We start from the raw sequence: 56,696 nt of genomic DNA on the forward strand, positions 1-56,696 counted from the left end.
CCACCCCAGTTTTCACTTCGTGAAAACGTCCCCTCCTTAAAAAAGGAGGGGAGTTTGACCGCCTCGCAATTTCCTGCCCCCTTCTTTTGGAAAAAATAGCCATGATTGGCGGCGGCTCCTGGGCCACGGCGCTAACCAAAATCTTATCCGAAAACGGCGCCCGCGTCCACTGGTGGCTGCGCGCCAAGGACGACGTGCAGCACCTGCTGAGCACCCGCCACAACCCGCGCTACATCTCGTCGGTACAGTTTGATTTGGAGCGGGTAAGGCCCACGAATGAGCTGAAGGAAGCCGTGAAAGCCGCCGACTGGCTCGTGCTGGCCGTGCCCGCCGCCTTCGTGCAGCCCGTGCTCGACGGGCTGGACCGCGATGCGCTCAAGGGCAAGCGCATCATTTCGGCTATCAAGGGCATGATTCCGGGGCGCAACGTGCTGGTCACGGACTACGTGGCCGAGCGGTTTCGGCTGGCGCACACTTGCGTGGGCGTGGTGGCCGGCCCCTGCCACGCCGAGGAAGTGGCCCTGGAAAAGCAGAGCTACCTCACCATCGGTTCGCCCGACGCCAAGCTGGCCGAGGATTTCAGCGCGCTGCTGCGCAACCGCTACGTGAAGGCCGAAGCCGCCGAAGACCTCGACGGCATCGAGTACTGCGCCGTGATGAAAAACATTATTGCCCTGACCGGCGGCATCGCCCACGGCCTGGGCTACGGCGACAACTTCCTGGCCGTGCTGGTGAGCAACGCCGTGCAGGAGATGCGCCGCTTCGTGCAAGCCGTGAACCCGCAGCCGCGTGACCTTTCCGGTTCCGCCTACCTGGGCGATTTACTGGTCACGGCCTACTCGCAGTTCTCGCGTAACCGCACTTTCGGCAGCATGGTCGGCCGCGGCTATTCGGTCAAGTCAGCGCAGCTGGAAATGAACATGATTGCCGAAGGCTACTACGCCGTAAAATCCATTCACGAGCTAAATAAGAAGCTCCAGGTGAATATGCCGATTACGGCGGCGGCGTATAATATTCTATATGAACGAATTGCGCCGGCCGTGGAGCTGGAGATATTGAAGGAAAAGTTGCGGTAATGCAGTTTGTTTTCGTACTATTCAATCTAATGCTTTATGGGAGACTGGGGAAATCGAAATTTTGAAAATGACCAAGCGCTGGATTTTACAGACGAGTTTCTGGAGAATCCTAGCGACGCTGCACTGGTGGAAGCCTTAACTCTCGTGGCCGAGCTAAGCGAAGAATCGGAATACATTGAATCGGGAGAAGCTAGTACTGCCTTGGCGGCTGCCGAGATTATAGCGGCAACAGTAGGCAAGCCTTCTGCCGACTTTCCGGAGAAATTGCGCACTGCTGCAAACTCCTTGCAAACTGGCGCGAATGCCGACGTTAGGAAACTGGCCCGCAAGGCTGTTGAATTGATATTAAAAGAGTCTGAATTAAAAGAATTGTGGGCCGATGCGGAAGACGGAGAGCCCACTGAATGGCAAGCCGTGCAACAGGATTTGCTTGCGCGGTTAAAATAGCTCAGCTAATGAACTGGCTGCCGCTCGCCCTGCTCACGGCCCTGTGCCTGGCGCTTTATAACTTCTTCATCAAGCAGGCCTCGGCGCACGTGCCGGCGGCGGTGGGTGCGGTGGTGTTGCAGCTTGTGGCGGCGGGACTGGGCGGACTGTGGCTCTTGCGCCTCAAGCTGCTGGGGCAGCCGCTGCCTTCGCTGAGTGGGAGGGGGGTAGGGCTGGCGGCGCTGGCTGGGCTGGCGGTGGGGCTGGCCGAGATTCTGACGTTTATCGTGTTTCAGCGCGGGGTGCCGGCCAGCGTGGGCACAGGTGTGATTGTGGGCGGCTCGGTGCTGCTGACGGCGCTGCTGGGGCTGGTGGTATTGCACGAGGCGCTGACGCTGGCGCAGGCCGGTGGGCTGGTGCTGATTGTGGCCGGCATCGGGCTGCTGGCGCGCGGACACTAACGCGCCGGGCGCCCGCAGTAGAGACAGGCGCCGGAGCCGCGGTTGCTGCGCTTGCTGCCGTTTTACTGCTCCCGAACCGGGTCGTGGGGCACGGAGCGGCCGGGGGCGGGCAGCACGTAGATGTCATTGACCCAGTGGTGGTAAGTTGGCTGGGCCGGCGGCGCTGGGCGATAGGGACCCTGGTAGTCGGGCGCGACGATGACGTAGCGGTAACTGGCGCCCGGCTGCGGGCTGGTGTCGATTTGCCAGGAGCGGTGCGGGGTGCGGGTATGCGCCAGAAACAGAAAGTGCAGCCCCGTCTCGTTGACGCCCACCAGCACCCGGCCCGGCGGCTGGCCTTGCAGCCAGGCGAAGGTTTGCCAGATGCCGTCGATATAGGCCCGATTGGCTAGCACCAGGTAGTACATCGTGAAGGCCTGATACGACACAAACACGGTGAGGGCCAGCCCCGCCAGCCGGGGCCACCAGCGGCCGGGGCAGGTTCGCAGCCAGGCATCGGTGACGAGGCCGAGCAGGGTAAAAAAGTACAGGGCTTTGTAGAGCAGCACCCGCTCGGGGGGCAGCACCCGCTGCGCCGTGAGCAGCGCGTAGGGCAGCAGGGCAAACCAGAGGGCCGGGGGCCCCAGTTGGCGCACCGCTGTCTGCAGGTCGGGGCCGAGGCCAGCCTGATTGCGAGTGCGCCACAGCCACCCAAACGCGCCCAGCCCCGCCCCGAACACGACCGCCCCAATGGTGCGCTGCCCGGCTAGGGTGCCTTCTGTGAACCATACGAAGGCCGGCAGCTCCTGCCCAAAAGCTGCCCAAGGCCGCGCCACCACGTAGCCATTGGCCAGCAGCCGCTGCCAGCCCGAGAGCAGCAGCAGCGGCGCGTAGAGCAGGGCCGCGCCTACCCCCACGCCGGCCGCCAAGGCCGCCGTTTGGCCCAGCCGCTTCCACTCGCGCCGCTGCAGAAAAACCAGGCCCAGATAGCTCGTGCCCGATGCCACGACGTACACGAAGGCGGGCACCGTGTAGCAGCCCAGGATGCCACTGCCCAGCAGTACGGCCCAGGCCACGCGCCAGCCCGCGGGCCGCGCCAGCAGCGCCACCACCGCCAGGAAATGCAGCCCTGCCAGCGTCATCAGCAGCCAGTAGCCGCGCCCGGCCACGGCATTGTACATGCTCAGCTGCACCCACGAAAACAAGGTCAGGGCCACCAGCGCCGTCCGAAACGTGCCAAACCGCAGCAGCCCCGCAAACAGGGCCACGGTGCCCAGGGTGGAGGTGAGGAGCACCGGCAGCCGCAGCGTAAACCACACGCTCGGATTCAGCTGGAAAAACAGCCAGTTCAGCGTGTTGGGCAGCACGTGGTTGTTGGGGATGGGGTAGAAGCTGCTCACGGCCAGCAGCCCCCGGCTGATAAAGAAGTCGTAGGAGGCCACCTCCTCGGAGTGGTACGACTTGATAATGCCAAAATAAATCCGCGCTCCCGTGAGCAGCGCCAGGCTAAGCCCCGCCGCCCGGCGCTGCGCCGCCGGCAGGCCCGTCAGGCATCGGGCGGCGCCGGCCAGCGCAGCGCGGGTTTCGGCGGCCAGCGCCGTTAGCTGCCCCCGCCCGGCCCGGCTGGCCAGCAAACTTAGCCCGGCGGCCAGCAGCACACCGGCCCCGCCCAAAGCCAGACGCTGCGCCAACCTGAATTCAGCCGCCGACACGCGCACGGGGAGGTACTGATAGGCGCCGCCCTCGTGAAAGGTGATGCGGCCCAGGGCCCGCACCTCGGCGTAGGAAGCCTGGCCCAGCACCAGCGCCGCGTAGGCCGTGCACAAAGCCAGGGCGCTCGGCAGCAGGAGCGGCAGAAATTGGCGGTCAGCTGCCGGAGCAGGGGTAGGGCTGGCAAGCATAGGAGGCAAAGGGCCTGAAATCAGAAGCCCGAGGTGAGCGGCAGCGCGCCCAGCTTGGCCAGCTCCTCCCAGACGCGGTGCACGGGCAGGCCCATGACGTTGAAATAGGAGCCTTCGAGGCGCGTAACGCCGACCATGCCGACCCAGTCCTGGGCGCCGTAGGCGCCGGCTTTGTCGAAGGGTTGGTAATGGGTGATGTAGAAGCGGATTTCGGCCGGTGAGAGCGGGCGGAAATGCACGGTGGTCTGGTCGGAGAACACGACTTCGCGGCCGTCGCCGTGGCGCAGGCACACGCCGGTGAACACGTCGTGGGCGCGGCCTTGCAGGCGGGTGAGCATGGCGGCAGCCTCGGCGGCATCGGCGGGCTTGTTGAGCACGTCCTCGTCGAGGCAAACTATCGTGTCGGCGGTGAGCAACAGCTCGTCGGGGGCCAGGCCGGGGGCGTAGGCGGCGGCTTTGTGGCGGGCCAGGTACTCGGCGATTTCGGCCCGGCGCAGGTGGGGGGGGTAGGCCTCGTCTACTTCGCGCAGCCGGATTTCATAGCGCAGGCCCAGGTCGGTGAGCAGCTGGCGGCGGCGCGGGGAATTAGAGGCCAGGATGAGTTTCATATGTAGGGTGCGGGGCTCGCCCCCGCCCGGCGTTAGGGCCGTTTAAATACTGATTCTATGGTTCTAACGGCGCGAACGCCGGGCGGGGGCAAGCCCCGCACCCTACAAGAACACGCCCGGCGGCAGCGGCGCCTCATCGTAGGCGATGGAGGTGAAGAGAAAGCCGCCGATGGTTTTGGGGTAGAAAAAGGTCGATTTGGGCGGCATCACGGCGCCGGACGCGCACACGGCTTCCACCTCGGCCATTGTGACCTCGTTGGTGATGAAGGCGGCGCGGGCCTCGCCGCTAGTCACCCGTTGCAGGCACTCGGCAAAGTTGCGCACGTAGGCCACGCCCGGCCAGCTGCGCTGCCGGTCCAGGCCGACGATTCCCAATGCTTTTTCCAGCACGAAGAAGTGCAGTACGGTCAAATCCAGGGCTTTCACTTCCGGCGTCGTGTCCCAGTCCAGCTGCTGGTGCACCTCGGGCCGCAACCGGATTTTGAAGGTCTGCCCGGCCAGCAGCAGCCCGAACGCCCATTGCTTGCCGGCCAGCAACTCGGGCAAGTCGGTGGCTTCTTCCAGGGGCCGCAGGGTGAAGTAGGGCGCGAGCCGGACCAGCAGCTCGGCGTCGCTCAGGCCGCCGGGCAACTCCAGCAGCAGGCGGTGCGTGGGCAGAATGCGCAAGTCGTCGGCCGCCGCGTTGGTCAGGTACATGAGGTGGTAGTTCCAGGGTTCGCGGCCGGTGGGGGGGGTAGGGCCAAGAACATTCTGGCCCGCCGCCGGGCTGCTTAGCGCGGCCAGCTCACGGGCCTGCCGATACGCTAGAGAGCCTTCGTAGCGGTGGTGCCCGTCGGCCAGGATGACGGTGCGCGCCGCCAGCAGCGCCTGAAACTCCCGAATCACCTCGGCGTCGTGAATCACGGCCAGCACGTCGCGGGCGCCCTGGTAGTCTTCCTCAGTCTGGTAGAGCGGGCTCTGGATGGCCTCATCGAGGTAGCGTTCCAGTTGAAAGTCCTCGTCCCGATACAACCCGTGGGTGGCGCTGGTCTGAAACTCGGTGGCGGCCAGCAGCTCGGCGCGGTCATTCACAGATGCCGGCAGCGTGTTTTCGTGGCGCAGCACCACGCGCTCCGCCCAATCGTAGGCCCGGATGTGGCACATGAAGCCCTTGCGGCAGTACTCGCGGGCCGCGCCAGGGAGCCGGAAATACTGGTAGTAAACGTAGATGCCCGGCAGCGCGTCCTGCGTGAGCACGCCGCCTTGCTGCCACTCGCGCAGGCGGTGGGCGGCTTCGGCGGCGGCCTCCGCGGCCCTACCCCCCCGCGGCACGGAAAGGTGGATGGAGTTAAGCGGGTTCTGATAAAGCGCGGCCCGCTGCTTAGCCGACACCACATCGAAGAGCGGCGCGACGTACTGGTCAATGTCAGCGCCAAGCGTCGCATTGTAGCGCCAGCCGCGCACGGGTTGAATTTCAGCCAAAGCGGTGAAATGATGAGATGGTGAAATAGTGACCTTTGTGGTGTCGAAATAAAGAAGTGGTGAGACAATCAGCTAATGTGTCCGAAGACATTAGTTGCGCCAGCGAAACATAACCCCACAATTCCACCATTTCACCTATGGTGCCAGCCGCGACAATTTCCAGCCCTGGCCCTCGCGCTCGTACACGATGCGGTCGTGGAGGCGGCTGGGGCGGCCCTGCCAGAACTCGACGCGGTGGGGCATGAGCAAAAAGCCTCCCCAGTGCTCGGGCCGGGGTAGGAGCTGCTCGGCGCCGAAGCGGCCGAGCACGTCGGCTTCGCGCTGCTCCAGCTCCTGGCGGCTGGCTATCACCTGGCTTTGGGGCGAGGCCCAGGCACCCACCTGGCTCGCGCGCGGCCGGCTCTGAAAGTACTGCGTGCTCAGCTCAGGCGGGGCTTTCTCGACGCGGCCCTCGATGCGCACCTGCCGCTCCAGGCCCGGCCAGAAGAAGGTGAGGGCTGCCAGCGGCTGGGCCAGCAGCTCGCAGCCTTTCTGCGAGTCATAATTGGTGTAAAACAGAAACCCGGCCTCGTCGGGCAGGCCCTTGAGCAGCACCACGCGGGCGCTGGGCTGCCCGCCGGGTCCCACGGTCGAGATAGTAAACGCCGTGGGCTCTTCGAGCTGGGCGGCCAGGGCTTCCTCGAGCCAGACCCGAAACTGCGCTACGGCGTCGGGCCGCACGTCGGCTTCGGAAAGGGTGCGCTGGGAGTAGGTTTTGCGCAGGTCGGCGAGAGCGTCCAAGTTGAGTTAGGAGTTATAAATTAGGAGTTAGGAATTGCCCGACGGCTGGGCTCGCGGAAGCGGGGCCCGGCGCAGGCCAAACCCGCGGCGGCTACTTCGGCGTAGTGCAAAGGTCAGTGCCAGCAGCTAAACCGCCATACTGGCCCCATGTTGGCTTCGCGCCAGCTTCCCAACTCATAATTCATAATTTACAACTCATAATTAAAAACGATGAAGCCCGGCTCCCTCCTCATTTCGCAACCCTTTTTGGGCGACCCCAATTTTGAGCGGACCGTAGTGCTGCTCTGCCGCCACGAGCCCGAGGAAGGCAGCTTCGGGCTCGTGCTCAACCGCGCCTCCAACCTCACGCTCGGCGACGTGCTGGAGCTGCCGCTTGGCGCCGCCGCGCCGGCCGCGCCGCTGCCCCTGCACCTGGGTGGCCCGGTGCAGCCCAACACCCTGCACTACCTGCACCAGCGCGCCGACCTGCCCGACGCCACTGACCTGGGCCAGAATACGCACTGGGGCGGCAACTTCGAGGTGCTGCTGGGTTTGCTGCAAGCCGGCGAAGTCGGGGCCGACGCGGTGCGCCTCTACGCGGGCTACTCGGGCTGGGGCGCGGGCCAGCTGGAAGCCGAAATCGGGCAGAAAACCTGGATAGTGCACCCGCCGGCCGCCGGGAAAGTATTTACTTTGGCTACCGATGCCTTCTGGCAGGCCATCTTGCGTGAGAAAGGCGGGCGCTTTAAAGCGCTGTCTAATTATCCGATTGACCCGCGTCTGAATTAGCTTTGCGGCTAGGGTTGAAACCGATGAGGGGGGTAGGGCCCGAAAGCCGGTCAGAGAAAGGCGGTCATGCTGAGTGCAGCGAAGCATCTCGCTCGCAGCAGTAATCCGCGGTAAACAACGATTGAATTACCTCTCCTGGCAAGACGCTTCGCTGCACTCAGCATGATCTCCCTTTTGCTTACTGCTAACTATTCACTGCCAACTACTCACTGCTAACTGATTTTTTCTGCTCTCCCATCTGGTCCGCCGCGCTGGCAGGACCGGTTTTTCGCTTGATTTATGACTCCCTCCGAAGAAAACAACCCCGCCGGCCAGCCTACCCCCCCGGCCGGGGCCGACCGTATGAGCATCCTGGAGCAGCGCCTGGCTGAAATCCGGGCCCAGCAGGGCGCGCCCGCTCAAACCCCCGCCGGCGGCGCCACCCAAACCGAGTTGCCCGAGCAAGGCCCCGCCGACCTGCCCGCCAGCCAGGACCCCGGCGCCGGCACGGCCGAGGCTACGCCCTTGGAGGTGAACGCCCAGGCCGCCCCCGCGCCCGACTCGCCCGAAATTGCTGCCGCCGTGGAGTCGGCCCGCCACCTGCCCGGCGATATGCCGGCCACCGAGGGCTTGCTCTCGGCCCCGCAGGCCCGCGCCGTGGCTCACTATGGCGAGGCGATGGCGCACGAAGCTGCCGAGTCAACCGCCGGCACGCTCACGCCGGAAGTCGAGGCGCTGTCGGGCGTCGCTGGGGACGCGGAAGCTGATTTTAACGATGAGGATTTTGCCACCGCGCCGGAGCTGACGCCCGACCTGACCCTGGCCGGCGAGGACGTGCCGGCCGGTCTGGCGCCTGAGCAAACCCCGCCGGCCAGCCCTACCCCCCCCGCGCCGCCCGAACACCACGACCACCCCGTAGCGCCCGTCGTGCCGCTGCCCGTAGCTGCCGACGCCCAGACGCTCGACACCTTGCTGGACCAGCAGCCCGAAGGCGTGGCCACGCTGCCAACTTCCAACACCGAATCGGCCGAAGTAGCCGCTGACCTGGCCGACGCGCACCGCGAGGCCGAACTGGCGGGCGGCGCGGCCGACAGCCCTACCCCCCAGCAGGCGCTCGAAGCCGCCGCGTCCATCACCAGCTCGCACGAGGAAATCATTCAGCCCGCCGCCGATGAGAGCACGGCCCTGACCATGCCCGCCACCGAAGCCGTGACGCCCGAAGGGGCTTTGGCGGAAGAAGGGGGGGTAGGGACTGCGAGCGGCGAAGCCGACGACTACGTGTCGGAAACGCCCGCCCCGGACTTCGCCACGCTCGACTTAGACCAGCAGGCCGCCTTTATTCTGGAGCTGCTGCGCCGGCCCGACGCGCGCCGCAACCGCCAGCAGATTCTCGACCTCAACCGCCAGTACGAGGCCGCCGTGGGCAGCGCCCGCGCCGCCTCGCGCCAGAAGTTTGGCGAAGACGCCAACGCGCCCCAGGAGTTCGCCTTCCAGGTCCCGGCCAATCAGGCCGAACTGAACCGGGTTATGCAGGAATTCCGCGAAAGCCAGCAGCGCGACCGCAAAACTGAAGACGCCAACCGCGGCCAGAACCTGACCACCAAACGGGCGCTCCTGGACCGATTGCGCGAGCTGGTCGAGGCCGCCGAAACCAAGGACAGCTCGGCCCGGCTCAAGGCCTTGCAGCAGGAGTGGAAGGCCGCCGGCCCGGTGCCGCAGACCGACAGCCAGGAGCTGTGGAACACCTACCACGGCCTGCTCGACCGCTACTATGCCAACCAGGGCCGCTTTAATGAGCTGAAAGACCTCGACCGCCGCCGCAACCAGGCAGCCAAAGAAGCTTTGATTGCTCGGGCTGAGGCGCTGAAAGAGGTGCCCGGCATCAATAAGGCCCTGGATGAGCTGAAGAAGCTGCACGAAGAGTGGAAGAACATCGGCCCGGTGCCCAACGAGCAGCGCGAGCCGCTCTGGCAGCGCTTTCTGGCCGCCTCCGAGCAGGTGCACAACCGCCGCAAGGAGTTTGCCGACGCCCGCTTGACGGAGGAAAAAGCCAACCTGCAAATCAAGAAAGCGCTGCTGGAGCGCGTGCTGCCCTTTGCCGAGTTCGAGACGGACCGCGTGAACCTGTGGCGCTCGAAGACCGACGAGTTGCAGGAAATCAAAGCCGAGTGGGAAGCCACTGGTCCGGCCCCGCGCAACCAGGCCGAGGCGCTGAACAAACAGTATTGGAGTGCCTACAAGGCGTTTTTTGGCCGGAAGAACAACTTCTTCAAGGCGATGGACGACGAGAAAACCGCTAACCTGCAAGCCAAGCTCGCCCTCATCACCCAGGCCGAAGAAGCGCTGGCCTCGGAGGATTACGAGGGCGCCCGCCAGACCGTCATCCGCGTCCAAAAGGAGTGGAAGGACATCGGCCGGGTGCCCGAAAAGCAGGCCGACCGCATCTGGAAGCGCTTCCGCGCCGCCTGCGATGCCTTCTTCGACCGGCCCAAGCAGCAGGCCCAGCAACGCCAGGTGCGCGCCGAGCAGGCCAGCGGCGCCCAGCAGGAGCTGCTGCAAAAAATGGCCACCGACGTGGACGCCCTCAGCCCCGACAACACGGCCACGCTCGAAGGCTACCGCGCCCACGTGGCCGAATGGCTGGCCTTTGATGTCGATGGCCAGCAAACCACCGACCGCGGCGAGGAGCAGTTCCTGACCCTGATGCGCAAATATCTCGACAAGGTGCCGGAGCTGACCTACGCCGAGCGCGCCGAGCTGCTGTTTCAGCTCGAAGTCGGCCGCCTCAAGGCCCGGCCCCAGGCCAGCCAGCTGCTCGCGCGCAAGGAAATGGGCCTGCGCAAGGAAATTCAGGAGTTGGAAAACGACAACGCCACGCTGCAAACCAACCTTGACTTCTTCGCCCGCTCCAAGAATGCCAGCCAGCTGCGCGAGGAGTACGAGGGCCGCATGAAGGAAGGCCAGCAGCGCATTGAGGCCCTGAAAAAGCAGCTAAAAGTGGTACGCAGTTAATCCGTCGTTTGGACGGGCGGGCGCAAAAGCCTACTTTTGTGCCCGTCCTAACGCCTCCTTAGCTCAGCTGGTAGAGCAATTGACTTGTAATCAATAGGTCGCTGGTTCGATCCCGGCAGGAGGCTCAGAAAAGTTAGTTGTAGCGCAAGCGCCGGTAATGTCCTTCATTACCGGCGTTTCTATTTTTGTACGTGTCGGTTTGCGCGTAGCTGAGCCGTAACCCTTTAAAGCCAAACGCGGTACTCCCAAGCTCCATCAAAAGCTACCGCTATGAAAACGCTTTTTCCACCGTCGGCGGCTTCACGCCGCGAGTTTATGCGCACCTTGTCGCTGGGAGTGGGGGTAGGGATTTCCGGCCTCCCGGCCCTGGGCCGGCCGCTTTCCTGGCTGGAAGAAAATCGGGCGCCGGCCCGGCCGCTGGGCGTGGCCCTAGTCGGGCTGGGCAAGTACAGCGCCGGGCAGCTGGCGCCGGCCTTGCAGCAAACCAAGCTCTGCAAGCTGGCGGGCATCGTGACGGGCACGCCCGCCAAGGCCGCGCAGTGGCGGCAGCAATACCAGATTCCGGCCGCGAATGTCTATGACTACAAGACGTTTGACCGCATCGCCGACAACCCGGCCATTGATATTATCTACATCGTGCTGCCCGTGGGCCTGCACGCCGAGTACGTGGAGCGCGCCGCCCGCGCCGGCAAGCACGTCATCTGCGAGAAGCCGATGGCCGTGTCGGCCGCCGACTGCCGCCGCATGATTGCGGCCATGCAGAAAGCGGGCAAGAAGTTCAGCATCGGCTACCGCCTGCACTTCGAGCCGCACCACCGCGAGATGATGCGCCTAGGCCAGCAGCAGGTGCTGGGCCCCATCCAGAAGCTCACGGCCGACAACGGCTTCCGCTTCGGCAACGACACGCCCTGGCGCGTGGACAAGGAGCTGGCCGGCGGCGGGCCGCTCATGGACATGGGCATCTACTGCGTGCAGGGCGTGATTTATACCAAAGGCGCGCTGCCAGTGTCAGTGACGGCCCAGTTCGCGCCCAAGACCGATAAAACTCTATTTAAAGAAGTCGAAGCCGGGGTGAACTGGCAGATGCAGTTTGCCGATGGGGCCGTGGCCAACTGCCGCACCAGCTACGCCGAAAACCTGAGCAGCCGCCTGCGCGCCGACGCCGCCCGCGGCTGGCTGGAGCTGGAGCCGGCCTTCGGCTACGGCGGCCTGCGGGGGCAGACCAGTCAGGGCCCGATGAACATCGAGAACGTGCCCCAGCAGGCCCGGCAGATGGACGATTTCGCCGACTGCATCATCAACAACAAGCCAACGCGCGTGCCCGGCGAAATGGGCCTGCGTGACATTCAAATCATTGAGGCCATCTACCGGGCAGCCGAAACCGAGCAGAAGGTTTCGACTAAGAACGTGGTGGCGGTGCTGGACAAAGTGGGAGTAGGGAAGTAGCCGTAGCGCGGACTTTGTAGTCCGCGAATGCGCTGTTAAAGCCGTAAAACTGTTCACTCACGGACTACAGAGTCCGCGCTACTTCCTACCGCCGGTTATCCTCGCCGCCGAGCATACTCAGGTAGCTCTCGTAGCGCGGCAGGGCGATTTTTCCTTCCTCCACGGCCTCACGCACGGCGCAGCCGGGCTCGTGGGTGTGCTGGCAATTGTGGAAGCGGCACTGGTTGAGGCGGGCCCGGAACTCGGGGAAGTAGCCGGCTAGCTCGGCGGGCTTCACATCGACCAGGCCCAGCTCCTTGATGCCGGGCGTGTCGATGAGGTAGGTGCCGGGGCGCACTTCCAGCATCTCGGCGAAGGTGGTAGTGTGAACGCCCTTATCCGAGAACTGGCTGATTTCAGCGGTTTTCAGGTCCAGGTCCGGCACCAACGCATTAATCAACGTGCTTTTCCCTACCCCCGAATGGCCGGTGAGCAAGCTCACCTGCCCGTCGAGCACGGCGTCGATTTCGCCTACCCCCTCACCCGTGCGTGCCGAGCACAAGTGCGACGGGTAGCCCAGTGAGGCGTACATGCTAGCTATCTGGGTTTGATAATCGGCTGTTTCTTCATCGTATAAATCAGCCTTATTAAAGAGCAGCCGCACGGGAATGTGATACGCCTCGGCCGTGACCAGAAACCGGTCGATAAACCCGAACGACGTGGCCGGCGAGACCAGCGTGACCACGAGCAGGGCTTGGTCGAGGTTGGCGGCGACGATGTGGGCGTGCTCGGACTTGTGCACCGAGCGCCGGATGATGTAGTTGCGGCGCGGCCCGATGGCGAAAATCACGCCCGCGCCCTCGGTCTGAGCTTCCACGTCAAACTCCACTTCATCGCCCACGGCCAGCGGGTTGCTCACCTTCAGGCCCTTGATTTTGAACTTGCCCCGCAGCCGGCAACGCAAGAGCTGCCCGCCCGCCGCCTCCCGCACCAGGTACCACGAACCAGTGGATTTGACGACAGTACCAGTCATTTTCAGTTAACAGTTAGCAGTGCGCAGTAAACAGTGAGCAAACGAGCGGAGTAGGAGAACAAAACTGCTCACTGCTCACTGCTCACTGTTAACTGTTTTAAAATGCGCGCCGTGGCGCCGGCCTGCTCGTGTACGTAGTCCAGGGCGGCGTCCTGGGCGCGGAGGCGGGCGGCTTCGTCGTGAAAGAGGCGGCCGAAGGTGGTGTGCAACTCCTCGGCGGTATGCACGGGGAAGGCGCAGCCCAGGGCCACGAGGTCCACGGCTTCCTGAAACTTGGTGTAGGTGGGGCCAAAGAAGAGGGGTAGGCCGAAGGCGGCGGCTTCGAGCGTATTATGCAGGCCCTTGCCAAAGGCACCGCCCACGTAGGCAAAGTGCCCGTAACGGTAGAGCTGGCTGAGCAAACCCACGTTGTCAATCAGCAGCAGGCGGGCTTGCGGGGCGCTGGCGGGCGTGGCCCGCGAGTAGCGCAGCGTGCGGCTGGGCAGCGCGGTTTCGACGGCCAGCAGGTTGGCCTCGCTGATTTCGTGGGGCGCCACGATGAAGCGCAGTTCGTGCTGGTAGCGCCGCAGCAGTGGCGTGAGCACCGCCAAATCTTCGGTCCACGACGAGCCAATGATGAGCACCCGGCTGCGGTCGCGCACGAAGGCGTCGAGCAGGGGTAGGGGGCGGGCCGCGGCGGCGGCGGTGGCTACCACCGTGTCGAAGCGCGTGTCGCCGGCCACGCTCACCTGGCTCAGGCCGATGTTGCGCAGCAGTTCGGCCGAGGCTTCATTCTGGGTGAAGATGTGGGTGAAGCAGGTCAGCATCTGCCGGAAAAAGCCGCCCCAGGACTGAAAAAATGCCTGCCCCGGCCGGAAGATGGCCGACACAGCGATGGTCGGCACCGCGCGCCGCTTCAGCTCGCGCAGGTAGTGATGCCAGAACTCATACTTCACAAAAATGGCCAGCTCGGGCCGCACCGTGTCCAGAAATGCCCGCGCGTTGGCGGCCGTGTCGAGCGGCAGGTAGAACACGTAGTCGGCGCCGGGCCAGCTTTTGCGCACCTCGTAGCCCGAGGGCGAAAAAAACGTGAGCACGATTTTCAGCTCCGGCCGCTGCCGCCGCAAGGCCTCCAGCAGCGGCCGGCCCTGCTCAAACTCGCCCAATGAGGCGCAGTGCATCCACAGGCGCGGGGCCGGGTCGGCGCCGACGGCGGCGGCAATGTGCGCCAGCAGCCCCTGCCGCCCGGCTACCCAGGCGGCGGCCTTGGGCACCACCGGCGCCGCCAGCCGCAACAGCAGCCCATACGAGCGAATTGCGACGTTATAAAGCAATGGCAAATCGGGACGTTAAGAGAAAAGAGGGGGGTAGGAAACGCAGGCTACGCGGCCGAAGCGGCCTGCCAGTTGGCCGGGCACACCTCGCCGTACTGCTCGAAGTGCTGCAAGGCATCGACGATGCGCAGGGCCTCATCGATGGAACGGCCCAGCGGCCGGTCATTGATGAGCTGGTGGCGTACGATGCCGTCCTTGTCAATCAGAAACAGGCCCCGGTACGCCACCGGCGAGCCCACGTAAGTCATCAGGCCCGCTTCGGAATAGTCGTAGTGGCCGCCGAGCACGTCGTAGTTGGAAGCAATGGTTTTGGTGGCATCGGCCACCAGCGGAAACTTGACGCCCATAATGCCACCGTGCTCGCGCGCGGTCTGCGTCCAGGCCAGGTGAGCGTAGTGCGAATCCGTCGAGCAACCGATGACGGCCACGCCCCGGCGGTCGAAATCGGGTAGCTGCTCCTGAAACGCTACCAGCTCGGTGGGGCAGAGCAGCGAAAAATCAGAAGGATAGAAGAACAGGAGCACGTGCTTTTTGCCCAGGTAGCGGTCCAGGGAAAATTCCTGCTCGAACGCGCCGTCGATGACGGCAGTGGCTTTGAAGGAAGGAGCGCGCTTGCCAACGAGAACGGCCATTTTGGGAGGGGTATGTGAGTGACTAAATTGAGTGATTGATGGCCCGTCATGCCGGACATTCTGCGCTTATAGCAGAGACGCAGCGGAGTGAAGCATCTCGCGTGGGGAAGTAATTTAATCGTTGAAGAAGCGGATTAGTGCTGCCCGCGAGATGCTTCACTCCGCTGCGTCTCTGCTATAAGCGCAGAATGTTCGGCATGACGTTCCTTTTACCTGCCCTTAAAGTCAGCCGGGCGCTTTTCCACGAACGCGGCCATGCCTTCTTTCTGGTCTTCGGAGGCGAAGGTGAGGTAGAAATTCTTGCGCTCAAAGTGCAGCCCCTCGTCCAGATGCGTCTCGAAAGCGCGGTTGACGGATTCCTTGGCCAGGCGGGCGGCCACGGGGCTCATGGCCGCCATCTTGGCGGCCACGCGGAAGGCTTCTTCCAGGTACTGCTCCACGGGCACGACCCGGCTCACCAAGCCGCAGCGCTGGGCTTCGGCGGCCGAGATGAACTCGCCGGTGAGCACCATCTCCATCGCCTTGCTCTTGCCCACGGCGCGGGTCAGGCGCTGGGTGCCGCCGGCGCCGGGCATGGTGCCGAGCCGAATTTCGGGCTGCCCGAACTGCGCCGTTTCGGAGGCCACAATCAGGTCGCAGGTCATGGCCAGCTCGCAGCCGCCGCCCAGGCAGAAGCCCGACACGGCCGCCAGCAGCGGCTTGCGGAAGCGCCGAATCTGGTCCCAGGTGCTGAACTGGTCGGCCAGCAGCATGTCGATGGCGGTGCGGCCGGCCATCTGCTTGATGTCGGCGCCCGCCGCGAAGGCCCGCTCGTTGCCGCTCAGTACTACCACGCGCACCGTGTCGTCCTCGTTCAGGGCCTTGAGCGCGTCGCGGATTTCGAGCATCAACTGCAAGTTCAGCGCGTTCAGCTCCTTGGGCCGGTTAAGCTGGAGGTGGGCGACGTGCGGGCGGGCCTGGGGCATGAGGGTAAGGAGTTCCATTAATCGTATCGCAGATGGTATAGATTAACCGTGATGTCGCAGATGCGAACGGCGCAGGTGAGTTAGGAGAGATAGTTATCTACAAACGGAATGTCAGTTTGAGAATCAAGCATCTTCAGAAAAACCCAGGAATCTAATGGTACTCCGAATTCTTCCAGCGCAAATTCTTTACAATCCTCAATTGAATCCTGGAGGTAGTCGTGAGTAGTTTCCTCCCCTTCGTATCGGTACAAATAGGCTCCAACCCGAGGGAGGTCTTCTTCAATTTCAAAGCGCAGGCCGTTGTGCTGAGCGCGAAATAATCGAAACTGCATTTTCATGCCGATACAAATTGAAATGTCTGCCGGGTGCGCTGCTCCAGCAGCAGCTGCCGGCCGGCGGTGAGCTGCTGCACGCTGGTGGCGTCGTAGTTTTTGATAGTGAATAAGGTTAGGTCGGTGTTATAATGGATGGCAAACTGCTCGCGCAGCAAGGCCAGCAGTTCAGCCAGGCGGCGCTCATTATAGTCGAGGCAGACCGAAAAGCTGATGGCGGAGTTCTGCATCAGGTTGATTTTCAGCCGCGCCTGGGCCAGCGCGCCGAAAATTACCTCCAGGTTTTCTTCCGAGATAAACGCGAAGTCCTTGCTCTCAAACGAAACCAGGCACTGCCCGGTCTTGCGGATGAAGGCCGGCGCCAGTAGCCCGTGGCGGCAGTCGTGGATGACGGTGCCGGGGGCCGCCGGGTCCAGAAACGACTTGACGTAGAGCGGGATGCCGCGCTCGGCCAGGGGTTTGAGGGTTTTGGGGTGAATGACGCTGGCCCCGTAGTAGGCCATCTCGATGGTCTCCTGGTAGGAAATCTCGGGGTAGCGAATGGTATTGGGAAAGATTTTCGGGTCGGCGTTGAGCAGGCCGGCCACGTCCTTCCAAATCGTGACGCTCTCCGCCTTAAGGCAATAGGCGAAGATAGCAGCCGAGTAGTCGGAGCCCTCGCGGCCCAGGGTGGTGGTGACGCCGGAAGCCGTGCTGCCCACGAAGCCCTGCGTCACGACCACGCCCCGCACCAGGCGCGGCCCTACTCCCCCCTGCACGGCGCGCTCGGTGGTGGGCCAGTCCACGCGGCCCTCGCGCCAGCTGCGGTCGGTGCGAATGAGCGGGCGGCAGTCGAGCCAGTCGGCCCCCAGCACACTGGCCACCAGCAGCGAGGCGAGCAGCTCGCCGTAGCTCACCACTTGGTCATACTGCCGGTCGTACTCGCCGGGGCGCATCCGACCCAGGCGCTCGCGCAGGCTTTCGAGCAGGCTGCCCAAGCTCGTGTCACCCACGGCCACGGCGAGCGCGCCATACTCGTCGCTTGCGCCGGCGCCGGGACCCAGCAGCTCGCGCCCGACGGCCAGATGAAACCCGGTGAGTTGCGCCAGCAGCGTCTGGTAGTCGTGCCCGGCGTGAGCCAGCCCGAATATTTCCTCCAGCGCGTTGGTGGTTTTGCCCATCGCCGACACCACAATCAGCAGCGGCCGGCCGGCGCCATGAGTCCGCACGATGGCCGCTAGGTTGCGGATGGCGTCGGCGTCCCGCACCGAGGCGCCACCAAATTTATAGACCTGCAAAGAAGCTGCCTGCTGCATGGCGCAAAGGTAGAAGCCCGCGCCGCCGGGGTGGGCATCCACCCGAAAAAAACTAGCTTTGCCCGCGCGCTGCGCCCCATTCTGCTGGTATTCCCTACCCCCCTTCCCACCCCGCAACCCCGTTTTGATGGACTCCTCCAAGTACGCCCTGCCCGTCGGCACAACCCTCGACCGCTTTATCATGCGCAAGCAGGAGGATTTCCCTTATGCCACGGGCGAGTTGTCGCAGCTCTTGCGCGATATTGCCCTGGCGGCCAAGATTGTAAACCGCGAAATCAACCGCTCCGGCCTCATCGACATTGCCGGCGCCTACGGCGACCAGAACGTGCAGGGCGAGGACCAGCAGAAGCTCGACGTGATTGCCAACATCCGCTTCATCCGGGCGCTGCGCAACGGCGACGAGGTCTGCACCATCATCTCGGAGGAAGACGACGAGCTGATTCAGACCGGCAACGTGCAGGGCAAGTACGTGGTGGCCATCGACCCGCTCGACGGCTCTTCCAACATTGATGTGAACGTGTCCATCGGCACCATCTTCAGCATCTACCGGCGCGTGTCGCCCACCGGCCGCGCGGGCACGGTGGCCGACTGTTTGCAGCGCGGCACGCATCAGGTGGCGGCCGGCTACGTGATTTATGGCTCCAGCACGATGCTGGTCTATACGACCGGCAATGGCGTGAACGGCTTCACGTATGAGAACTCGCTGGGCGAGTTCTTCCTCTCGCACCCCGCCATCCAGATTCCCCAATCCGGCAACATCTACTCCGTAAACGAGGGCAGCTCCGACTCGTTTTCGCCGGGGGTGGCCGCCTTCGTCAAGCAGTGCAAAGGCCAGCAGTTTTCGGCCCGCTACATCGGCTCGCTGGTGGCCGATTTTCACCGCAACCTGCTCAAGGGCGGCATCTACCTCTACCCGGCCACGGCCAAGGGCCCGCAGGGCAAGCTGCGCCTCATGTACGAGTGCAACCCGCTGGCCTTCATCGTGGAGCAGGCCGGCGGGCGCAGCTCCAACGGCGCTTCGCGCACGATGGAAATCGAGCCGCAGGCGCCGCACGAGCGCTGCCCCATCTTCATCGGCAGCCGCGAGCTGGTAGAGCGGGTCGAGGCATTTCTGGCCAAAGAGAAGGCGGCTGAGGCGACGGAGCTAGTTGCGAGGGCGTGAGGGGGGTAGGGAAACGTCCGTCATCCTGAGCGCAGCGAAGGACCTTATCCCCGCAGAACGAGGCAGTAATTGATAGTTAGTGCTTGTTCTAACTTGATAAGGTCCTTCACTCCGCTGCGCTGCGTTCAGGATGACGGACGTTTCCCTACCCCCTCTACCTCCTCAAACCCCTTCACGCCCGGCAGCTCCCGCACCAGCCCGGCGCCGTAGCACCTGGCGGGCGTCTGGAAGCCGGGCTGATAGTCGCCGCGCAAGACTTTCTCGGTGATGTGCAACGCGGCGAGCACCGTCAGGGTGTAGCCTTCGGGGCCCGACAAGCGAGCGGCCACGCGGCGGCCCTGCTTGTCGGAGACCTCGCCGTAGAGCTGGGTGCGGCCCTGGGCGCGCTGGGTGGCGTCGGGGCCGCCGGCCGGAATACGGCCCTGCAAAAACCGCTGCACGGGCCCACTGCTCAGCAAGCCGCCCGCGTAGCGGCTGGCGCGCAGCAAGGCCACGGCCGAGGGCGACGCGGCCATGAACACTTCCACATCCGGGATGCCGGTCGAGTAGAAGGCCGTCGCCACGTCGCCCCAGGGAATAGTGACGGCCAGCTTGGGGCCGCTGCCAAAGTCGATATGCCGGGTTTTCCAGGCCGGCGGCGTAGGGATGAGGGCGCCGTTGCGGCGCACGGTGCCGCCCGCGCCGGCGCCCAGCAGCATGGTGGCCTGCGTGCCGTGCGAGATGCCCACCCCCAGCCCCCGAAACGCGAGCGTAAGGCGGTTGGCCGTGGGCAGCCGGTCTTTGAGGTGGCGGGCCAGGCAATCCGAGGGCACCACGTCGAACCCCACGCCCGGCAGCAGCAGGATGCCCGCCGCCCGCGCCGCCGCATCGTGCCCGGCCAGCGCCTCAAATACGTCTATCTCGCCGGTGATATCGAGGTAGTGGCAGCCCGTGCGCAGGCAGGCCGCCACCATCGGCGCTGAGGTGTGGGCAAACGGCCCGGCCGCGTGCAGCACGCAGGCCACCTCGCCCAAAACCGTGTCGAGCCGCGCCGCATCGTCCAAGGCGCAGGCGCGCCAGGGTAAGTCCAGCGCCTCGGCCAGCGCCCGCACGGCGGCGGCATTGCGCCCGGCCAGGATGGGGCGCAGACCGCGCCGCACGGCTTCGCGGGCCAGCAGCTCGCCGGTGTAGCCGGTGGCCCCGTAGAGCAGGAAGGTGTCGTTCATAACCGGTAGCTCAGCAGCTAATTATAGATGGGCAGCGACAACGAAAAAAGGCCACTGCGGCAATGGCAGCGGCCTTTTTAATTTCTATAAAGTCGAAACTACTCTGCCTCTTTGCGGCTTTTCTTCGCGCCCGTCTGCGTCACTTCGGGGTCGCCGGTGGGGGTAGGCTCGGGGTCCAGCTCACTGATGATGCCGCCGGTGCTCAGCGGCTCGTCGGCGGTGGGCTCCGCGGTGGCGGGCGCCTCGGGGTTGGTCAGTGCCGACTCCGGTTCCGAAGCCGCCTCCTGAGCCTCCTGGTAGGGGCGGTGCTGGCTGACGAGCGAGTACCAGGTAACCAGCTTCTTGATGTCCGACTGGTACACCCGTTCGCGGTCGTAGTCGGGGATGATTTCGGCCAGGAAGCTGCTCAACTCACTTTCGCCGGACTTGGCCGACACGGGCAGAGTCGGGCCGTGCTGCTGATGAATGCGCTCAAACACCTCCGTGAGCGGCACGGTCACGTCGGGGTCCTCGGTATAGATGGAAATCTCACTCAGCAAGGACACTTTGTTTTTGGCCGGGGCCAGCGTGCGCACGGGCCGCTCGGCCAGGCTCTCGACCAGCACGCCGTGGTGGGCCGGGCGTAGCAGGCGGTGCAACCCCGGCATTCCGCTGATGGCGGCCAGCTCTTTTAAATCGTAGGGCATCTTTTACAGTGAACAGTTATCAGTGAGTAGTGAACAGGTTATCAGAAGCAGCTAAAACGATACTGTTCACTGCTCACTGATAACTGTTCACTGAAAGTTTATTGCGTCGTATTCGCGCCCGTCACGCCGAGCTTGAAGTTGATAGGCAGGCTGGTGAGGATGGGGTATTCAGGCTTCTTGAACTTGAGTTGGCGCACCACGCGCAGGGCCTCTTCGCCGGTGCCGCCGCCGAGCTGCTTGACCAGCTTGACGCCGCTCATCGTGCCATCGGGGTTGAGCGTGAAGCTCACAATGCACTGGCCTTGAATACGATTGCGCTTGGCCAGCAGCGGATATTTCAGCTCCTGCGCGATGAAGGCGTACATGGCCTCCTGCCCGCCCTCGTAGTACTCGGCTACCGGAATGGTCTTGCCCACGCTGCTGATGCCGGTGCCTTGCTGGGCCGCCGGGCGCGCCTCAGCCGTTTCGGACTGGGCGGGGGGGGTAGGGGCGTCGGTTTTGGTTTTCACCTTGACCTTGGTTTGGGCCTGCGCCGCCGAGGCCGCCACCAGCATCAAACTAAGAGTCAACGCGGGAAAAAGTGTCTTTTTCATGTATTTAAAGGGAGAAAAGGCAGAACTACCAAAGCGCCAGCCCTTTCAATTACGGGGCCAATCTACGCAGAAGTGCCGGTTTGGCCGGCTTCGGCGGCGGGAGGGGGGGTAGGAATTTCGGCCGCCTGCGCGGCCAGCTCGCGGTTGACGTCCCCGATGAAATCGAGCAGCTCATCGCGGCCCAGACCGGTTTCGGCCGAGGTGAGGAAGTAGCGCGGCAGCTCGTCCCAGGTTTCGCTCATCTTCTTTAAGTAAGCCTGCACTAGGTCGTGGGTGCGGCTGGCCGACTGCTTGTCGGTTTTGGTGAACACCATCACGAAGGGCACGCCCTCGGTGCCGAGCTTGGCCATGAACTCCAAATCGACGGCCTGCGGCTCGTGGCGCGAATCGACCAGCACGGCTACGCAGGCCAGGTTCTCGCGGCGCCGCAGGTAGAAGTTGATCATCCGGGCCCACTCGGTGCGCGACTCCTTGCTGACGCGGGCGTAGCCGTAGCCGGGCAAATCGACGAGATACCACTCCTCATTAATGAGAAAGTGGTTGATGAGCTGGGTTTTGCCCGGCGATTGCGACGTTTTGGCCAGGCCCTTGCGCTGGGTGAGCATGTTGAGCAAGGATGACTTGCCCACGTTGGAGCGGCCAATGAAGGCGTATTCGGGCAGGGTTGGGGCCGGGCACAGCTCCACGCGGGTGTTGCTGGTGACGAAGCGGGCGTCGCGGATGAGCATGGGGAAGCAAAAGAAACCAGAAGGACGAGACCAAAAACAGAAGAAACGCAAAAGTAATGGGTTACCCGGCGGCCCGACCGGTATATAGCAAAGGGCTGAAACCGGATTTTGCCACCTGCCTTTATATTTGCGCGCTTTGGCCGCGGCCGCAAAAGCCGCTCAACCGGGCCCTTAAGCCGGGCAACGGCGTAAATGGTGGCTGCTTGGTCGTCAAGGAGCAAAAGACCTATCTTTGCCCGGTTCGGTGCGGCGGCCCGGCTTGAAAAACCAGCTTGTCGGCACCGAAGCTCAACCCTAGACTTGCTTTTAAGTATAAGACGCCCACTAGAACTTTTGCTGCCCCGCCCGTCTGAATTCTCGTAGGCCTCCGGTCCTGCTCTTCCCTTCGCCATTTCTTTTTTACCCAACTCTTCCTCCAATGGACAACTTATCCAGAAGGTTACTGCAAGTTTCCTGCGCCTTCGCTCTTACGGCGGCCGTGGCGCAGCCCACGCTAGCCCAAAGCACGCGCAAGCAGCTCAAGGCCGCCAACAAGTTTTTCGAGCAGGAGAATTACCGCGCGTCCATTCCGTATTACGAGCAGGTGCTGACCAAAGACCCCAACAACGCGCAAGCGCTGTTTCGGGCCGGCATCTCGTACCTCGCCTTTGACAAGGAAAAGGCCAGCGACTACATCTATAAGGCTCAGCGGCTTAAGCCTAAGGTGTCGAAGGACGTGGAGTATTACCTGGGCCGGGTTGACCACCTGAACTACAACTTCGACGAGGCCATCACGCACTACCAGGCCTATAACGCCACGCTTAAGAAGAAGAACGACACCCGCCGGGAGGAAGTAGCCCAGCTGATTCAGCACAGCAAGGACGCCAAGGTGCTTTTCAACACGCCCAAGGACATTTTCGTCAAAAACCTGGGCCCGACCGTGAACACGGCCTACGCTGAGCACAGTCCGGTTATCTCGTCAGATGACAAAACGCTGATTTTCACCTCGCGCGGCGAGAACGTGGTGGGTGCCGACGGCAAGAAGAAAGGCCTGGCCGCCGATGGCGAGTACTACGAGGACATCTTCGAGACCAAGCGCATCGACGACGACAACTACGAGAAGCCCCGCTCGCTGAGCGGCGTGCTCAACGGCAAGGGCCACGACAGCTCGACCCAACTGTTCGACAACGACAGCAAGCTGCTCATGTACCGCAACGACAACAACGGCGACATCTTCGTCTCCGATAAAGTCGGCGGCGAGTGGACGGCGCCCAAGCCGCTGAACGGCAACATCAACTCCAAGTCCTACGAAGGCGACGCCTACATCACGCCCGATGGCCGCACGCTGTACTTCGCCACCGGCAAGTACTCGGAGGATGGCACGCTGGACCTCTACTACGCCACGCGCGAGGGCAATGGCGATTTTGGGACGCCCAAGAGCCTCGGCGCCGCCATCAACACCAAGTATGACGACGACAGCCCGTACGTGAGCAAGGACGGCAAGACGCTGTACTTCAGCTCGCGCGGCCACAACACGATGGGCGGCTACGACATCTTCAAGTCGGAGTACGATAGCGTGGGCCGCCGCTGGGGCCGGGCCGAGAACATGGGCTATCCGGTGAATACGCCCGACGATGACTCCTACTACCGCCTCGCGCCGGATGGCTCCTACGCCTACCTCAGTTCGTACCGCATCGGCGGCTACGGCGAGAAGGACATCTACACGATTAACTACATCAAGAACGCCAACATCCGCGGGCAGGTGTTCTCGGCGCGCGGCGACAGCACGCAGGTGATTCCGGGCGTCGAGCTGGTGTTCAGCGGCACGCAGGCCGACAAGACGCCGCTCAGCTACCGCGACGTGACCAAGCAGGACGGCGCCTACGGCGTGACCGTGCTCTCGGGCCGCACCTACCAGGTGGCGGTGAGCAAGGATGGCAAGAACATCGAAACCCAGGAGTTTGCCGTGCCGAACTCGTTCAACGACTCGACAACTATCACGAAGAACTTCTACGTGAACTACGTGGATACGACGAGCCTGGCGGCGGCCAACCTAGGCAGCATCTACTTCGATACCGACAAGTACAAGCTGCGCCCCGAGGCCATCACGGTGCTCAATGACATCAGCGCCCGCCTCAAGGCTAATCCCGGTTTAAACATCTCGATTGAGGGTCACTGCGACTCGCGCAACACCGACGAGTACAACCAGGTGCTGGGCCAGAACCGCGCCGACGCCGCCCGCCGCTACCTCACCCGCAACGGCATCGCCGAGAGCCGCCTGGCTACGGTAAGCTACGGGGAGCGCCGCCCGGCCGCCCCGAACGACTCGCCGGAGAACATGCAGCTCAACCGCCGCGACGAAATCCGCGCCGTGCTGCCCGAGCCAGCTCCCGCCCCGCAGCCGGCCGCTACCAGCGCTCCGGCTCCGGCAGCGGGCGATACCGCCGCTCCGGCTGCTGCGCCGCTGGTTCCCGGCAAGAGCAAGGTTATCATGTCGGATGGCACGAAGGTGAAAACCAAAGTGGACGAGGATTCCGATAAGGTGAAGGTAAAAACCAAAGGTGCTAACAACGAAAAGTCGAAAACCATCACCAAGGATGGGGAAATCGACTCGAAAGCCAAAGATGCTGATGGCCAGAAAGACAAGGTGAAAACCAAAGTCGAGTAAGCGTAAGCCATGCTAAACGGGAAGCGGGCCGGACATTTGTCCGGCCCGCTTTTTTGTGGGGGGTAGGGAATTGCAGCGCGCAACCTCTTTCGCTTGTGCGTCACGATTAACAAATACCGGCCGGCGGCGTTTGCACTGCACACTTTTTCCGGGGATAGTCCCGTTCTTTGCCCACTCCTATGGCCGTTGTCCCCTACAAAGAAGATTCTGCCGACAAGAAATCGCAGGTCGCGCAGATGTTCAACAGCATCGCTGGCAAGTACGATTTCCTCAACCACTTCCTCAGCGCCGGCACCGACATCTACTGGCGCCGCAAGGCCGTGAATGAGCTGAAAAGCCTGCGGCCGGCCCGCATCCTGGACATTGCCACCGGCACGGCCGACTTCGCCATCGAAACGCTGCGGGCCGCCGCGCCGGACGCCACCATCACCGGCATCGACATCTCGGAAGGAATGCTGGAAGTCGGGCGCCGCAAGCTGGCCGCCAAGGGCCTGAGCCACCGCATCGGGCTGGAGCTGGGCGACTCCGAGAACCTGCCCTTTGCGGACAATGAGTTCGATGCCGTGACGGCCTCGTTCGGGGTGCGCAACTTCGCCCACCTCGAAAAGGGCCTCGCCGAAATGCGGCGGGTGCTGCGGCCGGGCGGCCAGCTCGTGGTGCTGGAGTTCAGCAAGCCCACTGCGTTTCCGCTCAAGCAAGCCTATAACTTTTACTTCCGCCGGGTGCTGCCGGGCCTGGGCAAGCTGATTTCCCAGGACCGCGCCGCCTATTCCTACCTGCCCGAATCGGTGCAGGCCTTCCCCGACGGCCCCGACTTTCTGGCCATCCTGGCCCGCGTCGGCTTTACTGACCCCGCATGGCAACCCCTCACTTTCGGCATCAGCTCGGTTTACACGGCCCGCAAATAGCTTCGCGGCGCCCGGTTTTTTCTTTTCAAAATAGTGTCTCCCGTGGGTTGCTGCTGGCCCTGGCCCTGAGCTTGCCGCTGGCCGCCCAGGCCCAGCGCAAGCGCAGCAAGGACATCAACCGCGGCAAAAACGGCATGGTCAAGAGCGTGACGGTGGATAACCTGCCGGCCTACAACAACCGCTTTTTCCGGCCCGGCTTCTACATCGCGCTCAGCAACTCCCGGTTTCTGGTCGAGCAGTCGGCCACCTACATTCAGCAAAGCAACCTGGCGGCCAATGCCATTAATAGTCCCAGTGGGGGGGTAGGGTTTATCGGCGACATTCGGCTCGGACCGCCCAGCACGCCGTTTCACCTGCGCTTCGCGCCCGGCGTAAGCTTCCTCACCCGCCGGGTCGAGTTTGAGAGCCTGGGCGGGCCCAATGACACTCTGAACACCCAGGAAGTGGGCACCACGCAGCTGGAGCTGCCCCTACTGCTCAAGTATCAGTCGCAGCGCCGCCGCAACACCCGCGTGTATTTCATCGGCGGCGTCAAGCCCAGCCGCACCGTGGGCACCCGCCTCAACGACCCGCTGCGCAACCAGGTGCGCCTCAGCAAGCAGGACCTGACGCTGGAATATGGCTTCGGGCTGGACTTGTTCTACCCCCTGTTTAAGTTTGGGCCGGAGCTGCGCTTCTCGCACGGCCTGCGCAACCTGCTCACGCCCCGCCCCGACGGCTACAGCCAGCGTTTGCAAAGCTTAAAAAGCAACACGGTGACGCTGTACCTGAATATTGAGTAAAATTTCTTTCTGTCATGCTGAGCGGGCGAAGCATCTTCTCACGCCTAAACGACGCGGTAATCAAAAGCCACTGCTCGTTCTACGGGGGGAAGATGCTTCGCCCGCTCAGCATGACAGGTATAAACAAGAAACTGCCAGCTAAGAAGCCGCTCACGACATGAAGACCGCTTTCATCACCGGCGCCTCGTCGGGCATTGGCCGGGCCACGGCCGTAGCGCTGGCGCAGGCCGGCTTTCAGCTCATCATTGCCGGCCGCCGACCGGAGCGGCTGGCCGAGGTAGCGGCCGAGGTGGCGCCGACGCCGGTGCACAGCCTGACCTTCGATGTGCGCGAGCAAGCCGCCGTGGAGGCCGCCATCAATTCCCTACCCTCTCAGTTTCAGCAAATTGATGTGCTGATTAACAACGCCGGCAACGCCCACGGGCTGAGCCCGATTCAGGACGGTGACCCGGCCGATTGGGACCGGATGCTCGACGGCAACGTGAAGGGCCTCCTCTACGTGAGCCGCGCCGTGCTGCCGCTTATAGGCGAGGGCGGCTTTATTATCAACATCGGCTCCATTGCCGGGCACGAGGCGTATGCCAACGGCAACGTGTACTGCGCCAGCAAGGCGGCCGTGGCCATGCTCACGCGCGGGATGCGGCTGGATTTGCTGCCCCGCGGCATCCGGGTGGCCGAAGTGAACCCCGGCGCGGTCGAGACCGAGTTTTCGCGGGTGCGCTTCAAGGGCGACGAGGCGCGGGCCAGTAAGGTCTATGAAGGCTTCGAGCCGCTACAGGCGCAGGACGTGGCCGAGCTGATTCAGTTCATGGTGACGCGCCCGGCGCGGGTGAATATCGCGGAGGTGCTGCTGCTGCCCGCCGCGCAGGCTGCCGCGGCTACCATTCGCCGGGCGGGCAGTTAGGGCAGTTTGCCGGGCGAGCGGGGGGTAGGGATTTGCCCGGCCCGACCCCTAATCAGCGGCCGGTTTACCGGCATCGCCGGCGAACCGGCCGCTTTCGGCTACCCAGTTCCTGATGCAGAGACGCCGCTGAAGCGCCGGTCACGCACCGCTTCAGCGTGAAGCAGGGGGGTAGGGATTTTCGGATTGCTATGAAGTTGAAGCCGGCAGCCGGCTGGTGCGCGCCCTGCAGGGGACGCTTGCCGGCCGGCTTTGCGCATTTTGGTAAAATGAACCGGACCGCCCGGCGGCGCTACCGCGCGGCCAGCTGCTGCAACACCCCCGCGTCCAGCGTGTGCTTGCCAGCGAATTGAATTACCTCCGGCTCGACGCCCAGCTTTCGCAGAAAAGCTTGCTGGACCCGCACTTGCTCGGCGCCGACGTACTCATCCTGCTCGCCTACCACCAGCGTCACGGGCAGGCCGCGCAGCAAGCTGGTGGCCACCGTAAAGTCCATATCGTCGGGAAAGGCGCCGGCCCAGAGCACCAGCCGCGTCGGCCGAAATGCCGCCCGGCTCAGCCAGCGGCTGGCGGTGGCGGCGCCCTGCGAAAAGCCCAGCACCGTGATGGCGGCGCGCGGCGCGGCGCTCAGCACCGGCGCGCCGAGCTGGTTGAGGTAAGCCACCTGGTCGTCGATTTCGCTCAGGCGGTCTTCGCGTGTCATCCAGGAGGCGCCCACGCGCCCGCCGTTGCCGCTGAGGTAAAAGCGTGAAAGGCCCTCGGGCGCAAGGACGACCAGGGCCGGGTCGGCCGCGGCCAGCGGCGCGAAGTGGCGCAGGAAATAAGCCGCCAGCTGCCCGTAGCCGTGCAGCACAAACCACACCCGGCGGGTAGCGGGCGTCAGCTCATTGAGCTGGTAGTAGCGGGCGCTGCGGGCCACGATAAGGTGGTGTTCCGTCATAAGGAGGGGGGTAGGGAAGTAGAATAGGCGGTCGAAGCTCCCCTCCTTTTTCAAGGAGGGGACGTTTCAGCGCAGCTGAAACTGGGGTGGTGCGCGTCGTTGAACAGCAAAGCAGAACGAGGCTTCGGCTGAATGCAGAGGTAGGAAATTAAATAACTCTTCTTCCCAATCGTTCAACGGCGGGCACCACCCCAATTTTGCCGGCGGCAAAATGTCCCCTCCGTAAAAAAGGAGGGGAGTTGGTCGTTCTGCTGGCCTCACTGCCGGGGCGGCAAATCGGCGGCCGAGAAGTGAAAGGGCAGCAAATCGCCGACCGAAGCGAAGCGGTAAATCTGGCCGGCCGGGCCGGGCAGCAGCAGCGGAATGAGCTGGCCCTGACGCAGTTCATACTCCACCATCACCTGCCGGCAGGCACCGCAGGGCATGGCCGGCCCGAAATCGCCGCCCGCCGGCCGACCCGCCACGGCCATACCCACGATGGGCGCGGCGCCCGGCTGGCTGGCGGCCAGCCCAAACAGGGCCGTGCGCTCGGCGCAGAGGCCGGAGGGGTAGGCCGCGTTTTCCTGGTTGGTGCCGGGAAAGATTTGCCCATCGGCCAGCAGCAGCGCGGACCCCACCCGGAAGCCCGAATAGGGCGCGTAGGCGTGGGCCGTGGCGGCGCGGGCGGCCTGCCAGGTGCGCAGCTCGGCCGGAGTCAGGTCGGCCTCGGAGGCGAAAACATCGACGGTGAGCGTGAGCCGGAGCAGTTGCAAGGTGAATGAGGGAATGAGTGACTTGGTGTGGGAAGCAGTGGGGAAAGGTAAGAGAGCTGGATTGGATTTAACACCAGTCGCCTACCCCCCGTAAGGACCGCGCATCCGCTGGGCTGACGTTCTTTGCAGTTCCACGTCACCACGTCACCGCATGTCCCGCCTCCTGCTGCTCGGCGCCGGCCGCTCCGCTTCCTCGCTGCTTCAGTACCTGCTGCGCCACGCGCTCACCGAGCGGTGGCAACTCACCGTGGCCGACGTGAGCCCCGCCCACTTGGCGCCGGTGCTGGCCGCCCACGGCTCCTACGCGCGCGCCGTAGCCTTTGATAGCCAGGATGAAGCGCGGCTCGATGAGTTGGTGGCCACGCACGACATTGTGATTTCCATGCTGCCGGCCGCGCTGCACCTGCCGGTGGCCCACGCCTGCCTGCGGCACCGGCGCCACCTGGCCACGGCCTCCTACGTGAGCCCCGCCATCCGGGCGCTGCACGACGAGGCCGCCCAGGCCGGCATTTTGCTGCTGATGGAGTGCGGCCTTGACCCCGGCCTCGACCATATGTCGGCCATGCAGGTGATTGATGACATCCGCGGGCAAGGCGGGCGGCTGACGTCGTTTAAATCGTACTGCGGCGGGCTGCTGGCGCCGGCCTCGGAGGGCGACAACCCCTGGCGCTACAAGTTCACCTGGAACCCGCGCAACGTGGTGCTGGCCGGGCAGGGCCCCGCCGCTCAGTTTCTGGACAATGGCCGGCTGCGCGTCATCCCGTATCAGCACCTGTTTGCCCGCGCCGAGACCCTGACCGTGCCCGGCGCCGGCCCGCTGGAAGCCTACGCCAACCGCGACTCGCTCAGCTACCGCGCCCCCTACGGCCTCGACGGCATCCCGACTATTCTGCGCGGCACCCTGCGCCGGCCCGGCTACTGCGCCGCCTGGCAGGCGCTGGTGCAACTGGGCCTGACGGATGACAGCTTTCGCCTGGGCAACGCCGCCACCCTGAGCTGGCCCGCGCTGCTCGAAGCTTTTCTGCCCGCGCCCGCCGCCCCGCACTTCGACCTGCCCCTGCGCCTGAGCCAGTACCTGCACCTGGCGCCCGACAGCCCCGAAATGGGCCGCCTGCACTGGCTGGGCCTGTTCTCGGAAGCGCGCACCGTGGGCCTGGCCGATGCCACGCCGGCCCAGCTGCTGGAAAAACTGTTAACCGAAAAATGGGCCCTGAGCCCGGCTGACCACGACCAGATTATCATGCAGCACCAGTTTGAGTTTGAGCTGCACGGGCAGCGGCACCGCCGCACCGCCTCGCTGGTCGTGACCGGCGCCGATGCCACCCACACGGCGATGGCCCAAACCGTGGGCCTGCCCCTGGGCATGGCCGTGCGCCGCTTGGCGCAGGGCTTGGTGGCGCAGCGGGGGGTAGGGATTCCGGTAACGGCCGAGCTATACGAGCCGATTCTGGCTGAGCTGGCTGCCGATTACGGCATCGCCTTCGTGGAGCAGCAGGGGTAGGGCAGGGAAGTAAGAATCAATAATTTAGAATTAAGAATTAACAAGAGCGTCATGCTGAGCGCAGCGCAGCATCTGGTGTGCAGCATTAATTCAAATGTTTGAACAACGATTGGATTACTACCCGCCCGAGATGCTTCATCCCTGGCTTGATGCGCCACATGCTCAGCATGACGCTCTTGTTAATTCTTAATTCTAAATTTTTTAAATGCCATCCATCCCTACCCCCCTCCTCGCTTACCTGCGCTTGCGGGCCCGCGTCGTGAGCCGGCAGCTGCGCGAGCTGGGCTGGTGGCGGCTGGTGCTGCTGGGTGCGCTGCTGCTCGCTTTTGCCGGCGGGGCCCTGCGGCAGGCAGCCCAGCACCCGCGCGGGCAGTGGGCCGTGCCGTTGGTGCTGCTCGGCTTGGTGTGGTCGGCCCACCGGCGGCGCCCCGACCTGGTCTTTCTGCGGGCGGCCGGGCCGGATTTTCGCCTCGGGCTGGCGGCCGAGTATGCCCTGCTGGCCCTGCCGGTGGCCGGGGCCCTGCTGGCGCTGGGAGCGGGGGTAGGGGCCGGGCTGCTCACGCTGATTTTGCCGTCACTGGCGGCGCTGGCCGGCCCGGCGCGGGAGCGGACGCCCAGGCTGCGCCGGCCGCGCAGCCTGTTTCGGAGTGAGGCTTTCGAGTGGGTGAGCGGGATGCGGGGGGTAGGGGGCGGACTGTGGTGGCTGGCCTTGCTGGCGGGCGCGCTCTGGCAGCACGCCACGCCGCTGGGCCCGGTGCTGGCTCTGGCCGGCTGGCTGCTGGTGGTGCTCTCCTGCTACGGCACGCCCGAGCCGGCCACCATGCTGCTGCTGGCGGCGCGGCGGCCAGAGTCGTTTTTGCGGCGGCGGCTGGTGCTGGCCCTGGGCTACGCCGCGCTCACGGCGGCGCCCTTTGGCTGGCTGCTGGCCACGAGCCCTGCCGGACCGGGCGCGGCGGGCGGCGCGGCGGGGCTGCTGCTCGTGCTCACGGGCCTGCTGATTCTGATTAAATACGCCTTTTACCCCAACGGTTTTCTGATTCGGTTTTCGCAGGGCATCGTCATCGGCTTCGTGCTGAGCCAGCCCGGCAACCCCGTTTATCCGCCCCTGCTGGCGGCGCTGCTCGGTGGGCTGCTGTGGCAGAGCCGGCGGCGGCTGGGGCAGTTCCGGTATGATGAGGGGGGTAGGGAATAAGAACAAGGTAGAGACGCGACACTTCGCGTCTCTACGCAGAGGGAGGGGTAGGGTAATCAAATCATCGGGATTCCTGCGCCCCTCGCCACGCGAAGAGACGCGAACTGTCGCGTCTCTTCATTATACTAACTTATTGTCAATTAAATGATTGAAATTCTAAACCTGCGCAAAGCCTACGGCGCCCAGCAGGTGCTGCACGGCGTGGACCTGGCGCTGCGGCCCGGCACGGTGCACGGGCTGGTGGGCGCCAACGGCGCGGGCAAAACCACCCTTATCAACTGCCTTTACGGCCTGGAAACCGACTACCAGGGCACCGTGCGCGAAACCACCGGCCGCGGCCTGCGCCAGAGCACCGGCCTGCTGCCCTACGAGCCCTACTTCTACCCCCGCCTGACGGGCCGCGAATACGTGGAATACTGCCTGCAAGCGCGGGGCCGGCCGCTGCTGAGCCTGGCCGGCTGGAACGAGCTGCTGGAGCTGCCCCTCGACCAGTACGCCGACGACTACTCGGCCGGAATGCGCAAGAAGCTGGCGCTGCTGGCCCTGCTGGTGCAGGACTTCCAGTACCTGATTCTCGACGAGCCCTTCAATGGCCTGGACCTGAGCACCAACCTGCTGCTCAAGGAGATGCTGCGCCGGCTGCGGGCGGCCGGCACCGGCATTCTGCTCACCTCGCACCTGCTGGGCCCGCTGCTGGAGCTGGCCGATGAGGTAACGGTGCTCGTGGCCGGCCGGGTGCAGCGCCACTACCGGGCCGCCGAGTTCGGCACGCTGGAAGCCGACTTGCTCGACACGCTGCACCAGGACAAGCTGCGCCGGCTGGCCCAGCTGCTGCCCTAACCGGCAGCTGCCAGGGTTAAAGCGCCAGGTAGAACCCGCCCAGCAGCGCCCGGAACGCCGCCGAGTAGCCGCCCGCCTCGTCCTCAATAGCCAGTTCCTGCATCCCTACCCCCTCGCCCGTCGCCAACCCGCGCCCGAAGGCCGCGATGTGGCGCTTCACCGGCCCGCCCGGCCGGTGCCGCACCCGTAGGTCAGCTTGCAGCGCCAATTCCCGGCCCGCCCCTACGGCCTGAAACTGTCGCAACTCGGCCGGAGGCAGCAGCAGCGTGAGCCGGCCGTTTTCCGTGAGAAATCTCGCCGCGAAATCGGCAATTTCTTCGAGCGTGAGCGAGGCGGCCGTCGCGTGCCGAGCCAGCCGCCGCCCTACCCCCGCCGAGAGCAGCGACTGCCGAAAAAACGGCGGATTGCAGATAATATGGCTGAATTGCTGGTCGGCGCCCGGCCCGGCCCGGCGCGCGGCAAGCTCGGCCAGGCTCAGCGGCCACACCCGCACGCGCCCGGCCCAGGGGCTGGCCGCCACATTGGCCGCTGCTTGGGCAGCGGCAGCTTCGTCAATTTCGACAGCCTCAATCTCGACGGTGGGATGGCGCTGAGCGGCCATCAGGGCCAGCAAGCCGGTGCCGGTGCCGATATCGAGCAGGCGCATGGCGCCAGCCAGGTCTGTGGCGCCGCCGAGCAGGCAGGCGTCGGTGCTCACCTTCATGGCGCACTGGTCTTGCTCAATGCGGAACTGCTGAAACTGGAAGTAGTCGTTGGGCACGGGCGTTGGGCACGGGACAGGGGGTAGGGACGCTACCGCGCCGGGCTGGCTAGCGCCTCGTAGCCCTCATCCACCAGCAACCCCTTACCGAGCGCGCTTTGCACGGCTAGCTGGTCGCAGCGCTCATTTTCGGGGTGGCCCTGGTGGCCGCGCACCCAGTGCCAGCGCACGCTGCGCTGGCTGTATATTTTGAGGAAGCGGCGCCAGAGGTCCTCGTTGGCTTTCTTGGCAAAATCGGGCTTCTGGGCCCAGTTGAACACCCATTTTTTCTCCACGGCGTCGATGACGTATTTCGAGTCGGAGACGATGAGCACGGGCAGCTCGGGGCGGGTGATGGCTTCGAGGCCGACGATGACGGCCAGCAGCTCCATACGGTTGTTGGTGGTGAGGCGGAAGCCCTGGGTCAGCTCCTTTTCGTGGGCGCCGTAGCGCAGAATGGCGCCGTAGCCGCCGGGGCCGGGGTTGCCGCGCGAGGAGCCGTCGGCGTAGAGGTGAATCATGGGGGTAGGGGCTTGGGGTAGGAAAGAACGTCATGCTGAGCGCAGCGGAGGGAAGCATCTCGGCTGCGTAGTAATCAAGCTTAATCAGACGATTGAATTAGTGCCGCGAGCGAGATGCTTCGCTGCGCTCTGCATGACGTTCTTTTCCTACCCCCCGCTAAAAATTCGTCTTGAACAGCTTGATGGCAATGGCCAGCAGGATGACGCCGAATACGCGGCGCAGAATGTCCTCGCCGGCCTTGCCCAGCTTCCGCTCAATCCAGGGGCTGGTTTTGAGCACCAGGTACACGAAAGCCAGGTTGACGACGATGCCGACCAGCACGTTGGGCAGCGAGTAGGCAGCACGCAAGGAGAGCAGCGTGGTCATGGTGCCGGCGCCCACGATGAGCGGAAACGCCAGCGGCACGATGGAGCCCGTGGAGGCCATGATGTCGGATTTGAACAGCTCGATGCCCAGAATCATCTCCATGCCGATGAGGAAGATAATGATGGCGCCGGCCAGCGCGAAGCTCTGATTATCAACGCCGAACAAGCTTAAAATGCTTTGGCCCACAAACAAAAACACAATCATCAGAACGCCCGCCACCAGCGTGGCCTGCTCGGATTTGATGCGCCCCTCGCGCTGCCGGATTTGGATGATAATGGGGATGGAGCCCACGATGTCAATCACGGCGAAGAGCGTGAGCGTGACGGAAAGGATTTCCTGAAGCGAGAACATGGGGTGTGGGGTAGGGAATCACGAGCAAAAAGGGACGTCATGCTGAACGCAGTGAAGCATCTCGCTCGGGTAACTAACTCAATCGTTGCTTACCGCTAATTACTATCCCCTGCGAGATGCTTCGCTCCACTCCGTTGCGCTCCGCATGACGTTCTTTTTTACATGACCGCCTTTTAAATTCAACTACAGCTTAGCGAACAGCTGCACGAGCTGCTCCATCGCCGCATCGGGCACGGCGGGGAAGTTGGCGATGCGCAGGCTCGTGGCTTTGAGCGGGCCGTAGCCGGAGCCCAGGTAGAGGCCGGCTTCCAGGGCCTGGCGGCGCACGTCCTCAATCTGGGGGGCGGCGCCTTGCAGGGCGAGCACGGTGGTGGAGCGGGTGTCGGGGTTTTCGATGAGGGGCCGCAGCGGGCCGGCCTGCTCGAAAAAGCTGTAGAGCTTGTCGGCGCGGTCGACGAGGTGGTCGTGGACTTCGCGGATGGGCGCGCGCTCAGCCATGAGGCGGCCCAACACGTAGATGGCCAGCACGTTGGGCGTGTGGGTCTGCTGGAAGTTGAGCATCTTGGCAATCTGCTCACTCAGCGAGTTGTAGTGGGCGCGCTCGTTCACCTCGCGCACGCGGGCCACGGCGCGGGGCGAGAGCAGCAGCACGCTCAGGCCGGCCGGCATCCCGAAGCACTTCTGCACCGAGGCAAACCAGATGTCGGCCCGGATAAACTTGAGGTTCAGGCCTGCCATCGACGACGTGGCGTCGACGGCCAGCAGGCTGCTGCCTACGCGGTTAGTGAGGTTGAGCAGGTAGGGGTCGCGCAGCTGGGTGGCGGTGCTGGTTTCGTTCTGCGTGACGCAGACCAGGTCGGTTTCGTCGGAGTTGAAGGGCAGGGAATTGACGTCGGGCAGGGCTTCGAGGCCAAATTCCAGGCCCGTGGAGGTCGGCCGCTGGGCCTGGGCGTAGGTCAGCCACTTCTTGCCAAAGTCCCCATTGTAGAGGTGAAACGAGCGGCGCGGGGTCAGGCTTTGGGTCAGCACTTCCCAGCACTCGGTGGCCGAGGACAGGAACAGGACGGTGTAGTCCTGCGGGATATTGAGCTTGGCTTTGAGGTCGGTGACGGTCTGGCGCACCATGCCCGTAAACCGCTCGGAGCGGTGCGGCACCGACACCCAGCCTTCATCAAACGCATCTTGCAAGTAGCCGCGCACGGCCGGATAAACGGCCGCCGGGCCGGGATTGAACGTGTACATGGGGGCAAAGGTAGGGGAGGGGGGTAGGGAAGTGGAACAACCAACTCCCCTCCTTTTTTAAGGAGGGAACGCTGACGCGCAGTGGCAACTGGGGTAGTGCCCGTCGTGGAACGAGGCGTGAACAGGGTTTAGCGCATCGGTCAAGTAAGGCTGTTCAAACCTTGTTCAACGACGCGCACCACCCCAATTTTGCCGGCGGCAAAATGTCCCCTCCTTAAAAAAGGAGGGGAGTGGTCGTTCTCCTCCCTACCCCCCCTCTACCGCCGGAAGCCCACCGGGCGCCGCTCCCGGCTCTGGAAATACTGTACGGCCAGGCGGTAGCTTTCAAGCCCGAAGCCCGAGATGGTGCCCACGCAGTGCCGCCCAAACAGGCTTTTCTGCCGGAAATATTCGCGCGCGGCCAGGTTGGTGAGGTGCACCTCCACCACGGGCACCTCGATGGCGGCCACGGCGTCGGCCAGCGCCACGCTGGTGTGGGTGAGGCCGCCGGCGTTGAGCACGATGCCGGTGTGGGCCTCAAATCCTATTTCGTGGAGCTTATCCAGCAGCACGCCCTCGTGGTTGGTTTGGAAGGCTTCGAGGGTCAGGTCGGGGAAGGCTTCGGTGAGTTCGGGCAGGTAGAGGTCGAAGGATTTGGTGCCGTAGAGGGCGGGCTCGCGGCGGCCGAGCAGGTTGAGGTTGGGGCCGTTAAGGAGGTAAACTTTCATCTTTGGAAACAAGTGGGAAGGACAACAAAGAACGTCATGCTGAGCGGAGCGAAGCATGACGTTCGGTTGGCTTGATTACTTCCCCGGGCGAGATGCTTCGCTCTGCTCAGCATGACGTTCTTTGTTGTCTTTTCCCTACCCCCTCATCCACTCAATGACCTGGCCCGCCGCTATTCGTCAGTTTGAAGGCTACCTGCAACTGGAAAAATCGCTCTCGCCCAACTCCGTCGAAGCCTACGCCCGCGACGTGCGCAAGCTCCAGCAGTTTCTGGAAATGGAGCGGGTAGGGGCCAGTCCCACGCAGGTCACCACGCGGCTTTTGCGCGACTTTCTGGCCACGCTCACCGATTTGGGCCTCGGCGCCACCTCGCAGGCGCGCACGCTCTCGGGCCTGAAGGCATTCTTCAACTTCCTCATCATGGAAGACTTGCTCAAGCTCGACCCGACCGACACGCTCGAAGCGCCCAAAACCGGCCGCCACCTGCCCGACACGCTCAGCTATCCCGAGGTTGAAACCCTGCTCGGCGCCATCGACCTGAGCACTGACGAGGGCCTGCGGGCGCGGGCACTGCTGGAAGTGCTGTATTCTTCGGGCTTGCGGGTGAGTGAGCTGACGGATTTGCGCCTCTCGAACATCTACGCCGACCAGGGCTTTATAAAAGTGCTCGGCAAGGGCAACAAGGAGCGGCTGGTGCCCATCGGAAGGGAAGCGCTCAAGCACCTCAACTTCTACCTCAGCGGCGTGCGCGGGCACTTGGACATCAAGCCCGGCTCCGAAGACATCGTGTTTCTCAACGCCCGCGGCTCGCAGCTCTCGCGCATCACGGTCTTCACTACCATCAAGAAGCTGGCCGAGCGCGCCGGCCTGCGCCTGAGCATCAGCCCGCACACCTTCCGCCACTCCTTCGCCACCCACCTTATCGAGGGCGGCGCCGATTTGCGGGCGGTGCAGGAAATGCTAGGTCACGCCTCCATCACGACCACCGAAATCTACACCCACCTCGACCGCGACTACCTGCGGCAGGTCATCACCGAGTTTCACCCGCGCAGCTAGGGGCCGCGCGGGCTTACAGCGGACCGCGCCCCGGAAAGGGTAGTCCGAAAAGGGTAGTTTTGTGGGCCCGGCCGGTCCAGTCCGGCGCTTACCTGCCAAACTTGCGCTCCCGTATAGCAGCTGTTTTCACTTCTTTGCCGTCCCGGATGCGGACTGCGCACGGGCTGGCGCTGCTGCTGCTGGCCGGGACCGGGGCTATTTACTACGGCCCTTACCTGAGCCGGCTGCCCTCGGGCATCCACGCCTGGGCGCAGGGCGACCGGCTGGCGCTGGCCCTCAACTTCTACGATTTTGGATTTGATTTCTGGCACCCGCGCACCTCGTCGCTGGCCTCGCGGGGGGGCGTGACGGGGGTAGAGTTTCCGCTGCCCGCCTACCTGGCCGCGCTGGGGGGGCTCGTGTTTGGCCGGGACGCCATCAGCGCGCTTTTTCGCCTGCTCGACATTGGCCTCGCCCTCACCGGGTTCTATTACCTGTTTTGTCTGGTCTACGAGCGCACACAGCACTTTCTGGCGGCGCTGGTGCCGGCCTGCTTCCTGCTCTCGTCGGCGGTGTTTGCCTTCTACGCCGGCAACTACCTGCCCGACCCGGCCAGCTTATCGCTGAGCTTCGTAGCCTACTATTACTGGCTGCGGTTTAGTGACCAGCGCGCGTTCCGTGATTTAGCAGTTAGCGTGGTTCTGCTCACGCTGGCGGCGCTGCTCAAGACCACCACGGCCCTGCACCTGGCCGCGCTGCTATGCTTCGCGTTCGGCTGGGCTTTCTTCGTGCCCGAGCTGCTCACCTTCCGCCAGCGCTTGGCCCTGGTGGGGCTCGGCCTGGTGGCCGTGGGCAGCGTGGGGCTGTTTTTCCTGCATAACCGCCAGCTCAACAGCCAGTACGCCTCCAGTCAGTTTCTGGCCTCGCTGCGCCCGGTCCGGGATGCCGAAGCGCTGCGGGCGGTTTGGCTGGGAATAGGCCAGAAATGGGGCGCTGCCTACGCCACCCCGCTGCAATATGGGCTGCTGGCGGCCGGCGCCGGCCTGCTGCTGGTTCGCGCCGGGCCCACCCTGCGGCGCTACCCGGCCCTGACGCTCCTGGGGCTGGCCGGCAGTGTCATCGGCGGCGTGTTCGGGGGGCTGATGGGCGGGCAGCTCGTTATGCACGACTACTACGCCATCTGCTCGTTTATGCCGCCGGCCGTGTTGGGCCTGCTGCTGGCCCTGCTCCACGTCGGCCGGGCGGGCCGCGCCACGACTGGGCGCTACTGGCTGAGTAGCGCGGGCCTGCTGCTGCTTTGCGGCGTGCTGCTGCGCGACGGCTACTGGCAGCTGCGCACCCGGATGCAGGAGCAAACCTGCCGCTGGCTACACGGCGCCCCCGCCCGGCTGGCGCGGGCGGGCGTGAGCCGGCAGGCCCTGGTGCTGGTAGTGGACGAGGCCCCCAATACGCCGCTGGTGTATGCCGACCGCCGCGGCCTGACCTGGAACCCGCCGGTAGGGCAGCTGCGCGTCGCGGACCTGGTGGCGCGCATGGCCGCCCACGGCCTGGAGTATGCGCTCCTACCCCCCGGTTATTACGCGGGCGTAGCCGGGCAGTCCGCCAGCCTGGCCGCCGCGTTCATTCCCGTCCAGACCGAGCCTTTTGTGGTGCTGCGGCGGCGCCCGGCGGCCCGCCCTCCGGTTGCCGGCCCGCCGCCGCTTCAGCCCTAGCCGTTCATCAGCCCTAGCCGTTCAATTCTTTGCAGTAAGCCAATCCCTTGTCGCCCGCTAGCTCCTGCTATTTCTCGCGCCCTTTGCGCCTGGCTTTGCTGGGCCTGCTGCTGTTTCTGCTGCCGTTTGCGCTGCTGCGGGCGCACAGCTACCTGCTTATTCACGACAACCTGGACACCGAAATCGGCAGCCCCTACCTGCTGAATAAGTTTCACGTCGTGTTTGACTACCGGCCCACGACGGTTATCCCGAGCATCATGAACGGGCTGCCGCGCAACGCCCTGCGCTCGGGCCTGAACCCGACGGTGTGGCTGTTCGGCTGGTTTTCGCCCTGGGCGGCGTACCTGATTAATCAGGCGCTGGTGCGGCTGCTGGGGCTGTGGGGCATGTATGCGCTGCTGCGGCGGCGCTGGCTGCCGGGGCCGGGGCGGCGCGGGCTGGCCGCCGGGCTGGCGCTGGCCTGGGCCACGCTGCCCATTTACTCAATTTATGGGCTGACCGTGCTGGGGCAACCGGCGCTGCTGCTGGCCGTGCTGCGCCTGCGCGAAGGTGACCGGCGCGGGCACCGCACTATAGGGCCGTGGCTGCTGGTGGCCGCGTTTCCGGTCTGGTCGTTTTTCGTGTTCGTGGGGCCGTTTATCGGCGGGGCGCTGGCAGGGCTGGCGCTCTATGACTGGGGCCGAGGGCGGCGGGCGGCGGCGGGCCGGGTAGGGGCGGTGGCCAGTTTATTGCTGCTGCTGTACGTGGTGGTGGAGTACCCGCTGTTCTACTCCTTGCTCGTGAGCCGGCAGTCCGTGTCGCACCGCGTCGAGCACGACCTGGCCCTGCTGGGGCCGCACGGGCTGGCGGCGGGGCTGGAGCTGGCCGCGCGCTACCTGGTTTTGGGGCAATATCATTCGAGCCAGTTCTTCCGGGGCGCGGTGGCCCTGGCGGTGCTGGCGGCGCTGGCCTGGGCGCCGGGCGGCTGGCGGGTGGCCGCGCGGCGGCTGGCGCCGGGGTTGGCCGCAATAGGGGGGGTAGGGATTTTCTGCGGCTTCATCGGGCAGGGCGTGGCCCTGGTGCAGCACCAGCTGCCGCTGCTGCACGCCTTCAATCTGGCGCGGCTGGGCTTTCTGCTGCCGCTGGCCGGCTTCGGGGTGCTGGCCCTGAGTTTGCGCCTGCTGCCGGCCCGGCGCCGGCCGGTGGCCGCGGCCCTGGTGGCCGCGCAGCTGCTCACGGGCCTGCTGATGAACCCAGAGTGGACCAACAACCTGCGCGAGCTGGCCGGCCGCCCCCGCCCCGATGCGCCCAACTACGCCCGCTACGTGGCCGCGCCGCTGTTTCGGCAGGTGAAAGGCTACCTGGCCCGGCACACCGGCCGCGCCCCCGCCGGCTACCGCGTGGGCTGCCTGGGCCTGGCGCCGGCCGTGGCGCAGCTCAACGATTTCTATACCCTCGACAGCAACCAGAATTCCTACCCCCTGCCCTACAAGCAGCAGTTCCGGCCGCTCATCGCCGGCGAGCTGGCCAAAGACGCCGCGCTGCGCGCCTACTACGACGGCTGGGGCAACCGCTGCTTTTTCTTTTCCCACGAGCTGGGCCGCGACTATCTGATTTCAGCCTCGCCCGTGCGCACCATCCAGGACTGGGCCCTCGACGCGGGCGCGTTCCGGCGCCTGGGGGGGCGCTTCATCCTTAGCGCGGCCCGGCTGGCCGCGCCCGCCCGCAGCGGCCTGCGCCTGCTGGCCGAGTTCGAGGACCCTGCCGCCCACTGGCGCCTCTACCTCTACGCCTTGCAGGCAGAGGAGGAAAGTATTACTCAGGAGCCAATTCTTCCTGCCGCCGTCCCCGTCCCTCAGTAGCGAAAGAGTGCTGCTGTTCGCGCAGCCAGATTTCAGCTTCGGCTACGCTGCTGAATAGCTGCAGCTCAAACTTGCCGGCAAAGGGGTTGTGGTCGCTGGCGACGGCCAGCTCGGCGTTGGGGTCGGGCTGCATCACGTGGGCGACGGCGCGCAGACCCAGCCGCTGGGCCTGGGGTGCCCAGACGCGCTCGAGCCACTCCACCGAGTCAAACCAGGGCCCCTGGATCCGGCTATTGTCGTTGAGCAGGTAGGGCGCGTGGGCAATACGCAGCAGCGAGAGAACTTCCAGGGCGCCGGCCTCGCCGTCCTGGGCCGTCACGAAACCCTTCCAGGTCGTGCGCATCCAGCGGTTGCCTTCGTCATATTCGGTGGTGCAGAATTCCTGGCCATTGCTGTGGGTAAGTACGTGATAGGACATAGAGAGTGACCAGGCAAGCTGACGAAGCACCGCCAAATGGCGGGTGGCAAATATAGGAACCAAGGCTCAGGTTGCTGCAAGCTCAACCATAGCCGCTATCGCCGCTGAAAAGCCTGAAAAGCTGCCAAGTGCGTAGATTTGGCTTTCCTGACTTTTTCGCGCATGGCCGCCAACAACTATAAAAACCCCCCGGCTGACTCTTCGGCCAACCGCCCCACTGGTCCCGCCGCGGGCGGCCCACCCCGCCGCAACGAGCCCCGCCCGGCGCCGCCCCCGGAGGCGGCGCCCGCCCCGGCTCGTGCCAACGGCCCCGCGCCGCGCCCGGCTGCGGCCAAGGCCGCCACCCGGCCCGCCACCAACCAGCCCGCGGCCCCGCGCCCGGCGGCCCCGGCCCGCCCTGCCCGCCCGCCGCGCCCGCTGCCCGGCGTGGGCGCGCTGCTGGGGCTGCTGCGCGACCGCCGCCTGCACCTGTTCGTAGGGTTTCTGCTGCTGCTGGCCTCGCTCTACCTCACCATCGCCTTCACCTCCTACCTGTTCAGCGGCCACGCCGACCAGAGCGTGGTCGAGAGCCTGGGTTCCGTGCCCGTGAAAGAAGCCGGGCACGAATCGGGCAACCGGCTGGGGCTGCTCGGCGCCTGGCTGGCCGAGCTGTTCATTTACCGGGGCGTGGGGGTGGCGGCGTTTCTGCTGGTGCCCATCGTGTTTTTTCTGGGCTATAAAATCGTGTTTCGCCGCGCCGCCGGCTCGGTGAGCTACGTGCTGGCGCTGGGCCTATTCAGCATGGTCTGGCTGAGCTTGCTGCTCGGCTACGCCGTCGTGAGCCTGCAAGACCCCGGCGCCGACCCCGCCCTGGCCCACCGGCTGGATTTTCTGAGCGGCAGCATCGGCTACGAGGCCGCCGCTTGGCTTACGGCCCTCATCGGCTGGGGCACGGTGCTGCTGCTGGCCTTCCTGCTGATTTCGTTTGTCGTCTTTTTCTTTAACGTCACTTCCCTCAACCTCAGCCTGGGCGGCTTGCGCGGCGAGGGGGGGGTAGGGGAGGAGCCGGCTGCCGCACCGCCGGCCACCGTCGCGGCGGCCGGCGGCCGGCCTCGCGCCGACGCGACATTATCAGACCAAGCGGCCGTAGCTGAGCCTGATGCCGATGAAGATGACGCCGATTTCAGCGCGCCACCCGCGCCGGCCGGCTTGCGCATTCAGCTGAGCGATGCCTCACTAGTTGACGCCAGCCCGGCGGCGGGCGAGGTGGAAATCCTGCGCACTGGTCCCGCCGGCCCGTTGGCCGCCGCTGGGGGGGTAGGGCTAGCCGCCAGCACCGCCGTGCCGCTGGTCGTAGCCACGGCCTCGGCCACGGTTGCCACGGCCACGGTTGCCGCGTCTGGCGCCGCCGGCCCCAGCTTTTCCGTCGAACTGCCGGCCCCCGAAGCCGAGTTCAGCGCCGCCGCCCCGGCGGCGCGGCCGGCCGCCAGCATCCCTACCCCCCTCTCGCTGGCCGACCTCGCCGACGCTGACTTGCCCAGCGCCAAGCCCCAAGCACTAAGCACCAACCTGGAAATCACGGTGCCGGGCCGCGCCGACCTCGACCCCAGCGCTGGCGCCGCCATCGCGGCCGTGGCCGACGAGGATGAGTCGGCCGACGCCATGCCCGACGTGAATTACGACCCCACCCTGGACCTCGCGCGCTACCAGTTTCCAGGTTTGGATTTGCTCAACGACTACGGTGTAGCCAAGGCGCAGGTCACCAAGGAAGAGCTGGAAGCCAATAAGGACCGCATTGTCGAGACGCTGGGGCACTACGGCATCACCATTGCTAGCATCAAGGCCACCATCGGGCCCACGGTCACGCTCTACGAAATCGTGCCCGACGCCGGCATCCGCATCTCCAAAATCAAGAGCTTGGAGGACGATATTGCCCTGAGCCTGGCTGCGCTCGGCATCCGCATCATCGCCCCGATTCCCGGCAAGGGCACCATCGGCATCGAGGTGCCGAACGCCAAAAAGGAGATGGTCAGCATCCGCTCGGTGCTGGGCTCCGAGAAGTTTGCGCGCTCCGAGATGGATTTGCCGGTCGCCTTCGGCCGCACGATTACCAACGAGGTGTTCGTGGCCGACTTGGCCAAGATGCCCCACCTGCTCATGGCCGGTGCCACCGGCCAGGGCAAGTCGGTGGGGTTGAACGTGATTCTGGCCTCGCTGCTCTACAAGCGCCACCCGGCCCAACTCAAGTTCGTGCTTGTGGACCCCAAGAAGGTGGAGCTGAGCATCTTCAACAAGATTGAGCGCCACTACCTGGCCAAGCTGCCCGACACCGAGGAGGCCATCATCACCGACACCAAGAAGGTGGTGAACACGCTGAATTCGCTCTGCATGGAGATGGACCGGCGCTATGATTTGCTCAAGGAAGCCGGCTGCCGCAACCTCAAGGAGTACAACCACAAGTTCGTCGAGCGCCGCCTCAACCCGAAGAAAGGCCACCGCTTCCTGCCCTTCATCGTGCTGGTGATCGACGAGCTGGCCGACCTGATGATGACGGCTGGCAAAGAAGTCGAGACGCCCATCGCGCGCCTCGCCCAACTGGCCCGCGCCATCGGCATCCACCTGATTGTCGCCACCCAGCGCCCCAGCGTGAACGTCATCACCGGCATCATCAAGGCCAACTTCCCCTGCCGCATCTCCTTTAAGGTTACCAGCAAAATCGACTCGCGCACCATCCTCGACACCGGCGGGGCCGACCAGCTTATCGGTCAGGGTGACATGCTCTTCTCGGCCGGCTCGGATTTGATTCGGGTGCAGTGCGCCTTTATCGACACGCCCGAGGTGGACCGCCTCTGCGACTTTATCGGTGAGCAGCCGGGCTACGCCGACGCCTACCTGCTGCCCGAAGTGGCGGGTGCCGACGGCGACGCCGGCTCGGGCAACGAAGAGCTGGACCCCTCGGAGCGCGATTCCATGTTCGAAGAGGCGGCCCGCTGCATCGTGCTGCACCAGCAGGGCTCCACCAGCCTGATTCAGCGCAAGCTCAAACTGGGCTACAACCGCGCCGGCCGCCTCATTGACCAGCTCCAGCACGCCGGCATCGTCGGTCCCTTCGAGGGCAGCAAGGCCCGCGAGGTGCTCATCCCGGATGAGTATCAGCTGGAGCAGCTGCTGAGCACGCTGCCCAAGTAGCTGACTTGTAATGAGTAGCATTGCGCTGGTGGCACGCCCTGTGCAGCAGCGCGGCCGGGCGCGTTGCGGCGCTTTGGCGCGGCGAGGGGGGTAGGGATTGGGTCGCTCAATGCCCTACCCCCCTCGCCGCGCCAAAGCGCCGCAATGCGCCCGGCCGTGCTGGTACGAGCAGGCTGGCGCTCAGAAGCGGCGGCTACGAGCGTAATTATTCCAATAATATGCGGGAATAGCGCAATTACGGGCGTGGTTTGGCCGGCAGACGACTACTTTTGGCTAGTCTTTTGTTAAGCTGGTCTCGTACAGACTTCCCGCTGGCGCTACGGTGCTGGTGCTCTTATTTCAACCCCATGAAAAATACCCTGTCGCTGCTTTTGGTGGCTTTGCTGCCGGTGCTGCCGGCCGCCGCCCAGCAGGACCCCAAAGCGGCCAAGATTCTTGACCAGATGAGCGCCAAGTATCAGGCCCTCAGTGCTTTTAATGCTACCTTCACCCAGACCCTGGAAAGCCCCGGCCTGAAAGGCAAGGAGAACATCAGCGGCGACATCACCGTCAGCGGTCAGAAATTCCGCCTCAAGCTCAGCGGGCAGGAGGTGATTAACAACGGCACGACGATGTGGACCTACCTCAAGAATGAGAATGAAGTCAACATCTCCGACGCCGACCCCGAGGAGCAGGAAATGTCGCCGGCCCAGATTTACTCAATGTACAAGAAAGGCTACAAGTACGCCTACGTCGAGCAGGTGAAGGAAGGCGGCGAACCCTGCGACGTGATTGAGTTGTCGCCCGAAAGCCGCACGGCCGACGTGTTCAAGGTGCGCCTGACGGTGCGCCAGAAAGACCGCGCCATTAAGACGTGGAAGATGTTCAAGAAGAACGGCAACCGCTACACGTTCACTATCAAGAACTTCAAGCCCAACCCACCCGTCGATGCCACCACGTTTGTCTTCGACAAGGCCAAGTATAAGGGCGTGAAGGTGGTGGATTTGCGCTGATTAAATCAGCGGCCCGTTTTGCGCTGTCAGCTTCCGGTTCGTAATTCGTGAAAAAGGCCCGCTTCGAAAGAAGCGGGCCTTTTTCATGGGACTAACACTGCTACCTGGCCTACATTTGCTTTCCGCCTAAATGAGCTGTCCGCATCAGCCTCATTGCGGTTAATCAGCACCATCGGCGATTAAATGAGCGAAGATTTTCTGCATTACGTCTGGCAGCACCAGTACTTTGACAAGACCGACCTGCGCACGTCGGGCGGCGAGGAAATCACAGTGCTCAAGCCCGGCTTTCGGCACGAGGATGCCGGGCCGGACTTCCCCGGCGCGCGCCTGCGCCTGGGGGAGGTGGAGTGGAACGGCGCCGTCGAAATTCATTTGCGCGCCTCGGACTGGGCCCGGCACCACCATCAGGTAGACCCGAAGTACGACCAGGTGATTCTGCACGTCGTGCTCACGGACGATGTGCCGGTGCGGCGCACCAACGGTACGCCGGTGCCCGCGCTGGCCCTGGGCACCCGCCTGCTGCCGGGGCTACTGGCCCGCTACGAGGCGCTGGTCGAGGCGCCGGCGGTGGCTTTGCCCTGCGCGCCGCTGCTAAGTCAGGTGTCGGACCTGACCAAAATCATGATGAGCGAGCGGGCCCTGCTGGAGCGCGTCGAGCGCAAGGCCGATGCCATTATGGCCCTGCACGAGCACTTGGCGCAGGATTGGGAAGCCACTGCCTGGCACGCGCTGGCTGCCGCATTTGGCTTCCAGAAAAACAGCGAGCCGTTGGCCCGGCTGGCCAAGGCGTTGCCGCTGGCCGTGCTGCGCCGTCACCGGCACGACCAGCGCCAGCTGGAGGCGCTGCTGTTTGGTCAGGCTGGTTTCCTGGCTGAGAATGAGGAGACTGCGGCAGATGATTACATCAGCGATTTAAGAAAAGAGCACGAGTTTTTGCGCCACAAGTACGGGCTGGGCGCCGCCGCGCTGGCCGTCCACGAGTGGAACTACCTGCGCCTGCGGCCGGCCAACTTTCCACCCGTGCGCCTGGGGCAGCTGGCGGGTTTGCTCTTCGCGCGGCCGGCATTTTTCGAGGCCCTGCTCACGGCCCGCGACGTGGCGGCGCTCACCGCCTTTTTCCGGGCGCCGGCTCCGGCCTACTGGCGCACGCACTACCGGCCCGGCCGGCCCGGCAAGGTGCCGGCCCTGGGCCTGAGCAGCATCCACCTGCTCATCACCAACGTGGTGGTGCCCCTGCGCGTGGCCTACGCCCGCCACACCGGTGAGGGTACGCTCGTGGAAAGCAGCGTGGCCCTGCTCGCCGAGCTGCCCGCCGAGCATAACCAATACACTGACCGCTACGCCGGGCTGGGCTTTAGTCACCGCAGCGCCGCCGACTCGCAGGGCCTGCTGGCTCTGCACCAGGGCTACTGCCAGCCGCGGCGCTGCCTGCACTGCGCTATCGGGTCGCAGCTGGTGCGGCAGCCGCGCCTGCTGCCGACGGGGCGCTCCCTACCCCCCCCCACGCCGTGAAGCTGGCGCTGGCCCTGCTCCTGAACGCCGCCCTGCTGGCGCTGGTGCTGCCCTGGCTGCGGCGCGAGTGGCGGGCGGCCCCGCGCCCGCTGCGGCGGGTGCTGCTGCCGGCGCTGGCGCTGCGCCTGCTGGTGGGTGGCCTGGCCAGCCTGCGCCTGACCTATGATGCTTATCTGATGAGCAAGCTGGGCCACGCCCTCAATCAGTTGTTGTGGGACTTTCCGGTTTGGGCAGCTCAGACGCTACGTGGCGACTCCTATCAGCTGGGAGGCTGGGACATTGTCTATAACGGCGCAAACCGGAGCTTGCTATTTGCCTCTAACAGCTTTTTCTTCAGCAAAATCCTATTATTTGTTAATATAGCATCGGGCGGGTTAGATTGGCTCAACGGGGTATATCTGAGCCTTTTCGTGTTTGCGGGCAGCTGGGTGCTGGTGCGCACGCTGGCCGGCGTACTGCCGGCCACGCCGGCCGGCGCGGGCGCGGTGGCATTTCTGCTGTGGCCTTCGGTGGTAGGCTTTGCCAGCGGCATCACCAAGGAAACCCTGGTGCTGGGCAGTGGCGCCTGGCTGCTGGCGCTGGTAGTGCGGGGCCTGTACGGTGCGCCTGGTCTGGCCACAGTTGAACCGGGCCGGTTTGGGCGGACCTTGGGCTGGACGGGGGGGGTAGGGATTTTGCTGCTGGCGTTGCTGCACTTCAAGATGCGCTATTTTTTTGCCGTGCCGCTGCTGGCCGGGCTGGCCGGGCTGGCCCTCATCCGGCTGGGGCAGCGGCTGGGGCTGGCCCAAAGCCGCCTGAGCCAGGTAGGGCTGCTGCTGGCGGTGCTGGCGGTCGGAGCGGGGGTAGGGCCCGCGCTGAGCCCGGTTTTTCGGCTCAATAAGTTCACCGGGCAACTCATCAAAATCTACGGCCACCACCTGAGCACCTCGCGCGACAAGCCGCACTTCGAGTACCCCGCCCTGCGCCCGACCGGTGAAAGCGCCCTGCGCCACGCCCCGCAGGCGGTGTGGAACTGCCTGACCCGGCCTTGGCTGGGCGAGTCGGCGGCCCGGCCCTACGTGGCGGCGGGCCTCGACAATCTGGCCTTGCTGACCCTGCTGGCGCTGGCCGCGGCGGCGGCCTGGCGCGGCCGGGCCGGGCGGCTGCCCTTCGCGCTGGGCCTGGTGCTGGCCCTGCACTGCCTGCTGCTGGCCTTTCTCATCGGCCTGAGCACGCCCAACCTGGGCAGCCTGCACCGCTACCGCTCGGGGCTGCTGCCCTACCTGCTGCTGCTGCTGCTGCAAAACGACTACGCCGCCCGGCTGCTGCGGCGCGCCGGGCTTGGCAGCGGCCCCGCCCCGCCGGCTAATGAGCCCGGTTTAGAAGGTGCTGCCAGGGCGCATTCGCGGCCGCAGGCCGGCCTGGAGGCCGTATCTTTGCCTTCTTAGCCTTCTTCTCAATGGAAAATCCCGTTATCATTCTCGGCGCGCAGGCCGTGGGCACGGCCGTGCTCGATGCCTTTCTCAGCAACGACCTCATCGTGTACTGTCTGCTCGACGACGACCCCAAGCGCCAGAACTCCGAGCTGCTCGACGTGCCGGTGATGGGCAACACCGACGACGCGGAGCTGCTCAAGCTGCTGGGTAAAAAGTGCGAGGTATTCGTGGCTACCGACGACACGGCCTCGCGCCGCAGCCTGACCAAGATGCTGCGCGACGAGTACGAGGCCGTGCCCGTGAACGCCATTCATCAGCGGGCCAGCGTGAGCGCCCACGCCAGCCTGGGCCACGGCAACTACGTGGGCCCCAACGCGGTAGTGGCCGCCACGGCCACGCTCGGCGACGGCTGCCTGCTCGGCCCCAACGCCGTGGTCGAGGCCCGCGCCACGCTCGCCGACTTCGCGCAGCTCGGCGCCGGTGCCCTGGTCGGGGCCGACGTGAAGGTGGGCGAGCAAGCCTTTTTAGGCGCCGGCTCGGTGGTGGTGGCCGGCGTCAGCATCGGGGCCAAGGCCCGCGTTGGGGCCGGCTCGGTGGTCGTGGCCGACGTGCCGGCCGGGCAGACCGTGTTTGGCAATCCGGCGGTGAAAGTTTGAAGGGAGTTAGGAGTTAGAAATTATGAGTTATGAGTTTGGCCCGACAGACTCCTGCTCTATGTTTTCAACTCCTAACTCATAATTTCTAACTCCTAACTCAGAATGTACCAGGTTCTGCTTTACTACTGCTACACGCCCATCGACAACCCCGCGCAGTTGCGGGACGAGCAGCATCGCTTGTGTTTAGAACTGGGCTTGCTGGGCCGCGTCATTGTGGCCGCGGAAGGGCTCAACGGCACCGTGTCGGGCCCGCGCGAAAGCTGCGCAGCGTATATGGCTCACGTCAAGGCTGACCCGCGGTTTGCGGCGCTGGAGTTCAAGGTGGAGGCGGTCCCGGCCCACACGTTCCAGAAGCTGCACGTGCGCGTCAAGGCCGAAATTGTGCACAGCTCCCTATCCCACCTGCGGCCCTATGAGCACACCGGCCAGCATCTTACGCCCGCCGAGTTCAAGGAATGGAAGGACCGCGACGACGTGGTGGTCGTGGACGTGCGCTCGGATTACGAATACAACCTGGGCCGTTTCAAGAACGCGGTGACACTGGACCTGGAGAACTTCCGCGACTTTCCGGCGCGGGTCGAGCAGCTCCGCGAGTTCAAAGACAAGAAAATTCTGACCTACTGCACCGGCGGCGTGAAGTGCGAAAAGGCCAGCGCCTACTTGCTGGAGCAGGGGTTTGAGAACGTCTATCAGCTGCACGGGGGCATCATCAGCTACGGCATCGAGGCCGGCGGCGAAGACTTTGAGGGCCAGTGCTACGTGTTCGACAACCGCGTGGCCGTGGACGTGAACCAGGTGAACCCGACCGTGATTTCGCGCTGCCACGGCTGCCAGCAGCCCTCCGAGCGCCTCGTGAACTGCGCCAACCCGCACTGCAACGCTCACCTGCCGCTTTGCGCAAGCTGCGCCGCGGCGCTGCAAGGCGCCTGCTCGCCGTCCTGCGCCGCCCACCCCGACAAGCGCCCTTACGACGGCACGGGCACCTACCCCAAGCCCAGCAACCACTACCACCCGGCGCAGGGGCTGGCGTCTTACGCCGGCGCCAAGGCTTAATTAGGAATGCAGAATGAGCGGTGAGGAATTGCCCTGGCAGCTTCATTCCATTAATTCTTCATTTCTAATTCCTACTTCTTCATTCAAGAAAATGATAACTTCCTCCGAGCTGATGCTCAACCCCGACGGCACGGTGTATCACCTGCACCTGCTGCCCGACCACATTTCCGACACCATTATCTGCGTCGGCGACCCCGAGCGCGTGGCGATGGTGAGCGAGCATTTCGACTCCGTGGAAGTAGAAGTGCGGCGCCGCGAGTTCGTGACCCACGTGGGCTACTACCGCGGCCGGCGCCTGACGGTGGTGAGCACGGGCATCGGCACCGATAACGTCGACATCGTGCTCAATGAGCTGGACGCGCTGGTCAATATTGACTTTCCGACCCGGCAGGCGCGCCCGCATGACGAGCAGATTAAGCTGCGTATCATCCGCCTGGGCACGAGTGGCGCCTTGCAGGCCGATATTCCCATCGGCTCGGCGCTCGTGACCGAGCACGCCGTGGGCCTCGACAGCCTGATGCAGTACTACCCGCTGGTCGAAACCGGCCTGGAAGTGGCCGTAGCCACCGGGATTCAGCAGGCCCTGCAACTGCCGCAACGCCCCTACTGCGTGCGGGGCGACGATTTGCTGCGCGAGCAGCTCGGCGCCGGGCTGCTGGCTGGCAACACCCTCACCTGCCCCGGCTTCTACGGCCCCCAGGGCCGCAGCCTGCGCCTGGATTTGCGCCAGCCGGATATGATGCGCCAGCTCCAAGACTTCCGCCACCAGAGCGCCGAGGGCGAGTTCCGGCTCACCAACTTCGAGATGGAAACCGCCGGCTACTACGGCCTGGGCCGCCTGCTGGGCCACGAAGTTGTGAGTCTGAACGCCATTCTGGTGAACCGCGCCACGGGCGAGTTTGCCGCGAACCCGGAGCAAGTCGTGCACGAGCTGATTGCCCGCACCCTGCCGCGGCTGTAATTGCACCAGGGAGTAAGGACCGGCAATCGGCCCCAGCGGGGCAGTCCATTGGTCGAGGAAAGGGGGGTAGGGAAACGATAGAGCCCCAGCGGGACAACCAACCAGCCGCGCTACTTGCGCAACTGGGTTGGGGTGTCCCGCTGGGGCTTTGGCTCAGGGGAGGGGGGTAGGGATGCCACCACTAGGCCGCCCCGCCGCGGCTCACCGGCTATCCTTAATCATCGACCACTAACTGCTAATAAAAGTCCATCCACACCACGGCGCGCAGCGGCAGCAGCACGCCCGACTTGAAGGTGAGGTGGTCGGCGTCGGCGGCCCAGACGGTGGTTTGCACGCGCTTGGTGGTGCCATCGGCGGTTTGGAAGTAGATGTCGAGCTTGCCGTGGTAGGCGTTGCCGAGCGTGGCGGCGCGCTCGGCGTGGCGGCGGCGCAGCAGGCGGTCGGTGGGCTCACCCAGCACGTCGTAGGGCGAGAAGCGCAGGCTGGTGAGCGCCTCTTTGGGCAGCGTCTCCACGACGTCATTGGCTAGTTCGATAAGCATAAGGTAAGTGCAAAAAAGCAGGGTGGGATAGGGAAGTGAGGAAAGCCAACGGCTGCGCTTGCCGCACATATTAATCAGCGGCGCAGTGGATTATTGCCTAAACTTAAAGACAAAAAATAGTCCTATCGCAAGCAAAGATTCAGATAGAAGAAAATTCTACTATTTTCCCGGCAGGAGCTTATCTACCCACCGCTTTCTAGACCAGCCCGGCCAGAAACTGCATCGTGTCGATGCTGTCGGCGTAGTCGGCTACGCCCGGCTCCTGGGCTTTGCCAAACGGGAAGGAACCGGCCCAGCGCCCGCCGGCCGAAACCAGGCACTGCGTCTGGGCGGCGACGTCGGTGAGCTGGTCGGCGAGGTTTATTTCGTGCTGATAATGAGCATAATGCAGCACCGAGATGGGCGAAACCAGCGCCGCGCTCGGCGTGAGCAGCAGAAAGCCGGTGTCGAGGTGCGGCACCCGGTTGACGAGCAGAATGCTCTTGTTGTAGTCGTAGTTGTTCTGGTACTTGAAGTGGGTGAGCACGTGGGCCCAGGGCTGCAAGGCGTCGAGCACGGGCGTAAAGTCGTAGCCTTCCGGCACGTAGAGCTTGCTCACGTTGCGGCAACCCAGGCCGTAGTACTGGAAAATGTCGGGGCCCAGGGCGGCCAGCTCGTCGGGGCTTTCCTGGCCGCTGAGGATGCCCAGGCTGGTGCGGTTGCGGCGGATGATGTGGGGCTTCTTGCCGAAGTAATACTCGAAGTAGCGGGCCGTGTTGTCGGAGCCCGTGGCGATGGTCGCGTCGGCGTCATTCAGCCGCTCCACGAAGTTCAAGCGCTCCTTGAAGCGGGGCTCAATCTGGAGCAGCTCATTGGCCACCCAGCGCATGAGAAACGTGTCGCTGGCGCTGAGCTTGGCCAGCAGAATATGGCCGCTGAGCAGCACGCACAGCAAATCATGAAAGCCGACCATCGGGATGTTGCCGGCCATGACCACGCCCACGCGGCGCGGCGTGTCAGGCTCGGCGGGATAGTGGGCGGCCCAGCGGGTTAGGCTTTCGGCATCGAGCAAGTGGGCCACGCCGCGCAGGGCCGTGGTCACGTTGGGCTCATCGAACCAGGCATTTTGGTTGCTGGTGCGGGCGGCCAGCTCACTGATTGCGGCGGGCGTAAGGGTACGCAGGCGTTGGCCCAGGGCGATGAAGGCGGCCAGGCGGTCGGGGTGCAGCATGGGGGGTAGGGAATCGAAAGGAGGGAAGGAGGTAGAAAGAAAATTGCACAGATACAGATTAAAAGGCGGTCATGCTGGGCTTGCGAAGCATCTCGCTCGGGGAAGTAATCAAGCCTCTTCAACGATTGAATTAGTACCGCGAGCGAGATGCTTCCCTGCGCTCAGCATGACCGTCTGTTGGATCATATACCGCGCAAAATTCGCCCAACCGCGCCGGGGCCGCTACTTTTGCACCTAGAAACAAGCGCAGCCCGGCCGGCATTTCTTACGTAAGAGCCGAACAAGGTTGTTCCCTACCCCCCTCATCAGCTAACGACGCCGCTTTATATGGCCATCATGATAACCGACGAGTGCATCAACTGTGGTGCCTGCGAGCCGGAATGCCCCAACAACGCGATTTACGAAGGCGGCGCGCAGTGGCGCTGGGCCGACGGCACGAGCCTGAAGGAAGTGGCCACCGCCGACGGCGCTACGGTCACGGGCACGGCTCCGCAAACGCCCGTCTCGGACGAGTACTACTACATCGTGTCGGATAAGTGCACCGAGTGCGTGGGCTTCCACGAGGAGCCGCAGTGCGCCGCCGTCTGCCCCGTGGACTGCTGCGTCGATGACCCCGACTACCGCGAGACGCGCGAGCGTTTGCTCGAAAAGAAAGAGTGGCTGCATCTGACGGCCGCGTAAAGCTGCCGGAGCTTTTGCCCCGCCGGATACGGGCCGCTTCTTCACGGAAGCGGCCTTTTTCGTGCGGTTTGCCGCGCAAACAGGCGGTCAAAACAGGCGGTCATGCAGAGCGCAACGAAGTGAAGCGAAGCATCTCGCTCGGGGAAGTAACCCAATCGTTGTTCAATCATCTGGATTACTATCCCACGCGAGATGCTTCGCTCCACTTCGTTGCGCTCTGCATGACCGCCTGTTTGCGCGGCAGCACAGAAACGTACAAACGTACCTTTGCCGAAATACCCGTACCCCAACTTATGTCTCTCGCTACGACCTACAACCCTGCCGACGTGGAAGCCAAATGGTATCAGCGCTGGCAGGAGCAGGGCTTTTTCAAAGCCAGTCCGAACCCGAAGAAGCCGCCCTACACGGTTGTGATTCCGCCGCCCAACGTGACGGGCGTGCTGCACATGGGCCACATGCTCAACAATACCATCCAGGACGTGCTGGTGCGCCGCGCCCGGATGCAAGGCTTCGAGGCCTGCTGGGTGCCCGGCACCGACCACGCCTCCATTGCTACGGAAGCCAAAGTGGTAGCCTTGCTCAAAGAGCGGGGAATCAACAAGAAAGACTTGACCCGCGACGAATTTCTAGCCCACGCCTTCGCCTGGAAGGAGAAGTACGGCGGCATCATTCTGGGGCAGCTCAAGCAGCTCGGCGCCTCCTGCGACTGGGACCGTACGCGCTTCACGATGGAGCCGGAGCTGACGCAGGCCGTGCTGCGCGTGTTCGTGGATTTATACCGCAAAGGCCTGATTTACCGCGGTATCCGCATGGTGAATTGGGACCCGCAGGGCGGCACGGCTATCAGTGATGAGGAAGTTATTGCCAAGGACACGCAGGCGAAGATGTATTACCTGCGCTACGCGGTGGCGGGGCAGGATGGGCAGTTTCTGACCGTGGCCACGTCGCGTCCCGAAACCATTATGGCTGACGTGGCGGTAGCCGTTAATCCGGCCGACCCCCGCTTTGCGCATTTGGGGGGGGGTAGGGTGCGCATCCCGCTGCTGGGGCGCGAGATTCCCGTGATTTTCGATGAATACGTGGCGATGGACTTCGGCACGGGCGCGCTGAAAGTAACGCCCGCCCACGACCTGAACGACTACGAAATCGGGCAGCGGCATAACCTGCCGGTGATTGACATACTCCATGATAACGGTACGCTCAATGAGGCGGCGCAGCTCTACGTGGGACAGGATAGGTTTGCGGCGCGCAAGCAGATTGCCAGGGATTTGCAGGAAGCCGGCTTGCTGGAGAAGATTGAGGATTACGCCAGCGTACTGCAAACATCGGAGCGCACCGGCGCCGTGATTGAACCCAAGCTGAGTATGCAGTGGTTTCTGAAAATGGAGCATCTGGCGAAGCCCGCGCTGGAAGTCGTGGAGAATGACACCATCCGGCTGCACCCGGCCAAGTTCAAGAACATGTACCGAGCTTGGATGGAGAACGTGCGCGACTGGTGCATCTCGCGTCAACTCTGGTGGGGGCAGCGCATCCCAGCCTACTACCTGCCCGATGGCTCATTCGTAGTAGCGTTGACCGATGCCGAAGCACTTGAACTGGCGCGTGAGCAAAGTGGCAGTGCCGGGCTGACTATGAGCGACTTGCGGCAGGATGAGGATGTGCTCGATACCTGGTTTTCGTCCTGGCTCTGGCCCATCTCGGTGTTCGACGGTTTCAAGGACCCGGACAATGCTAACATCAACTATTTCTACCCCACCAACGACCTGGTGACGGCGCCGGAAATTCTGTTTTTCTGGGTGGCCCGCATGATTATGGCCGGGCTGGAGTACCGGCAGGAAGTGCCGTTTAAGAATGTGTACCTGACCGGCATTGTGCGCGACGCACAGGGCCGCAAGATGAGCAAGAGCCTGGGCAACTCGCCCGACCCGCTCGACCTCATCCGCGACTACGGCGCCGACGGTGTGCGCACCGGGATGCTGTTCTCGTCGCCCGCCGGCAACGATTTGCTCTTCGACATCAAGCTGGTCGAGCAGGGCCGCAATTTCAGCAATAAGCTCTGGAACGCCTTCCGGCTGGTGAAGGGCTGGGAAGCGGATGATTCCCTACCCCCCGCCAACGACAAGGCCGTGGCCTGGTTTGGGGCCAAGCTGCAAGCGGCACTAGTGGAACTGGACGAGCATTTCGACAAATTTCGCATGTCGGACGCGCTGATGACGGTGTATAAGCTGGTTTGGGACGACTTCTGCGCGCAGTACCTGGAGATGGTGAAGCCCGCCTATCAGGCGCCCATCGACGCCGAAACCCTGCGCTGCACGGTCAGCTACCTCGAAACGCTGCTCAAGCTGCTGCACCCGTTCATGCCCTTCATCACCGAGGAGCTGTGGCACGAGCTGGCCCCGCGCGGCCCGCGCGAGTACGTGTGCGTGGCCGCCTGGCCCAAGCCCGCGCCCGCCGCTACGCAAGGCGAAACGCTGGCCCAAATGGACAAGGTGCTGGCCATCGTAGCCGGCATTCGCACCATCCGCAACCAGAAAGGCCTGGGCCCCAACAAGCCCCTGACGTTAGTAGTCAATGCTGACTTTATCAGCAAACTAAAAACGACACTGTCCCCAACTGACGTCATACCTGAGAGCCAAATCATATCGTTAGCCAGTAGTGAAACTATTAACTCAGGTTTCAAAGTGGTTGAATCTTCAGGAATGACTACTTCAAATATGTCTGCTACCGGTCAGGTTTTATTTAATCCAGACCAGTTTTTGGTGAGAAAATATGCAGACATCATATGCAAGTTGGGAGGAATATCAGAACTAAGTTTCTCGGACAATGCGCTGGCTGGTGCGGTAAGCTTCGTGCAGGGTAGCAGTGAATTCTTTATTCCTCTTGAAGGTCAAATAGACCTTGGCGCCGAGCGCCTTAGGTTAGAAAAAGAACTCGCTTATACCGAAGGGTTCCGTGACTCAGTGCTGAAGAAACTAGGCAATGAAAAATTTATTGCCAACGCCAAGCCGGAGGTGCTAGAACGGGAGCGGCAGAAGTTAGCCGACGCAGAAACAAAGATTACGGCGCTACAACAGTCGTTGAATGGACTAACTTAATTCAGCCCTTTCACACTGAGCAGTGCCAACAACAAGCGTACCTTGCTGAGGCCTGTCATCGCTACGTGGCAGTTGTTCAATATTACTCAATGGAAACCTTTGTCTGCGCACTCATAGGCCTTGCTGGTATTTTGTGGATTTACTGGCGTTACAATTACTGTCCGCGTGGTAGCAGTGGTCATTCCTACCAAAGAAGCT

The 56,696-nt window shown here is 64.0% G+C and carries 50 protein-coding genes and 1 tRNA gene; 27 read left to right on the forward strand and 24 right to left on the reverse strand.

What is annotated here, in order from left to right:
* The first annotated feature begins 86 nt into the window (after nt 1-86).
* Genes ACFE70_RS11975 through ACFE70_RS11985 form a run of 3 tightly spaced genes read left to right on the forward strand, consistent with a single transcriptional unit; the run spans nt 87 to nt 1,963 of the window.
* Nucleotides 87-1,076, forward strand: coding sequence for an NAD(P)H-dependent glycerol-3-phosphate dehydrogenase (locus ACFE70_RS11975; protein ID WP_375417983.1), 990 nt, complete (start codon nt 87-89; stop codon nt 1,074-1,076).
* Between the two features lie 36 nt (nt 1,077-1,112).
* A complete protein-coding gene (locus ACFE70_RS11980; RefSeq protein WP_375417984.1) occupies nt 1,113-1,523 on the forward strand; it encodes a DUF4259 domain-containing protein in 411 nt (136 codons plus the stop codon).
* An 8-nt stretch (nt 1,524-1,531) separates the two neighbouring features.
* Nucleotides 1,532-1,963 carry an EamA family transporter gene (locus ACFE70_RS11985; protein WP_375417985.1) on the forward strand — a complete coding sequence of 144 codons (432 nt, stop codon included), beginning with the start codon at nt 1,532-1,534 and terminating at the stop codon, nt 1,961-1,963.
* A 62-nt stretch (nt 1,964-2,025) separates the two neighbouring features.
* On the opposite strand, the gene ACFE70_RS11990 is transcribed toward ACFE70_RS11985, so the two are convergent.
* The 4 genes from ACFE70_RS11990 to pdxH form a co-directional block, all read right to left on the reverse strand.
* Nucleotides 2,026-3,852 carry a hypothetical protein gene (locus tag ACFE70_RS11990; RefSeq protein ID WP_375417986.1) on the reverse strand — a complete coding sequence of 609 codons (1,827 nt, stop codon included), beginning with the start codon at nt 3,850-3,852 and terminating at the stop codon, nt 2,026-2,028.
* 11 nt (nt 3,853-3,863) lie between these two features.
* Nucleotides 3,864-4,451 carry a Maf family nucleotide pyrophosphatase gene (locus ACFE70_RS11995; protein ID WP_375417987.1) on the reverse strand — a complete coding sequence of 196 codons (588 nt, stop codon included), beginning with the start codon at nt 4,449-4,451 and terminating at the stop codon, nt 3,864-3,866.
* 102 nt (nt 4,452-4,553) lie between these two features.
* Nucleotides 4,554-5,912 (reverse strand): DUF1015 domain-containing protein, encoded by a 1,359-nt coding sequence (locus tag ACFE70_RS12000; protein ID WP_375417988.1) that lies wholly within the window; start codon nt 5,910-5,912, stop codon nt 4,554-4,556.
* 135 nt (nt 5,913-6,047) lie between these two features.
* On the reverse strand, nt 6,048-6,692 hold the full coding sequence (gene pdxH / locus ACFE70_RS12005; protein ID WP_375417989.1) for a pyridoxamine 5'-phosphate oxidase: 645 nt from the start codon (nt 6,690-6,692) through the stop codon (nt 6,048-6,050).
* Between the two features lie 246 nt (nt 6,693-6,938).
* Between pdxH and ACFE70_RS12010 the strand changes: the two genes are divergently transcribed.
* From ACFE70_RS12010 to ACFE70_RS12025, 4 genes are all read left to right on the forward strand, one after another.
* Nucleotides 6,939-7,460: a YqgE/AlgH family protein gene (locus ACFE70_RS12010; RefSeq protein WP_375417990.1), complete on the forward strand. Its 522-nt coding sequence runs from the start codon at nt 6,939-6,941 to the stop codon at nt 7,458-7,460.
* 279 nt (nt 7,461-7,739) lie between these two features.
* Complete coding sequence (locus ACFE70_RS12015) at nt 7,740-10,451, forward strand: DUF349 domain-containing protein (RefSeq protein ID WP_375417991.1); 2,712 nt, start codon at nt 7,740-7,742, stop codon at nt 10,449-10,451.
* 52 nt (nt 10,452-10,503) lie between these two features.
* Nucleotides 10,504-10,576, forward strand: a tRNA-Thr gene (locus ACFE70_RS12020).
* A 145-nt stretch (nt 10,577-10,721) separates the two neighbouring features.
* Entirely contained in the window at nt 10,722-11,897 is a 1,176-nt protein-coding gene (locus tag ACFE70_RS12025; RefSeq protein WP_375417992.1) for a Gfo/Idh/MocA family protein, read from the forward strand.
* Nucleotides 11,898-11,982: 85 nt separating this feature from the next.
* Here ACFE70_RS12025 and rsgA read toward each other — a convergent pair whose 3' ends face one another.
* The 6 genes from rsgA to ACFE70_RS12055 form a co-directional block, all read right to left on the reverse strand.
* The gene (rsgA, locus tag ACFE70_RS12030) at nt 11,983-12,909 is read right to left on the reverse strand and encodes a ribosome small subunit-dependent GTPase A (protein ID WP_375417993.1); all 927 of its coding nucleotides are present in this window, start codon (nt 12,907-12,909) and stop codon (nt 11,983-11,985) included.
* A 68-nt stretch (nt 12,910-12,977) separates the two neighbouring features.
* Nucleotides 12,978-14,228, reverse strand: coding sequence for a 3-deoxy-D-manno-octulosonic acid transferase (locus ACFE70_RS12035; RefSeq protein WP_375417994.1), 1,251 nt, complete (start codon nt 14,226-14,228; stop codon nt 12,978-12,980).
* 41 nt (nt 14,229-14,269) lie between these two features.
* Complete coding sequence (locus ACFE70_RS12040) at nt 14,270-14,854, reverse strand: peroxiredoxin (protein WP_375417995.1); 585 nt, start codon at nt 14,852-14,854, stop codon at nt 14,270-14,272.
* Between the two features lie 209 nt (nt 14,855-15,063).
* Entirely contained in the window at nt 15,064-15,837 is a 774-nt protein-coding gene (locus ACFE70_RS12045) for an enoyl-CoA hydratase-related protein (RefSeq protein ID WP_375417996.1), read from the reverse strand.
* A 62-nt stretch (nt 15,838-15,899) separates the two neighbouring features.
* Nucleotides 15,900-16,157: a hypothetical protein gene (locus tag ACFE70_RS12050; RefSeq protein ID WP_375417997.1), complete on the reverse strand. Its 258-nt coding sequence runs from the start codon at nt 16,155-16,157 to the stop codon at nt 15,900-15,902.
* Nucleotides 16,154-17,488: an aspartate kinase gene (locus ACFE70_RS12055; RefSeq protein ID WP_375417998.1), complete on the reverse strand. Its 1,335-nt coding sequence runs from the start codon at nt 17,486-17,488 to the stop codon at nt 16,154-16,156. The genes ACFE70_RS12050 and ACFE70_RS12055 overlap by 4 nt, the downstream gene beginning before the upstream one ends.
* An 85-nt stretch (nt 17,489-17,573) precedes the next feature.
* On the opposite strand from ACFE70_RS12055, the gene fbp reads away from it, so the two are divergent.
* A complete protein-coding gene (gene fbp / locus ACFE70_RS12060; RefSeq protein ID WP_375417999.1) occupies nt 17,574-18,608 on the forward strand; it encodes a class 1 fructose-bisphosphatase in 1,035 nt (344 codons plus the stop codon).
* 125 nt (nt 18,609-18,733) lie between these two features.
* On the opposite strand, the gene ACFE70_RS12065 is transcribed toward fbp, so the two are convergent.
* The 4 genes from ACFE70_RS12065 to yihA form a co-directional block, all read right to left on the reverse strand.
* Nucleotides 18,734-19,813 (reverse strand): saccharopine dehydrogenase family protein, encoded by a 1,080-nt coding sequence (locus ACFE70_RS12065; RefSeq protein WP_375418000.1) that lies wholly within the window; start codon nt 19,811-19,813, stop codon nt 18,734-18,736.
* Nucleotides 19,814-19,911: 98 nt separating this feature from the next.
* The gene (locus ACFE70_RS12070; protein WP_375418001.1) at nt 19,912-20,499 is read right to left on the reverse strand and encodes a DUF5606 domain-containing protein; all 588 of its coding nucleotides are present in this window, start codon (nt 20,497-20,499) and stop codon (nt 19,912-19,914) included.
* A 98-nt stretch (nt 20,500-20,597) separates the two neighbouring features.
* Nucleotides 20,598-21,092, reverse strand: coding sequence for a TonB family protein (locus tag ACFE70_RS12075; protein ID WP_375418002.1), 495 nt, complete (start codon nt 21,090-21,092; stop codon nt 20,598-20,600).
* A 62-nt stretch (nt 21,093-21,154) separates the two neighbouring features.
* Nucleotides 21,155-21,820, reverse strand: coding sequence for a ribosome biogenesis GTP-binding protein YihA/YsxC (gene yihA / locus ACFE70_RS12080; RefSeq protein ID WP_375418003.1), 666 nt, complete (start codon nt 21,818-21,820; stop codon nt 21,155-21,157).
* 418 nt (nt 21,821-22,238) lie between these two features.
* Between yihA and ACFE70_RS12085 the strand changes: the two genes are divergently transcribed.
* From ACFE70_RS12085 to ACFE70_RS12100, 4 genes are all read left to right on the forward strand, one after another.
* The gene (locus ACFE70_RS12085) at nt 22,239-24,467 is read left to right on the forward strand and encodes an OmpA family protein (protein ID WP_375418004.1); all 2,229 of its coding nucleotides are present in this window, start codon (nt 22,239-22,241) and stop codon (nt 24,465-24,467) included.
* A 179-nt stretch (nt 24,468-24,646) separates the two neighbouring features.
* Nucleotides 24,647-25,375, forward strand: a complete 729-nt coding sequence (ubiE, locus tag ACFE70_RS12090; RefSeq protein WP_375418005.1) for a bifunctional demethylmenaquinone methyltransferase/2-methoxy-6-polyprenyl-1,4-benzoquinol methylase UbiE — start codon at nt 24,647-24,649, stop codon at nt 25,373-25,375.
* A 47-nt stretch (nt 25,376-25,422) separates the two neighbouring features.
* Nucleotides 25,423-26,157, forward strand: coding sequence for a porin family protein (locus tag ACFE70_RS12095; protein ID WP_375418006.1), 735 nt, complete (start codon nt 25,423-25,425; stop codon nt 26,155-26,157).
* Between the two features lie 157 nt (nt 26,158-26,314).
* Nucleotides 26,315-27,061 carry an SDR family NAD(P)-dependent oxidoreductase gene (locus tag ACFE70_RS12100; RefSeq protein WP_375418007.1) on the forward strand — a complete coding sequence of 249 codons (747 nt, stop codon included), beginning with the start codon at nt 26,315-26,317 and terminating at the stop codon, nt 27,059-27,061.
* A gap of 289 nt (nt 27,062-27,350) precedes the next feature.
* On the opposite strand, the gene ACFE70_RS12105 is transcribed toward ACFE70_RS12100, so the two are convergent.
* Entirely contained in the window at nt 27,351-27,998 is a 648-nt protein-coding gene (locus ACFE70_RS12105) for an alpha/beta hydrolase (RefSeq protein WP_375418008.1), read from the reverse strand.
* Between the two features lie 257 nt (nt 27,999-28,255).
* Nucleotides 28,256-28,750, reverse strand: coding sequence for a cytidine deaminase (locus ACFE70_RS12110; RefSeq protein ID WP_375418009.1), 495 nt, complete (start codon nt 28,748-28,750; stop codon nt 28,256-28,258).
* A gap of 151 nt (nt 28,751-28,901) precedes the next feature.
* On the opposite strand from ACFE70_RS12110, the gene ACFE70_RS12115 reads away from it, so the two are divergent.
* The 3 genes from ACFE70_RS12115 to ACFE70_RS12125 all read left to right on the forward strand — a co-directional run bounded on the left by ACFE70_RS12115 (nt 28,902) and on the right by ACFE70_RS12125 (nt 32,283).
* The gene (locus ACFE70_RS12115; RefSeq protein ID WP_375418010.1) at nt 28,902-30,251 is read left to right on the forward strand and encodes a saccharopine dehydrogenase family protein; all 1,350 of its coding nucleotides are present in this window, start codon (nt 28,902-28,904) and stop codon (nt 30,249-30,251) included.
* A 205-nt stretch (nt 30,252-30,456) separates the two neighbouring features.
* Nucleotides 30,457-31,443, forward strand: coding sequence for a hypothetical protein (locus ACFE70_RS12120; RefSeq protein ID WP_375418011.1), 987 nt, complete (start codon nt 30,457-30,459; stop codon nt 31,441-31,443).
* Nucleotides 31,444-31,587: 144 nt separating this feature from the next.
* Nucleotides 31,588-32,283: an ATP-binding cassette domain-containing protein gene (locus tag ACFE70_RS12125; RefSeq protein ID WP_375418012.1), complete on the forward strand. Its 696-nt coding sequence runs from the start codon at nt 31,588-31,590 to the stop codon at nt 32,281-32,283.
* Nucleotides 32,284-32,299: 16 nt separating this feature from the next.
* Here the strand turns inward: ACFE70_RS12125 and ACFE70_RS12130 are convergent, their stop codons facing one another.
* The 5 genes from ACFE70_RS12130 to ACFE70_RS12150 form a co-directional block, all read right to left on the reverse strand.
* On the reverse strand, nt 32,300-33,043 hold the full coding sequence (locus ACFE70_RS12130; protein WP_375418013.1) for a tRNA1(Val) (adenine(37)-N6)-methyltransferase: 744 nt from the start codon (nt 33,041-33,043) through the stop codon (nt 32,300-32,302).
* Between the two features lie 32 nt (nt 33,044-33,075).
* The gene (gene rnhA / locus ACFE70_RS12135; RefSeq protein WP_375418014.1) at nt 33,076-33,543 is read right to left on the reverse strand and encodes a ribonuclease HI; all 468 of its coding nucleotides are present in this window, start codon (nt 33,541-33,543) and stop codon (nt 33,076-33,078) included.
* Between the two features lie 157 nt (nt 33,544-33,700).
* Nucleotides 33,701-34,261, reverse strand: coding sequence for a MarC family protein (locus ACFE70_RS12140; protein WP_375418015.1), 561 nt, complete (start codon nt 34,259-34,261; stop codon nt 33,701-33,703).
* Nucleotides 34,262-34,444: 183 nt separating this feature from the next.
* Nucleotides 34,445-35,503: an aminotransferase class V-fold PLP-dependent enzyme gene (locus ACFE70_RS12145; RefSeq protein WP_375418016.1), complete on the reverse strand. Its 1,059-nt coding sequence runs from the start codon at nt 35,501-35,503 to the stop codon at nt 34,445-34,447.
* Between the two features lie 257 nt (nt 35,504-35,760).
* Nucleotides 35,761-36,210, reverse strand: a complete 450-nt coding sequence (locus tag ACFE70_RS12150) for a type II 3-dehydroquinate dehydratase (protein WP_375418017.1) — start codon at nt 36,208-36,210, stop codon at nt 35,761-35,763.
* Nucleotides 36,211-36,364: 154 nt separating this feature from the next.
* Between ACFE70_RS12150 and xerD the strand changes: the two genes are divergently transcribed.
* The 3 genes from xerD to ACFE70_RS12165 all read left to right on the forward strand — a co-directional run bounded on the left by xerD (nt 36,365) and on the right by ACFE70_RS12165 (nt 40,796).
* On the forward strand, nt 36,365-37,264 hold the full coding sequence (xerD, locus tag ACFE70_RS12155; RefSeq protein WP_375418018.1) for a site-specific tyrosine recombinase XerD: 900 nt from the start codon (nt 36,365-36,367) through the stop codon (nt 37,262-37,264).
* Between the two features lie 146 nt (nt 37,265-37,410).
* Nucleotides 37,411-38,955: a glycosyltransferase family 39 protein gene (locus ACFE70_RS12160; protein ID WP_375418019.1), complete on the forward strand. Its 1,545-nt coding sequence runs from the start codon at nt 37,411-37,413 to the stop codon at nt 38,953-38,955.
* 83 nt (nt 38,956-39,038) lie between these two features.
* Nucleotides 39,039-40,796, forward strand: a complete 1,758-nt coding sequence (locus ACFE70_RS12165) for a DUF6044 family protein (protein ID WP_375418020.1) — start codon at nt 39,039-39,041, stop codon at nt 40,794-40,796.
* Here the strand turns inward: ACFE70_RS12165 and ACFE70_RS12170 are convergent.
* The gene (locus ACFE70_RS12170) at nt 40,750-41,214 is read right to left on the reverse strand and encodes a hypothetical protein (RefSeq protein WP_375418021.1); all 465 of its coding nucleotides are present in this window, start codon (nt 41,212-41,214) and stop codon (nt 40,750-40,752) included. The two genes, ACFE70_RS12165 and ACFE70_RS12170, sit on opposite strands and share 47 nt — an antisense overlap.
* 162 nt (nt 41,215-41,376) lie before the next feature.
* On the opposite strand from ACFE70_RS12170, the gene ACFE70_RS12175 reads away from it, so the two are divergent.
* From ACFE70_RS12175 to ACFE70_RS12205, 7 genes are all read left to right on the forward strand, one after another.
* Nucleotides 41,377-44,382, forward strand: coding sequence for a DNA translocase FtsK 4TM domain-containing protein (locus ACFE70_RS12175; RefSeq protein WP_375418022.1), 3,006 nt, complete (start codon nt 41,377-41,379; stop codon nt 44,380-44,382).
* A gap of 347 nt (nt 44,383-44,729) precedes the next feature.
* Entirely contained in the window at nt 44,730-45,374 is a 645-nt protein-coding gene (locus ACFE70_RS12180) for an outer membrane lipoprotein carrier protein LolA (protein WP_375418023.1), read from the forward strand.
* Nucleotides 45,375-45,557: 183 nt separating this feature from the next.
* Entirely contained in the window at nt 45,558-46,886 is a 1,329-nt protein-coding gene (locus tag ACFE70_RS12185) for a DUF2851 family protein (protein WP_375418024.1), read from the forward strand.
* Nucleotides 46,883-48,313 (forward strand): hypothetical protein, encoded by a 1,431-nt coding sequence (locus ACFE70_RS12190; RefSeq protein WP_375418025.1) that lies wholly within the window; start codon nt 46,883-46,885, stop codon nt 48,311-48,313. Before ACFE70_RS12185 ends, ACFE70_RS12190 begins: the two co-directional genes overlap by 4 nt.
* An 11-nt stretch (nt 48,314-48,324) precedes the next feature.
* Entirely contained in the window at nt 48,325-48,957 is a 633-nt protein-coding gene (locus ACFE70_RS12195) for a NeuD/PglB/VioB family sugar acetyltransferase (RefSeq protein ID WP_375418026.1), read from the forward strand.
* Between the two features lie 102 nt (nt 48,958-49,059).
* A complete protein-coding gene (locus ACFE70_RS12200; RefSeq protein ID WP_375418027.1) occupies nt 49,060-50,010 on the forward strand; it encodes a rhodanese-related sulfurtransferase in 951 nt (316 codons plus the stop codon).
* A 91-nt stretch (nt 50,011-50,101) separates the two neighbouring features.
* A complete protein-coding gene (locus tag ACFE70_RS12205) occupies nt 50,102-50,971 on the forward strand; it encodes a nucleoside phosphorylase (RefSeq protein ID WP_375418028.1) in 870 nt (289 codons plus the stop codon).
* Nucleotides 50,972-51,206: 235 nt separating this feature from the next.
* Here ACFE70_RS12205 and ACFE70_RS12210 read toward each other — a convergent pair whose 3' ends face one another.
* A complete protein-coding gene (locus ACFE70_RS12210) occupies nt 51,207-51,512 on the reverse strand; it encodes a hypothetical protein (protein ID WP_375418029.1) in 306 nt (101 codons plus the stop codon).
* Between the two features lie 196 nt (nt 51,513-51,708).
* Nucleotides 51,709-52,722 carry an acyl-CoA reductase gene (locus ACFE70_RS12215; RefSeq protein ID WP_375418030.1) on the reverse strand — a complete coding sequence of 338 codons (1,014 nt, stop codon included), beginning with the start codon at nt 52,720-52,722 and terminating at the stop codon, nt 51,709-51,711.
* Between the two features lie 327 nt (nt 52,723-53,049).
* Here ACFE70_RS12215 and ACFE70_RS12220 point away from each other — a divergent pair, with 327 nt between their 5' ends.
* Both ACFE70_RS12220 and ACFE70_RS12225 read left to right on the forward strand, forming a co-directional pair.
* Nucleotides 53,050-53,403, forward strand: a complete 354-nt coding sequence (locus ACFE70_RS12220) for a 4Fe-4S dicluster domain-containing protein (RefSeq protein WP_375418031.1) — start codon at nt 53,050-53,052, stop codon at nt 53,401-53,403.
* Between the two features lie 293 nt (nt 53,404-53,696).
* Nucleotides 53,697-56,498: a valine--tRNA ligase gene (locus ACFE70_RS12225; RefSeq protein WP_375418032.1), complete on the forward strand. Its 2,802-nt coding sequence runs from the start codon at nt 53,697-53,699 to the stop codon at nt 56,496-56,498.
* Nucleotides 56,499-56,696: the final 198 nt, after the last annotated feature.

The sequence above is a fragment of the uncultured Hymenobacter sp. genome (assembly GCF_964243305.1).
In the GTDB taxonomy this organism is placed as follows: Bacteria; Bacteroidota; Bacteroidia; order Cytophagales; family Hymenobacteraceae; genus Hymenobacter.

Bases quoted from the DNA above. Each gene is read 5' to 3' on its own strand.
- ACFE70_RS12025 (WP_375417992.1), top strand. From the start codon at position 10,722: ATGAAAACGCTTTTTCCACCGTCGGCGGCTTCACGCCGCGAGTTTATG.
- rsgA (WP_375417993.1), bottom strand. From the start codon at position 12,909: ATGACTGGTACTGTCGTCAAATCCACTGGTTCGTGGTACCTGGTGCGG.
- ACFE70_RS12045 (WP_375417996.1), bottom strand. From the start codon at position 15,837: ATGGAACTCCTTACCCTCATGCCCCAGGCCCGCCCGCACGTCGCCCAC.
- ACFE70_RS12125 (WP_375418012.1), top strand. From the start codon at position 31,588: ATGATTGAAATTCTAAACCTGCGCAAAGCCTACGGCGCCCAGCAGGTG.
- ACFE70_RS12015 (WP_375417991.1), top strand. From the start codon at position 7,740: ATGACTCCCTCCGAAGAAAACAACCCCGCCGGCCAGCCTACCCCCCCG.
- ACFE70_RS11980 (WP_375417984.1), top strand. From the start codon at position 1,113: ATGGGAGACTGGGGAAATCGAAATTTTGAAAATGACCAAGCGCTGGAT.
- ACFE70_RS12140 (WP_375418015.1), bottom strand. From the start codon at position 34,261: ATGTTCTCGCTTCAGGAAATCCTTTCCGTCACGCTCACGCTCTTCGCC.
- ACFE70_RS12085 (WP_375418004.1), top strand. From the start codon at position 22,239: ATGGACAACTTATCCAGAAGGTTACTGCAAGTTTCCTGCGCCTTCGCT.
- ACFE70_RS12070 (WP_375418001.1), bottom strand. From the start codon at position 20,499: ATGCCCTACGATTTAAAAGAGCTGGCCGCCATCAGCGGAATGCCGGGG.
- ACFE70_RS12185 (WP_375418024.1), top strand. From the start codon at position 45,558: ATGAGCGAAGATTTTCTGCATTACGTCTGGCAGCACCAGTACTTTGAC.
- ACFE70_RS12115 (WP_375418010.1), top strand. From the start codon at position 28,902: ATGTCCCGCCTCCTGCTGCTCGGCGCCGGCCGCTCCGCTTCCTCGCTG.
- yihA (WP_375418003.1), bottom strand. From the start codon at position 21,820: ATGCTCATCCGCGACGCCCGCTTCGTCACCAGCAACACCCGCGTGGAG.
- ACFE70_RS11995 (WP_375417987.1), bottom strand. From the start codon at position 4,451: ATGAAACTCATCCTGGCCTCTAATTCCCCGCGCCGCCGCCAGCTGCTC.
- ACFE70_RS12175 (WP_375418022.1), top strand. From the start codon at position 41,377: ATGGCCGCCAACAACTATAAAAACCCCCCGGCTGACTCTTCGGCCAAC.
- ACFE70_RS12200 (WP_375418027.1), top strand. From the start codon at position 49,060: ATGTACCAGGTTCTGCTTTACTACTGCTACACGCCCATCGACAACCCC.
- ACFE70_RS12120 (WP_375418011.1), top strand. From the start codon at position 30,457: ATGCCATCCATCCCTACCCCCCTCCTCGCTTACCTGCGCTTGCGGGCC.
- ACFE70_RS12105 (WP_375418008.1), bottom strand. From the start codon at position 27,998: ATGACGGAACACCACCTTATCGTGGCCCGCAGCGCCCGCTACTACCAG.
- ACFE70_RS12150 (WP_375418017.1), bottom strand. From the start codon at position 36,210: ATGAAAGTTTACCTCCTTAACGGCCCCAACCTCAACCTGCTCGGCCGC.
- ACFE70_RS12205 (WP_375418028.1), top strand. From the start codon at position 50,102: ATGATAACTTCCTCCGAGCTGATGCTCAACCCCGACGGCACGGTGTAT.
- fbp (WP_375417999.1), top strand. From the start codon at position 17,574: ATGGACTCCTCCAAGTACGCCCTGCCCGTCGGCACAACCCTCGACCGC.
- ACFE70_RS12215 (WP_375418030.1), bottom strand. From the start codon at position 52,722: ATGCTGCACCCCGACCGCCTGGCCGCCTTCATCGCCCTGGGCCAACGC.
- ACFE70_RS12075 (WP_375418002.1), bottom strand. From the start codon at position 21,092: ATGAAAAAGACACTTTTTCCCGCGTTGACTCTTAGTTTGATGCTGGTG.
- rnhA (WP_375418014.1), bottom strand. From the start codon at position 33,543: ATGATTCACCTCTACGCCGACGGCTCCTCGCGCGGCAACCCCGGCCCC.
- ACFE70_RS12145 (WP_375418016.1), bottom strand. From the start codon at position 35,503: ATGTACACGTTCAATCCCGGCCCGGCGGCCGTTTATCCGGCCGTGCGC.
- xerD (WP_375418018.1), top strand. From the start codon at position 36,365: ATGACCTGGCCCGCCGCTATTCGTCAGTTTGAAGGCTACCTGCAACTG.
- ACFE70_RS12100 (WP_375418007.1), top strand. From the start codon at position 26,315: ATGAAGACCGCTTTCATCACCGGCGCCTCGTCGGGCATTGGCCGGGCC.
- ACFE70_RS12180 (WP_375418023.1), top strand. From the start codon at position 44,730: ATGAAAAATACCCTGTCGCTGCTTTTGGTGGCTTTGCTGCCGGTGCTG.
- ACFE70_RS12225 (WP_375418032.1), top strand. From the start codon at position 53,697: ATGTCTCTCGCTACGACCTACAACCCTGCCGACGTGGAAGCCAAATGG.
- ACFE70_RS12170 (WP_375418021.1), bottom strand. From the start codon at position 41,214: ATGTCCTATCACGTACTTACCCACAGCAATGGCCAGGAATTCTGCACC.
- ACFE70_RS12210 (WP_375418029.1), bottom strand. From the start codon at position 51,512: ATGCTTATCGAACTAGCCAATGACGTCGTGGAGACGCTGCCCAAAGAG.
- ACFE70_RS12195 (WP_375418026.1), top strand. From the start codon at position 48,325: ATGGAAAATCCCGTTATCATTCTCGGCGCGCAGGCCGTGGGCACGGCC.
- ACFE70_RS12220 (WP_375418031.1), top strand. From the start codon at position 53,050: ATGGCCATCATGATAACCGACGAGTGCATCAACTGTGGTGCCTGCGAG.
- ACFE70_RS12040 (WP_375417995.1), bottom strand. From the start codon at position 14,854: ATGGCCGTTCTCGTTGGCAAGCGCGCTCCTTCCTTCAAAGCCACTGCC.
- ubiE (WP_375418005.1), top strand. From the start codon at position 24,647: ATGGCCGTTGTCCCCTACAAAGAAGATTCTGCCGACAAGAAATCGCAG.
- ACFE70_RS12160 (WP_375418019.1), top strand. From the start codon at position 37,411: ATGCGGACTGCGCACGGGCTGGCGCTGCTGCTGCTGGCCGGGACCGGG.
- ACFE70_RS12065 (WP_375418000.1), bottom strand. From the start codon at position 19,813: ATGAACGACACCTTCCTGCTCTACGGGGCCACCGGCTACACCGGCGAG.
- ACFE70_RS11985 (WP_375417985.1), top strand. From the start codon at position 1,532: ATGAACTGGCTGCCGCTCGCCCTGCTCACGGCCCTGTGCCTGGCGCTT.
- ACFE70_RS12050 (WP_375417997.1), bottom strand. From the start codon at position 16,157: ATGAAAATGCAGTTTCGATTATTTCGCGCTCAGCACAACGGCCTGCGC.